Annotated in this window: 51 protein-coding genes and 1 pseudogene (2 of these 52 cut by a window edge); 17 read left to right on the top strand and 35 right to left on the bottom strand. The window is 53.2% G+C overall.

The annotated features are described in order from the left end of the window. Positions 1-228: the end of an invasion associated locus B family protein gene (locus tag BLU05_RS23880; protein WP_091885861.1), read on the top strand. The gene continues 303 nt to the left of window position 1, outside the view; 228 of the gene's 531 nt are visible here — the last part of the coding sequence; the start codon falls outside the window, past its left edge; the stop codon is at positions 226-228. A 34-nt stretch (positions 229-262) separates the two neighbouring features. Here the strand turns inward: BLU05_RS23880 and BLU05_RS23875 are convergent, their stop codons facing one another. From BLU05_RS23875 to BLU05_RS26340, 8 genes are all read right to left on the bottom strand, one after another. Then, positions 263-901, bottom strand: a complete 639-nt coding sequence (locus tag BLU05_RS23875) for a TerC family protein (protein ID WP_091885858.1) — start codon at positions 899-901, stop codon at positions 263-265. 156 nt (positions 902-1057) lie between these two features. Further along, positions 1058-1927 carry a carbohydrate ABC transporter permease gene (locus BLU05_RS23870; RefSeq protein WP_091885856.1) on the bottom strand — a complete coding sequence of 290 codons (870 nt, stop codon included), beginning with the start codon at positions 1925-1927 and terminating at the stop codon, positions 1058-1060. Beyond that, positions 1924-2799 (bottom strand): carbohydrate ABC transporter permease, encoded by an 876-nt coding sequence (locus BLU05_RS23865; RefSeq protein WP_162700261.1) that lies wholly within the window; start codon positions 2797-2799, stop codon positions 1924-1926. The genes BLU05_RS23870 and BLU05_RS23865 overlap by 4 nt, the downstream gene beginning before the upstream one ends. A 14-nt stretch (positions 2800-2813) precedes the next feature. Further along, a complete protein-coding gene (locus BLU05_RS23860) occupies positions 2814-3920 on the bottom strand; it encodes an ABC transporter ATP-binding protein (RefSeq protein WP_091885851.1) in 1107 nt (368 codons plus the stop codon). 90 nt (positions 3921-4010) lie between these two features. Further along, a complete protein-coding gene (locus BLU05_RS23855) occupies positions 4011-5273 on the bottom strand; it encodes an ABC transporter substrate-binding protein (RefSeq protein WP_091885848.1) in 1263 nt (420 codons plus the stop codon). A 35-nt stretch (positions 5274-5308) separates the two neighbouring features. Further along, positions 5309-6202: a PfkB family carbohydrate kinase gene (locus BLU05_RS23850; protein ID WP_091885899.1), complete on the bottom strand. Its 894-nt coding sequence runs from the start codon at positions 6200-6202 to the stop codon at positions 5309-5311. Positions 6203-6234: 32 nt separating this feature from the next. Next, the gene (locus BLU05_RS23845; protein WP_091885846.1) at positions 6235-7620 is read right to left on the bottom strand and encodes a family 4 glycosyl hydrolase; all 1386 of its coding nucleotides are present in this window, start codon (positions 7618-7620) and stop codon (positions 6235-6237) included. A gap of 57 nt (positions 7621-7677) precedes the next feature. After that, positions 7678-7869 (bottom strand): hypothetical protein, encoded by a 192-nt coding sequence (locus BLU05_RS26340; RefSeq protein WP_175540725.1) that lies wholly within the window; start codon positions 7867-7869, stop codon positions 7678-7680. Here BLU05_RS26340 and BLU05_RS23840 point away from each other — a divergent pair. Next, positions 7822-8592 (top strand): GntR family transcriptional regulator, encoded by a 771-nt coding sequence (locus BLU05_RS23840; protein ID WP_091885843.1) that lies wholly within the window; start codon positions 7822-7824, stop codon positions 8590-8592. The genes BLU05_RS26340 and BLU05_RS23840 overlap by 48 nt on opposite strands. Positions 8593-8628: 36 nt before the next feature. Here the strand turns inward: BLU05_RS23840 and BLU05_RS23835 are convergent, their stop codons facing one another. Beyond that, positions 8629-9525, bottom strand: coding sequence for a LysR family transcriptional regulator (locus BLU05_RS23835; RefSeq protein WP_091885840.1), 897 nt, complete (start codon positions 9523-9525; stop codon positions 8629-8631). Between the two features lie 135 nt (positions 9526-9660). On the opposite strand from BLU05_RS23835, the gene BLU05_RS23830 reads away from it, so the two are divergent. Together BLU05_RS23830 and BLU05_RS23825 are read left to right on the top strand one after the other, a co-directional pair. Beyond that, complete coding sequence (locus tag BLU05_RS23830) at positions 9661-10038, top strand: Atu4866 domain-containing protein (RefSeq protein ID WP_175540736.1); 378 nt, start codon at positions 9661-9663, stop codon at positions 10036-10038. Positions 10039-10082: 44 nt separating this feature from the next. Further along, a complete protein-coding gene (locus BLU05_RS23825; RefSeq protein WP_091885837.1) occupies positions 10083-10817 on the top strand; it encodes an SDR family oxidoreductase in 735 nt (244 codons plus the stop codon). 111 nt (positions 10818-10928) lie between these two features. On the opposite strand, the gene BLU05_RS23820 is transcribed toward BLU05_RS23825, so the two are convergent. Next, the gene (locus BLU05_RS23820; RefSeq protein WP_091885835.1) at positions 10929-11426 is read right to left on the bottom strand and encodes a hypothetical protein; all 498 of its coding nucleotides are present in this window, start codon (positions 11424-11426) and stop codon (positions 10929-10931) included. A gap of 158 nt (positions 11427-11584) precedes the next feature. Then, positions 11585-12232 carry a response regulator transcription factor gene (locus tag BLU05_RS23815; protein ID WP_348271773.1) on the bottom strand — a complete coding sequence of 216 codons (648 nt, stop codon included), beginning with the start codon at positions 12230-12232 and terminating at the stop codon, positions 11585-11587. A 226-nt stretch (positions 12233-12458) separates the two neighbouring features. Here BLU05_RS23815 and BLU05_RS23810 point away from each other — a divergent pair, with 226 nt between their 5' ends. Both BLU05_RS23810 and BLU05_RS23805 read left to right on the top strand, forming a co-directional pair. Beyond that, complete coding sequence (locus BLU05_RS23810) at positions 12459-13547, top strand: sensor histidine kinase (RefSeq protein WP_091885829.1); 1089 nt, start codon at positions 12459-12461, stop codon at positions 13545-13547. Continuing rightward, on the top strand, positions 13544-14317 hold the full coding sequence (locus BLU05_RS23805; protein WP_091885826.1) for a LytR/AlgR family response regulator transcription factor: 774 nt from the start codon (positions 13544-13546) through the stop codon (positions 14315-14317). Before BLU05_RS23810 ends, BLU05_RS23805 begins: the two co-directional genes overlap by 4 nt. 8 nt (positions 14318-14325) lie before the next feature. On the opposite strand, the gene BLU05_RS23800 is transcribed toward BLU05_RS23805, so the two are convergent. The 3 genes from BLU05_RS23800 to BLU05_RS23790 all read right to left on the bottom strand — a co-directional run bounded on the left by BLU05_RS23800 (position 14326) and on the right by BLU05_RS23790 (position 18446). Then, positions 14326-15534: an MFS transporter gene (locus BLU05_RS23800; RefSeq protein ID WP_091885893.1), complete on the bottom strand. Its 1209-nt coding sequence runs from the start codon at positions 15532-15534 to the stop codon at positions 14326-14328. 222 nt (positions 15535-15756) lie between these two features. Next, complete coding sequence (locus BLU05_RS23795) at positions 15757-17247, bottom strand: AbgT family transporter (protein ID WP_091885823.1); 1491 nt, start codon at positions 17245-17247, stop codon at positions 15757-15759. Positions 17248-17261: 14 nt separating this feature from the next. Then, positions 17262-18446, bottom strand: coding sequence for a M20 metallopeptidase family protein (locus tag BLU05_RS23790; protein ID WP_091885819.1), 1185 nt, complete (start codon positions 18444-18446; stop codon positions 17262-17264). A gap of 142 nt (positions 18447-18588) precedes the next feature. Here BLU05_RS23790 and BLU05_RS23785 point away from each other — a divergent pair, with 142 nt between their 5' ends. Beyond that, positions 18589-19491, top strand: a complete 903-nt coding sequence (locus tag BLU05_RS23785) for a LysR family transcriptional regulator (protein WP_091885816.1) — start codon at positions 18589-18591, stop codon at positions 19489-19491. Positions 19492-19512: 21 nt separating this feature from the next. On the opposite strand, the gene BLU05_RS23780 is transcribed toward BLU05_RS23785, so the two are convergent. Then, positions 19513-20412, bottom strand: coding sequence for a LysR family transcriptional regulator (locus BLU05_RS23780; RefSeq protein WP_091885812.1), 900 nt, complete (start codon positions 20410-20412; stop codon positions 19513-19515). A gap of 102 nt (positions 20413-20514) precedes the next feature. Between BLU05_RS23780 and BLU05_RS23775 the strand changes: the two genes are divergently transcribed. After that, on the top strand, positions 20515-21504 hold the full coding sequence (locus tag BLU05_RS23775; RefSeq protein WP_091885810.1) for a zinc-dependent alcohol dehydrogenase family protein: 990 nt from the start codon (positions 20515-20517) through the stop codon (positions 21502-21504). Positions 21505-21532: 28 nt separating this feature from the next. On the opposite strand, the gene BLU05_RS23770 is transcribed toward BLU05_RS23775, so the two are convergent. Both BLU05_RS23770 and BLU05_RS23765 read right to left on the bottom strand, forming a co-directional pair. Further along, positions 21533-22153: an invasion associated locus B family protein gene (locus BLU05_RS23770; RefSeq protein WP_175540735.1), complete on the bottom strand. Its 621-nt coding sequence runs from the start codon at positions 22151-22153 to the stop codon at positions 21533-21535. 212 nt (positions 22154-22365) lie between these two features. Further along, positions 22366-23322 carry an alpha/beta hydrolase family protein gene (locus BLU05_RS23765; protein WP_091885805.1) on the bottom strand — a complete coding sequence of 319 codons (957 nt, stop codon included), beginning with the start codon at positions 23320-23322 and terminating at the stop codon, positions 22366-22368. A gap of 271 nt (positions 23323-23593) precedes the next feature. Between BLU05_RS23765 and BLU05_RS23760 the strand changes: the two genes are divergently transcribed. Next, positions 23594-24379: a transporter substrate-binding domain-containing protein gene (locus tag BLU05_RS23760; RefSeq protein WP_091885803.1), complete on the top strand. Its 786-nt coding sequence runs from the start codon at positions 23594-23596 to the stop codon at positions 24377-24379. Positions 24380-24431: 52 nt separating this feature from the next. Here the strand turns inward: BLU05_RS23760 and BLU05_RS23755 are convergent, their stop codons facing one another. From BLU05_RS23755 to BLU05_RS23725, 7 genes are read right to left on the bottom strand one after another with little or no spacing between them, the layout of a single operon-like run. After that, positions 24432-25265 (bottom strand): 5-deoxy-glucuronate isomerase, encoded by an 834-nt coding sequence (locus BLU05_RS23755; protein ID WP_091885800.1) that lies wholly within the window; start codon positions 25263-25265, stop codon positions 24432-24434. Positions 25266-25267: 2 nt separating this feature from the next. After that, positions 25268-26248: a mannonate dehydratase gene (locus BLU05_RS23750; protein ID WP_091885798.1), complete on the bottom strand. Its 981-nt coding sequence runs from the start codon at positions 26246-26248 to the stop codon at positions 25268-25270. Between the two features lie 3 nt (positions 26249-26251). After that, on the bottom strand, positions 26252-27055 hold the full coding sequence (locus BLU05_RS23745) for an ABC transporter ATP-binding protein (RefSeq protein ID WP_175540734.1): 804 nt from the start codon (positions 27053-27055) through the stop codon (positions 26252-26254). A gap of 5 nt (positions 27056-27060) precedes the next feature. Continuing rightward, on the bottom strand, positions 27061-27891 hold the full coding sequence (locus BLU05_RS23740) for an ABC transporter ATP-binding protein (RefSeq protein ID WP_091885793.1): 831 nt from the start codon (positions 27889-27891) through the stop codon (positions 27061-27063). A 5-nt stretch (positions 27892-27896) separates the two neighbouring features. Beyond that, positions 27897-28805, bottom strand: a complete 909-nt coding sequence (locus BLU05_RS23735) for an ABC transporter permease (RefSeq protein ID WP_091885791.1) — start codon at positions 28803-28805, stop codon at positions 27897-27899. After that, a complete protein-coding gene (locus BLU05_RS23730; RefSeq protein ID WP_175540733.1) occupies positions 28802-29863 on the bottom strand; it encodes an ABC transporter permease in 1062 nt (353 codons plus the stop codon). The genes BLU05_RS23735 and BLU05_RS23730 overlap by 4 nt, the downstream gene beginning before the upstream one ends. Positions 29864-29887: 24 nt before the next feature. Beyond that, positions 29888-31492, bottom strand: a complete 1605-nt coding sequence (locus BLU05_RS23725) for an ABC transporter substrate-binding protein (protein ID WP_091885788.1) — start codon at positions 31490-31492, stop codon at positions 29888-29890. A 313-nt stretch (positions 31493-31805) separates the two neighbouring features. Here BLU05_RS23725 and BLU05_RS23720 point away from each other — a divergent pair, with 313 nt between their 5' ends. Beyond that, a complete protein-coding gene (locus BLU05_RS23720; protein ID WP_091885785.1) occupies positions 31806-32534 on the top strand; it encodes a FadR/GntR family transcriptional regulator in 729 nt (242 codons plus the stop codon). Positions 32535-32645: 111 nt separating this feature from the next. Continuing rightward, complete coding sequence (gene kdgD / locus BLU05_RS23715; protein WP_091885889.1) at positions 32646-33560, top strand: 5-dehydro-4-deoxyglucarate dehydratase; 915 nt, start codon at positions 32646-32648, stop codon at positions 33558-33560. 26 nt (positions 33561-33586) lie between these two features. On the opposite strand, the gene BLU05_RS23710 is transcribed toward kdgD, so the two are convergent. The 5 genes from BLU05_RS23710 to BLU05_RS23690 all read right to left on the bottom strand — a co-directional run bounded on the left by BLU05_RS23710 (position 33587) and on the right by BLU05_RS23690 (position 39782). Beyond that, positions 33587-35449: a DUF2264 domain-containing protein gene (locus BLU05_RS23710; protein WP_091885783.1), complete on the bottom strand. Its 1863-nt coding sequence runs from the start codon at positions 35447-35449 to the stop codon at positions 33587-33589. Positions 35450-35528: 79 nt separating this feature from the next. Further along, a complete protein-coding gene (locus BLU05_RS23705) occupies positions 35529-36815 on the bottom strand; it encodes an ABC transporter substrate-binding protein (RefSeq protein ID WP_175540732.1) in 1287 nt (428 codons plus the stop codon). A 58-nt stretch (positions 36816-36873) separates the two neighbouring features. Then, the gene (gene ugpC, locus BLU05_RS23700; RefSeq protein ID WP_091885778.1) at positions 36874-37956 is read right to left on the bottom strand and encodes an ABC transporter ATP-binding protein; all 1083 of its coding nucleotides are present in this window, start codon (positions 37954-37956) and stop codon (positions 36874-36876) included. Positions 37957-38011: 55 nt separating this feature from the next. Then, complete coding sequence (locus tag BLU05_RS23695; RefSeq protein WP_244518518.1) at positions 38012-38785, bottom strand: carbohydrate ABC transporter permease; 774 nt, start codon at positions 38783-38785, stop codon at positions 38012-38014. A gap of 91 nt (positions 38786-38876) precedes the next feature. Next, the gene (locus tag BLU05_RS23690; protein WP_244518514.1) at positions 38877-39782 is read right to left on the bottom strand and encodes a carbohydrate ABC transporter permease; all 906 of its coding nucleotides are present in this window, start codon (positions 39780-39782) and stop codon (positions 38877-38879) included. A gap of 220 nt (positions 39783-40002) precedes the next feature. Here BLU05_RS23690 and BLU05_RS23685 point away from each other — a divergent pair, with 220 nt between their 5' ends. Both BLU05_RS23685 and BLU05_RS23680 read left to right on the top strand, forming a co-directional pair. Beyond that, positions 40003-41187, top strand: a complete 1185-nt coding sequence (locus BLU05_RS23685) for a glycoside hydrolase family 88 protein (RefSeq protein ID WP_091885773.1) — start codon at positions 40003-40005, stop codon at positions 41185-41187. A 57-nt stretch (positions 41188-41244) separates the two neighbouring features. Next, positions 41245-42288: a LacI family DNA-binding transcriptional regulator gene (locus tag BLU05_RS23680; RefSeq protein WP_091885770.1), complete on the top strand. Its 1044-nt coding sequence runs from the start codon at positions 41245-41247 to the stop codon at positions 42286-42288. Positions 42289-42318: 30 nt separating this feature from the next. On the opposite strand, the pseudogene BLU05_RS23675 reads toward BLU05_RS23680, so the two are convergent. Next, positions 42319-43214: pseudogene (locus BLU05_RS23675) on the bottom strand (NAD(P)/FAD-dependent oxidoreductase). Positions 43215-43424: 210 nt separating this feature from the next. On the opposite strand from BLU05_RS23675, the gene BLU05_RS23670 reads away from it, so the two are divergent. Beyond that, on the top strand, positions 43425-43886 hold the full coding sequence (locus BLU05_RS23670; protein ID WP_091885766.1) for an Rrf2 family transcriptional regulator: 462 nt from the start codon (positions 43425-43427) through the stop codon (positions 43884-43886). A 78-nt stretch (positions 43887-43964) separates the two neighbouring features. Here the strand turns inward: BLU05_RS23670 and BLU05_RS23665 are convergent, their stop codons facing one another. Genes BLU05_RS23665 through tssI form a run of 4 tightly spaced genes read right to left on the bottom strand, consistent with a single transcriptional unit; the run spans position 43965 to position 51550 of the window. After that, on the bottom strand, positions 43965-44453 hold the full coding sequence (locus BLU05_RS23665) for a hypothetical protein (protein ID WP_139210513.1): 489 nt from the start codon (positions 44451-44453) through the stop codon (positions 43965-43967). 4 nt (positions 44454-44457) lie between these two features. Next, complete coding sequence (locus BLU05_RS23660) at positions 44458-49152, bottom strand: RHS repeat-associated core domain-containing protein (protein WP_139210512.1); 4695 nt, start codon at positions 49150-49152, stop codon at positions 44458-44460. An 8-nt stretch (positions 49153-49160) separates the two neighbouring features. Continuing rightward, positions 49161-49562 (bottom strand): DcrB-related protein, encoded by a 402-nt coding sequence (locus BLU05_RS23655; protein WP_175540731.1) that lies wholly within the window; start codon positions 49560-49562, stop codon positions 49161-49163. Positions 49563-49594: 32 nt separating this feature from the next. Continuing rightward, positions 49595-51550: a type VI secretion system Vgr family protein gene (gene tssI / locus BLU05_RS23650; protein ID WP_091885885.1), complete on the bottom strand. Its 1956-nt coding sequence runs from the start codon at positions 51548-51550 to the stop codon at positions 49595-49597. Between the two features lie 444 nt (positions 51551-51994). Between tssI and BLU05_RS23645 the strand changes: the two genes are divergently transcribed. Next, positions 51995-54328 (top strand): tetratricopeptide repeat protein, encoded by a 2334-nt coding sequence (locus BLU05_RS23645; RefSeq protein WP_091885756.1) that lies wholly within the window; start codon positions 51995-51997, stop codon positions 54326-54328. Positions 54329-54508: 180 nt separating this feature from the next. Here BLU05_RS23645 and BLU05_RS23640 read toward each other — a convergent pair whose 3' ends face one another. Then, positions 54509-55048, bottom strand: coding sequence for a putative pterin-binding protein (locus tag BLU05_RS23640; RefSeq protein ID WP_091885753.1), 540 nt, complete (start codon positions 55046-55048; stop codon positions 54509-54511). Between the two features lie 514 nt (positions 55049-55562). Here BLU05_RS23640 and BLU05_RS23635 point away from each other — a divergent pair. Continuing rightward, positions 55563-57266, top strand: a complete 1704-nt coding sequence (locus tag BLU05_RS23635) for an ABC transporter substrate-binding protein (protein WP_091885883.1) — start codon at positions 55563-55565, stop codon at positions 57264-57266. 23 nt (positions 57267-57289) lie between these two features. Next, positions 57290-57671, top strand: partial view of an ABC transporter permease gene (locus tag BLU05_RS23630; protein ID WP_091885750.1) — the 5' portion only. Its footprint extends 581 nt past the window's final position; the window shows 382 of its 963 coding nt (coding positions 1-382); its start codon is at positions 57290-57292; its stop codon lies beyond the right edge, outside the window.

The raw sequence follows: 57671 nt of genomic DNA, 5'->3' as shown, positions 1-57671 counted from the left end.
CGCATCGACGACAATCCGGCAGGAAAACCTTCACGATTCCGGACCTGTATGCCCTCAGGCTGTATTGTTCCACTGACTTTCACCGATGCAACCACCAAAGTCTTGCGTAAGGGAAAAGCCCTGAATCTCGGAGCCTTCGCCAGTGACACCGAAAAGGACGTTACGTTCTCCATATCTCTCAAGGGTTTCGAGCCCGCACTCAACAGAACGATAGAACTTCTGAGGTAACGAACAGATAAACCCTCCCCGCAAAGCTTATCAACTAACTATGCAGATAAGTCAGGACTTCGAGGGTTCCGCGATAGACCATTTCCAAAGCGACATAAAGAATGATCGCAAGGCCAATGTAAGCAATCCAGCGATATCTCTGCAGCAGGCGCGCAATGAAACTTGCGGCCAGCCCCATAAGGGCAATGGACAATATCAGGCCAAACACCAGAACGGCCAGATGCTCGCGTGCAGCGCCCGCTACCGCCAGCACATTGTCCAGTGACATCGACACATCTGCAATGACTATCTGCCACGCTGCCTGAGCAAATGTTTTACGCCCGGTCTTTTCACCTGAGGTGGTATCTTCATCCAGTGTGCCGTCAATATCCACGTCGTCTGCATTGCCATTGTGCAATTCACGCCACATTTTCCAGCACACCCACAGCAGGAGAATGCCGCCGGCAAGAAGAAGACCAATGATCTGCAGCATCTGGCTGGCGACGGTGGCAAAAAGAATCCGCAGTACCGTGGCAGCAATAATCCCGACAAGAATGGCCTTGTTTCGCTGCTCGCGTGGTAAACCGGCAGCCGCCAGACCAATGACCACCGCATTGTCTCCGGCCAGAACCAGATCCATCATAACAACTTGAAAAAGGGTTGAAAGTGCCTCGGGAGTAAGGAGTTCTGTCATACTGCCATGCCTATCGTTTCTGCGCCTGCGGTTTTTCACACTCAGTCATGCGAATCTCGCAAAATTGAGCGATCCTTGAAACGAGGAGAATCCTATCTCATAGAAATAATCAGGGACACCCCTGATCGATTCAGCATGCATTTGACATGACTTTGGTCAGCCTTTTACGGCTCCGGATGTCAGTCCCGCGACGATCTTCCGCTGGAAGATAAGAACGAGAATGAGCAGGGGTAACGTGACAGTCACAGATGCCGCCATAATTTGCCCGAACGGGTACTCATAACGGCTGCTGCCGGTCAGCAAACCGATGGCAACCGGAACCGTTCTGTTCTCATCAGTCAGGATGAATGTCAGCGCAAACAGGAACTCATTCCAGGCAAGAATGAATGCAAGCAGACCGGTGCTTGCAATGGCCGGACCCATTAGCGGCAACAGGACGTGCGTCAATATCCGCATCCGCGAACATCCATCAATCAACGCAGCCTCTTCAAGCTCAACAGGCAGATCGCGAATGAAACTCGTCAGAACCCAGGTCGTAAAGGGCAGGATCAGCAACAGATAGGAAAAGATGAGAGCCGCAGGTCGATTGTAGAATCCGAGCCAGCCAATGACCTCGAACATGCCGGAAAGAACCACCACTTGTGGAAATACTGAAATCATCAGAACGCAGATGAGAATGATCCGGCTGAGCTTGAAATGCAGACGCCCAAGCGCGTAAGCCGCCAAAAGACTGATAACCAGCGATAAAACGCTGCTGGAAATGGCAATGATCGCCGAATTGACGATCGCACCCATGAAGATGGGATTGTTGAACAGGCTGATATAGTTGCTGAAATCAAGCGACGGCACCAGACTGAAACTATAGAGGCTCTCACGGGTTTTTGTGGAGGAAATGATCGCCCAATAATATGGAAACAGCATATAGATGAGAACGAGCGTGACGCCAGCATAAAGACCGATACGCTTGAGGGCCTTCAATCTGCGATATGTTCTATTCGAGTAACGGTCAGATGTTTGGGTCACTATGCCGTGCTCCGGTCAAGCCGCAACAGGCTGACAATCAGGATGGCAATCAGCCCGACAATCAGAAACACCCATGTCGAAGCCGCAGAACCGACGCCAAGATCCTGAAACCCGATAAGCTGGTCACGCGCATAGATCGACATCGTCATGGCTTTTTCGTTATTGGCGGCGATCACATAGCTCAGATCAAACATGCGCAGTGCATCGAGCGTGCGGAAGAGAACGGCGACACCGATTGCAGGGGCCGCCAATGGCAGGGTTATCGACCATAATCGTTTCCAGGCCGGCACGCCGGACACTTCGGCAGCCTCATAGATTTCCTCCGGGATAAGTTGCAATCCGGCAAGAATGAGAAGCACCATAAACGGTGTCGTAACCCAGATATCGATGAAGATGACTGTACCGAGGATGAGAGATGAATCTGCCGTCCAGGCGATACCTTTGTCCAGAAAGCCCAGCCAGATAAGCGCCTTGTTGATCAGGCCGAATTGATCATTGAGCATCCATTCCCAGATCTTGGCCGACACAACCATCGGCATCGCCCAAGGCACCAGAATGGCGGCGCGCACCAGACCACGTCCAGCAAAGGCGCGGTGCAAGAGAAGCGCGATGCCGAACCCGAGCACCGTTTCGAAGCTGACGGATATCAGTGTGAAGATCATGGTATTCGTCACAGCACCCCAGAAAACCGGATCTTCCATGACGGTTATGAAATTTTGCAGACCAACAAAGCTGTACTCAGACGGATTGTCCAGAAAGGCATTGGTGAAGGAAAAATACACATTGCGTACAAGCGGCCAAACCGCGACAGCCGCCAGTGCAACGAGAAGCGGCAGAAGAAAAAGCCATGCTGTCCTCGTTTCCCGATTGCGCATTGGAATGCCCATCCTCAACTTTGCACAGCCACGACGGGACCGCGTGCCGCTTCAACGTCGACACGTATCCCAGCCTCATTGAAGAGATAAAGATCTTTGATCTGCCAACCCAATCCGACGGCTTGCCCCCGCGCATGTCCCGAAAGAGGCTCCGTCGAACGAATTGTCCACACCAGATCATCAGACAAACGAACATAGGCGATGTGTTCGTAGCCTAGGTCTTCCGCTCTTTCAAAGGTGCCACTAATGGATTGAGCTGTTCCGGCTTCGACAATTTCCAACGCTTCCGGTCGCAGCCCGAGTGTCACAGGCTGGGAACTTCCGGTGCCGCTTGTTGCAAAAACAAAGCCCGAGGGCCCATGCAAAAGACCGGAAGACGTATCAGTATGTACGGGTGCAAAGTTCATGCGCGGACTTCCAAGGAAACCGGCAACAAACCGATTTGCGGGGCGGTCATAAAGCTCGCGCGGCGTTCCAACCTGCTCGATACGTCCATGATTGAGAATAACGATCCGGTCGGCCAGTGTCATGGCCTCGGTCTGATCGTGCGTGACATAAATCATCGTGGTGCCGATCTCGGCGTGCAGCTTGGCAATCTCGAACCGCATCTCCATTCGCAAATCGGCGTCAAGATTTGACAGTGGCTCGTCGAATAGGAACAGTTGCGGTTGACTGACAAGAGCCCGCCCGATGGCGACACGCTGGCGTTGCCCACCGGAAAGCTGCTTCGGCCGCCGATCCAGGAGGTGGCCGATCTTCAACATGTCTGCCACTCTCGTCAGGCGCTGGCGGATTTCAGCCTTGGCCATACGCGCAGTTTCGAGGGCAAAGCTGATGTTTCGCGCCACATTCATATGCGGATAGAGCGCATAGGACTGAAAGACGAAGGCGATACCGCGTTTTGACGCGGGAACATCAGTAACCTGCTCACCACCGATAAAGACATCGCCTTTGGAAACAGGCACAAGGCCCGCAATCGCCCGCAACAGGGTCGATTTTCCACAGCCGGAAGGACCAACGAAGACAATAAACTCGCCGTCTTCAATTGTCAGATCGATCGACTGCAAGACATCGAATGCGCCAAAGCTTTTGCTTACTTCCTTCAGAGTGACGGATGCCATTTCACTGTCCCTGGATATTCTTCGGCCACTGTTTGCGATGATTGCCAACCCGCCGGAGAGACAGGCTGGCAATATCTGCGATTCCGAAACTTAGTTGGCCTTCACATCGCGTTTCAGCCGCTTCTCCAGCTGCGCCAGTTCCGCACCAATGTCCCCGGTTCCCGAAATGATATCATGCACCGAGCGGTAGAAAGAACGTGAGACACGATTGTAATCCTTCCCCGTAACCGCCGATGGACGCGCGACAGATTCTTCAAATGCGCTTTTTGCCATTGGGAGGAAAGGAATTTTCGCAAGCACATCCGCATCGCTGTAGAGGGCTTCGACCGTCGGGTTATAGCCGCCCTTTATGGCGCGCATCTTCTGATCTTCCAGACCAACCATATAACGCAAGAGATCAGCGGCCTTTTCCTTCTTCTTCGAATATTTGGAAACGGCAAGATAGGCTGTCCCCAGTGTACCACTGGACTTCTGGCCTTCAGCGCCGACAGGAAGCGCCGACACACCGACCTTGCCTACAAGCTTGCCGCCATCAGCCTGCGACGTACCCCAGACATAGGGCCAGTTTCGATGAAACACCGCATTGCCACTTTCGAAGAGTGCCCGGGAGCTCTCCTCGTCATAGTTGAGGACGCCCTTCGGTGAAATCGTGTCGATCCATCCCCTCGCCCGTGTCAATGCGGCAAGTGTCTGAGGGTTGTTGACCGTAACAACGCCCTTGTCGGAAAGAATTGTTCCGCCACCGCCCGAAGCCATCCATTCAATGGCATCACAGGTAAGCCCTTCATAGCTGCGTCCCTGCCATGAATAACCCCACATATCGGCATTGCCTGCCTTGCGTTCGCTATCCTGAATTTCCTTGGCAGTTGCTGTCAGCTCATCCCAGGTCTTTGGCGCTTGTTTGCCGTATTTTTCCAGAAGATCCTTCCTGTAAAACATCAATCCGGTATCAATGTAAAAAGGCATGGCAAGCAGCTTGCCATCGATGCGCGCCGCCTCGACAGCAGATGCAAAATGCGCCTTTACTTCGGCTTCTGGAACCAGCTTGCTGATATTCTCGAAATGATCTTTCATCATGCCGAGCCAGATGACATCCACATAGAGGAGATCGACATCCGGGGAATTAGACGCAAACAATTGCTGGTAGATCGGAATGGCATCGTCAAGGTTTTGTGGCGTCCGGTTAATCTTGACTTCATTGCCCGATGACTTTGCCCATTTCTGTGCGCCCTCCTCGCAGAGTTCATAATCGGTCGCTGAGCAGAACATGGAGATTGTTTCAGCTTTTGCGGGTAATGCCGCCGCCATTGCCAAAACTGCGAGACCTGCAAGTGCCTTCAATTTATGTTTCATGATCGTTCCCTGCTTTTCTTGTTTATTGAAGCGAATTAGATCGCGGCTCTGCGCCGTCGATATTGGTCGAGATCGGAATGAAAGGGTAAATTGCGACCGCCATAACCGGTGACCGCCAGCGAGCCGCAAATAACCGCGACTTCGAGCGCCGAATAAAAATCCGGTTCATGCAACATCCCATGCACAAAGCCGGCATTGAAACTATCTCCAGCCCCTGTGGTATCGAATACGTCTACAGCCAGAGCAGGAACATGGTAGATCTGCCCGTTTTCCGAAGCGATTGCACCATCGGCACCGCATTTGATGACAACAGTCGGACAATAGTGCGCGAGAATCTTCAGCACGGCGTTGATATCGCTCTCACCCGTCAGCGCCTTCGCCTCGCTCTCATTAGGCAGGAACACATCGATCTGCCGAAGGGCTCCAATCAAACCCGGTGCAGACAAATCCATTTCAATGTGCTGACAATCGGAACAGACCTTGATGCCAAGCCGCCGGGCGGCATCCACGAGTGCGAGACGCTCCGGCGCTAGTGAAAAGCCCTGTAGGAGCAGAATTTGAGGCCGTATACGCTCCAGGTCCGCAGGAAGGGGGCTCGGATCGCGATCTTCGCTGTAGCTGATGAAGCCACGGTCATGGGTGAACGAGAAAGCAGAACTGAGACGACGCCACGGTTTCTGGAAATGTATGAAAAGCCCTTCGTCGATACTCTCACGCCGCGCCTCCTCGATAATCATCTGGCTGAACACATCATTGCCGAATGCACACCACCAGCCTGCCTCTGTGCCGAGCCTCGTCAGGGCAAGGGCTGTCGAAAATGCAGCGCCGGGCACCCATTCAAATTCCTTTGCCCAAAGATCAGCACCAATTTTCGGCACATCAGGCAAACCGCGAAAGATCAGGTCGAAGTAGTATTCGCCGACCACCATCACGTCATAGAGCGATTGAGAGGCCTTTGCGGTCACTTCCACTCTCCTGCGTACTGTGCATGCGCGGCGAGATACTCATTCACGAGCGGTACCGCCCGGGAATAGGATAGGACCAGCGGATGGGCCATCAAGGCTTCTACCGCGACATCGCGACTGCGTTCCCTTATCGCCCGCACCGCAAGACGCTCGTAGCGCTTTACATTCTGAACGAGCTGGAACTGCGCTTCCGGCATTGCCCCCATCTTCAAGGGCCTTATTCCATCCTTTTCGACCACACAGCTAACCTCCACCACATCATCCGCACGCAATCCATCGATAGCGCCCTCATTGCGAACGTTCAGCCCGCTATAGCAAGGTTTTCCTGTTTGCAGGGCATCTATGAGATTGAGCGCTACCCCCGCATAACCTTCCCCCTCCTCGCCATGATCCCCCGCTGCAGGAACGTTGGCCAGATGATCGGCTTCTTCCATGGTTGGCGCATCGTCGAGCGCATAATGCATATAGGTGGCGCTGCGCCGGCGTTCATAGGCGTAATATCGTGCCAGTGCCTCATCCGCACTGGTGTCGAGATTGATCGTACCCAGTGTCGCCATCAGTGCCTTATTGAGGTCCTTGACCTCTTCGCCGCGCGTGCGTTCATCCGAATTCAAGGCCTCCACTGCCTTTTCGGCATAATAGTAATAATAAAGATATTCATTGATCCAGTTGCGCTGATGACGGATCAGTTTTGCATCGAACATGCGCTGCGATGTTGCACTCAAGAAGCTGTCGTCATCGAGAAGCGGCTGCAGCACCTCTTTACCGTTGATTTTGGCGCTGCGTGTGAAGGAAAGATGGTTCAGCCCGGCCACCTCCGCGTGTACATCGTTTTGGGGAACCTTGAACCAACGCGCCAGCGCTTCCTGGGCACCATTTGCACCATCACAGATGCCGATTGTACGATGATAGCCTTCGTCCTGCAGCGCTTGGGCGACCAGACCAGCGGGATTGGTAAAGTTGAAAAGCCATGCATCCGGGCTGACCTTCTTCAATAGTTCCGCATATTTCAAGATCACGGGGATACTGCGCAAAGCCATGGCAAAGCCGCCGGGCCCTGTGGTTTCCTGCCCGAGTACACCATGGGACAAGGCAATGCGCTCATCCTTGATGCGGCCCTCTTCGTCGCCCGGTCGCACCGTCGTCACCACATAGCTTGCGCCTTCAAGTGCCCTCTCGGCATCACTTGTCGTGGAAATCTTGACCGGCGACTGGCTGCGGCGCGCAAGTTCCTGACTGATCCGGCCAAACAGTTCGAGCTTCGTTTCGTTGATATCCTGCAGGCAGATTTCCGTCAGGCCGCTTCTTTCCGCACGCCTTAGCGCTGACCCTACAAACAACGGCGCGCGGACACCGCCACCACCAACCAACGCAAGCTTCATCGATTGCTCCAATGCTCCAACTGTGTTATCGGTACTGGTTATAACCAGTTATGTCAATCAATCGAAACCAACAATCTTCGAACTTGGAATTCCAGGCTTCAGGGCGGCATTCACAGGCAAATTTTCCAGCAGCTTGTATTGAATTGGCGAAGGTGCAATCTGAACGATGGATACCGAAATCCAAGAAAGCAAAGAGTTGAGATGGCCATGACAGCGCCGCCCGGTGGCACCTTGATAGATCGCAATCATCCGGAGCCGCTTTACGTTCAATTGCGCATCATCCTGAAATCCATGATCGATGCCAGGCAACTGCAACTCAATGACAAACTCCCGTCCGAGCGTGAACTCGTTCAGCTATATGGGGTGAGCCGAATTACCGTACGACAGGCGATAAAGGACTTGGAGAATCTCGGGTTTCTTCAGACGCGCGCAGGAAAAGGCATTTACGTCACAGAACCAAAGCCCACATACGAAATCGAAATCGTCCGCAGTTTTACGGAGACCGCTGAAGCAAATAACCGCAAGCCGGGGATGCAATTGCTGACGGGCGCGGTCATTCAGGCCGATCTGGATATTACACGACCGCTTTCTCTGCCCGCCGGCTCGAATGTTGTTTTCATCGAGCGGTTACGCTTTCTGGACGATTTGCCTGTTGTGGTGCAGCGGGACTGGTTTGCCGAAGCGATCGCGCCAGGAATTCTTGATATTGACTGGAACAATGGAAACAGATCGCTCTATGCAGAATTCAACACCCGTTACGGCGTCGTTCCAACGCGGGGTCAATCGACCCTGAGTGCGCGGCTTGCATCCGAACAGGAGGCAAAGCTGTTGCAACTGGATCTCCCAGCGGCTGTCCTTACACTTGATCAAATCGCCTACGACAATGAATATCGACCTGTTAACGTCAGCTCCATGGCATATCACCCCGTGCGTTATCCGTTGTCGCTGACTCAATCCCGGCGACGGATGTGAGACCCTTATCTGCAAAAGCGCGATGGGCGTGTTAGGCTAAAGCTTACGATATTTGCGGATGTAATCGACCAGTGCCCGAAGTTTCAAAGGCTGCCGCTGTCGCTTGGGATAATAGAGGTAAAAACCCTGAAATGGCGGACCAAAGTCTTCCAGCAAGGGCTTCAACTCTCCTCGAGCGATATATGGCTGGAACGTCTCCGCCATGCCGAAGGTGATACCCGCGCCAGCACATGCCATGCGGATCATTACTCCCATATCGTTGGTGGTTATTGCAGGATCAACTGCAACATCAAAATCACGGCCATTCTCCGCAAACTCCCAGCGATAGGGTGCTGTATCAGGGCGCGGCCGCCATCCAATACATGTGTGGGAGGAAAGATCGCGCGGGTGCTCCGGACTGCCACGGCGTGTCAGATATTCGCGAGAAGCAACAGCACACTGCTTCTGTTCCGATGAAACAGGCACTGCAATCATATCCTGCTCGATAACTTCACCGAGCCGGACACCCGCATCAAAACCCGCTTCAACAATGTCGAATTCATCATCAGTGATCGTGATGTCTAATCTTACGTCCGGATAGGCTTCCAGAAATCCAGCGAGGAGTGGGCCTGACAAAAAATTCTCTGCAATGGAGGATGCGGTGATCCTCAACATTCCACTCGGGCGGCTCTGCATCTCGCGTAGGGCCTGCAAGGCGCTGCCGACCTGCGTCACCGAAGGTCGAACTGTCTCGTAAAATATTTCACCCGCTTCAGTCAGGCGAACACTGCGGGTCGTGCGCTGAACCAGAGCCACTCCCACCCTATCTTCGAGACGCTGCAACGCTTGGCTCACCGCGGATCGCGTAACGCCGAGCCTCTCGCCCGCAATACGAAAATTCCGCGCTTCGGCCACTGCGAGAAATACCGAAATACCTTCGAGATCATCGATCATTGGTTATATTTACTAACCAAACTCTTCTGGATTAGCAACTCGATCTCACCAGAGGGGAGCGGTATTTCATATTTATCAGCAACGGGAGACGCGGAGCCACCTCGCTCCCATGATCCCAACCACTGGAGTATAACAATGGTTGCACAGCCTTCCACCAATGCAGCGCTCGGTCTCCTGGTCGCCTTCACAACGATTGGTGCGGTCGTCATGCCCGCATCGGGAGAAACCACGAGCACAGCGCTACCGAGACATCACCAGACAAGCGGGAAGACAATGCCAGAACACCCTTATATTGGACTATGGATCACTGATGACGGCCATGTGCGCCACGAGCTTCTGCCGAATGGACGCTATGACGAAGCACGGGGTGGCCGTGAAAGTGCCTATCAGGGCCGTTATGAAGTATCCGGCAATCACATTGAGTATTGGGACGATACCGGCTTTACCGCCGATGGTGACTTCGTTGATGCCCACACCCTCCAGCATGGCGGCATGATCCTCCACCGCAAATGACGCAAGCCACAACCTCAAGCAATCCAAAACAAGTGGAGTATAAAATGTCGAATATTAAAGGAAAAGTTGTTGCCATAACCGGGGCAAGCAGCGGCATCGGCGAAGCCACCGCAAAGATACTCGCTGCGGCGGGTGCTCATGTCGTCATCGGCGCTCGTCGTGTTGATCGCCTGCAGCAGCTTGCCAGAGAAATCTCCGAAGCTGGCGGGACAGTTCGCACAAGTCGGCTGGATGTTACCGATCAATCAGATGTGCAGGGCTTTGTGGATTTCGCCAAATCGGAGTTTGGCCGGTTGGACGTTATTATCAACAATGCGGGTGTTATGCCCCTCTCCCCACTTGAAGCACTCAAGGTCAATGAATGGGACCAGATGATCGATGTTAACATCAAAGGCGTGCTGTACGGGATAGCGGCCGCTTTACCCCATATGAAAAGGCAAGGCTCTGGCCATGTCATCAACGTCGCTTCCATCGGTGGTCACAGCGTATCTCCAACAGCGGCAGTCTATTGCGCGACCAAATTCGCAGTCCGCGCGATCTCTGATGGGCTGCGACAGGAAACGGATCAATTGCGAGTAACGATCATCTCGCCGGGCACGACGACATCGGAACTTGCCGACAACATCAGCGATCCTTTGGCCCGCGACGCCATGAAAGCCTGGCGCGCAATTACGATCAGCTCCGAGGCCGTTGCTAACGCTATCCTCTATGCGATCAGTCAGCCGGAAGACGTTGATGTAAGTGAAATCATTATCCGGCCAACAGCCAGTCCCCATTGAGTATAAGTAATAATCAGATGGATTGAACCGCCAGATGCGGCTCGATCCATCGATTTTGTTCGGCAAGCTTACCAATAGCGGCATAATAAACGACGATTTCTGTACGGCGCGTCATTTGGAATTGATCTCCTTTGTCGCAAGCAGAGCTTCGGCTCTTGCGGTCAAGGGACACCCTTTGCCTTTCAATATTGCGAGAGCTTCCATGGCATTTCGGCGGCTGGCTGTATTGGCAGCAAATGTACGGATGGATGCCCGAAACTCAAAAACAATATTCACTGTGCCGATGGTGGTGCGCAGATCCACAGCAGACACATCCGTGTAAGGCTGCCGCTTCAGACGGATCACCCTGTATTCCAGATCGCTCTCATGCAATACCAGCAAGGGTGCAATGGACGAACTGGTCCTGGCGATCCAGATTACATATTTCCATCCACCAAAGGCAGCGACCAGAGGCACATTTGTCCCGCCATCCGGTAGCTTCGTGAGACCCTCGCGTTCCACTCGCCGTTGCTTGGCGCGAAACATTGTGATTATGAGCCAGAAAGTCAGACCGACACCACAAGCGACCAGACAAAAAAACACAACAAACAAATAGGGTTGGGCATTCATTTATTCATCCTGCCCTTTCGCACCAAAGATCACGCTCGATACTATGTATCATAAAGCGATTCAGCTTTGGCACTGCAAGTCCTTGGAGTTTGTTTGGGAATGAAATGATTACCAAAAATGAACTGGGATCGAGCAACCGTCAGCAAATCTCAGGTAAATTATGCGCGACTGTCGAATCCCGCAAGGACTGCCTTTGCCGCAGCTGCTGATCTTGAACTTACACTCAGAACACGCAAGAGAGCGGAAACATGGATACTGACGGTATAAGGCGAAATATCGAGTTTCCGGGCAATTTCCTTGTTGGTCTTTCCTTCGGTGATCAAGCGTAAAACCTCGCGTTGCCGCGCCGTCAGGAAAGAGATGTCGGTCCGGCGGCCAGCGGGAGGCGGCATTACTGATGACGACCGCTTGATAACAAACTCACCATCTTCAATGCTGCGTATGGCGGCACTCACTTCGTCAGGCATAACAGCTTTGTTGATAAAGCCATTCGCACCCATGCCCGCAATCCGATCAATTGTGGCCGCATCATCCAGCATTGACAGAATGATGATGGAGGAATGTTTGAATTCCTGCCGCAGCTCTGTGATTGATCTGGTTGGGTCAAGACCGGGAAAAACCCAATCAAGAATAAATGTGCGTGGCGCCGGTCCGGTGCGCGCCAGTGCAAGCATCTCCTCCATGGTTCCCGCTTCCTGTATCTCGGCAAATGGATACAGACGCTGAACAATCCGGCGCAATCCTTCGCGGAACAAGGGATGATCGTCAGCTATGATCGTTCGTTTTTTTTCTGATCGGTCCGTCACATTTATTCCACAAGCAATGAAGCTTCGACCAAGAGCGGGGGATGCCCTTCGTATTGGCTCCGGCGAGCACCTATCTGCGGCGCTATAGCAAACCCAAAACCGGTAAGAATTCAGCTTTCTACGAACGGCGACACCACCGGACGAAGCGCGCGGCTTTTCTACGAACGGCTGATTTTGATCGACGAGCGGTTCTCGACAGAAAGGACGCGTTGGAAGATAAAGACATATGGAACAGGCGAACAGTGCGACATTGCCAAATGGTAGCTATTACAGCGACACCGTACGCCGTGCCACGCTTTGGTTGGGCATTTGCTATTGGGCAACCGAATTTATCATCAGCAGCATCATGTGGGGAATTCTCGGCGTAGATCCAATGGAGGCCGCTCCGGGTAAATTCGTTTTAATGCTGTATGGAATCGGCATGACGCTGGCCATTTCATTCGTTATTTACAAGCTACACAATGTGCATCTGGCAGTTAAAATAGTGACCTGTTTTGCACTGGCTCTGGTTGCGGCGGCAATCGGCGCAGTTGTTGATTTCATTATATATTTGGTGTGTATTCTGCCTCAGGTGGCGGTGTTCAACTGGACCAATTTTGGCTATACACTTGTTTATGGCATGTCCCTTTTTCTGGGATGGTCCTGCCTCTTCGTTGCACTTCTCTACAGCTTTGAGATACGTGAGAATGAACGGCGGCTGGCGGCATCGCGTGAAGAGGCCCTGTCAGCTCAAATGCGTGCTCTGCGCTACCAGGTGAATCCACATTTCCTTTTCAACACGTTGAATTCTATCGCGGGTCTGGTTGAGGAAGGAAACAACGTTGGAGCAGGTCGCATGGTCTTGTCGCTCTCTTCATTTTTACGCACCACTCTCGAACTTGACCCGCTTAACGATGTGAGGCTGGCGGAAGAACTGACATTGCAAACCGGATATCTCAACATCGAAGGGGAACGCTTCTCAGACCGCATGAAAGTGCGTGTCGATGTGGCACAAGAACTGGAGAACGCCCTCGTGCCAAGCCTCATTCTCCAACCACTTATCGAAAATGCCGTCAAGCATGGGGTCAGTGACAAGCCCGGCATGGTCGAGATTCTGATCAGCGCTGGTCGTGTCGGTGAGGTCTTGAACCTTTCGGTGGAAAATGATGTTTCAGAGACCCCAAGGCAGAGCCGTATGCAAGGTATGGGGATCGGATTGAAAAATGTGGCCCATCGCATTGAAACACGCTTTCCGGGCGCGGGTTCGTGCGTCGCAGGATATGTGGCGCCAAGCCGGTTCAGGGCCTCATTGACCATGCCTTTGAGGCTCGCATGAAAGAGCTTTCCGTCCTGATTGTAGATGATGAACCTTTGGCGCGCCGACGACTAATGCGCATGCTGGAGACGATCCAGGGGTTCCGGAAAATAGGTGAGGCTGGCGACGTTCGTCAGGCCTATGAGCGTGCCGTCGAATTATCACCGGATATTATGCTGCTCGATATTCAGATGCCAGGCGGCAGCGGCTTTGATGTGCTTGAACAATTGGGAACAAACGTGCCTGTTGTGATCTTCGTGACAGCGTTTGATCACCATGCCCTTCGGGCTTTTGATGCATGCGCCGTCGACTATGTCACCAAACCCATTGAGCCTTCCCGATTGCATTCCGCTTTGGTCCGTGCCCGCTTGGCTGTCGAAGCACGCAGCAGCGTGGAACATGTCGAAGAGCTGCAGGAAACTATTGCGGCGTTGCGACAAGCTTTGCGTAAGGACGAACCGCGAAATACTGATCTTTGGATCAAGCATCACGGCGATTCCATCCGGCTTCCGCTGGAGAAGATAAACTGGATAGAAGCGGAACGCGATTATGTCCGCATCCACACCAGCGACAGGCATTTTCTTCACCACGAAAGCCTTGCATCCATGGAGAGGCGGCTTGATATCTCCGAGTTTATTCGAATCCACCGGAGCGCAATTGTTCGCCGGAGCTGCATTGCCAAATTGAAACAGGCACCTTTTTCAGCGTTGATTGCAGTTCTGGCCGACGGCAGTGAAATCCGCGTCGGCCGGACTTATTCAAAAACGGTACGTGTATTTACCGGTGCGTGATCATACGATCATGCGGCGTTAAATGCCGGTTCGTTTTTCGCTGGCAATGCCGGGAACGCAAGTGCGATAGCGGCAGCTCCCAGTCCAACCAGTGCCGAGCCAATGAAAAGCCAGGAATAATTGTTGAAGTTGTCGAGTATCCAGCCGCCGATAAGTGGTCCAAATGCCATGCCGATGCTTGAGAGCATCGTCGCAGCGCCGAAGACCGTCCCAATGATACGCGGGCCGAAATATTCCCGGGCAAGTACGGCATAGAGCGGCATCACGCCGCCATAGGCGCTGCCGAAAATCACTGCGAGCGCATAGAATTCACCTAGCTGACTGACAAAGAGATATGCGGCCAGCACAACCGCCTGCACCAGCAGCCCGGCAATCAGGACAGGCTTCACCCCGATCCGGTCGGCCAGTCCGCCATAAAGGAGACGGCCGCCAAGGCCGGCCAATCCCTCCACACTATAGATGCTGACCGCCGCCATCGGCGCGATACCGCAGATAGTGGCATAATTCACCATGTGGAAGATCGGCCCTGAATGGGCAGCGCAGCAAGCAAAGAAAGTAAAGCCGAGCACAAGAAACTGTGGCGACTTGAATACTTTTGACAGTGATGGTGCAGCACTCTGAGCAGACAAAATGGTATCGGAATCGCTGGGCTCGGCCGGTGCCCGGCGGACGAGTAACGCTGCTGGCAAGAGCAGAACCCAGGCTGAAATACCGATAATCAGCATGGCAGTTCGCCAATCATAGGCTGTAATGAGCCAGCGCGCGAACGGCGATATGGTCATTGGCGCAACACCCATGCCGGCAGACACCAGCGAGACGGCAAGGCTTCTATTCGTATCGAACCATGCGGTCGTGGCTGCAATCATTGGTGCAAAAAATGTGCTGGCGGCGAGACCAACGAGAATGCCGTAGATCAGCTGAAACTGGAGAAGCGACCCCGCACGGCTTGCAAGCACAAGCGCCAGCCCCAGAAGTACAGCCCCGATGAGGACAACAATGCGCGGACCAAAGCGATCACTTGCTGCACCCCACAAGAAACCGCCAATTCCCATGACGATGAAATTGAGTGTCATCGCGCTGGAAATACCGACATGCGACCAGCCGGTATCCGATGCGATGGGTTCCTGAAAAATTGCCAGCGAGAACATTGCTCCGAGAGCAACGCATGTCATCAATGCGCCTGAAGCGACGATGACCCAACGATAGGAAGTATTCATGTTCATGTAACTCCTCATTGCGATCAAGAGAAGCGCCATGGATTTGATGGACTATGCGCTCCTTAAAGCCAAGGACGTTTGAACTGACGAGATTTCGACAATGATACTGCAATTTTTTGCAAAGGCAGCAAATATAACATTTGGTTGTTCATAGGTGTCGGCGGAAAGCACCAACCCCAAGCCCGCAAATGCGACCTCGGGGTTGTGTTATGAACACTGCCGTTACTTCAGAAACAATCCAACACCCGGCGCCAATGGTAGACCGACCTCGATCCAAAACACCAGGAAGGCTGTCCATGCAACGAGAAAGCCGACCGAGATCGGCAGTGTCATTGCCGCAAGAGTCCCGATGCCAGCTTCTTTCCGGTAACGCTGCAAAAAGGCGAGACACACGGCAAAATAAGGGCTCATTGGCGAGATCACATTGGTAGCCGAATCCGAGATACGGAAGGCTGCCTGCACCAGTGCCGGCTCCATTCCGACAAGCATCATCATAGGCACGAAGATCGGCGCCATGAGTGACCACTGGGCCGAACCTGACGTAATAAAGATGCTCATGACTGTCGCCAGCAGGATGAAGGCAAGGACAAGCGGCGTGCCGCCAAACCCGCTGGCATCCAGCAAATGCGAGCCGCTGATCGCAATCCACTCGCCAAGATTGGTCCATTTGAACCATGCCAGGAACTGCGAGATAGCAAAGAACAACACCAATGTCGGCGCCAGTTCCTTCACCGCGTCAACCATGAACCCGACACCATCCCGGGCACTTTTGATCTTGCCGACAGCCACGCCATAGATCCAACCAAGCAACAGAAAGAACACCGCAAGGATGGCCACGACACTTTCGATCAATGGCGAAGGTACAAACCCACCCGTTTCATTGCGCAATGGTGATCCCGCAGGCAGGATTGCCGCCAGGATGACCACAGCAAAAGCCAAAGCCGCCCAACCGGCACGTTTCAGGCCTTGCATTTCCAACGCGCCGATTGGTTGAAGATCCAACGCGACATCGCCCGTATATTTACCGGCCATCGGCTCAACAATACGCTCGATGACAAATGTTCCGACAACCGACAGGAGCAATGCAGAACAAGCGATGAAGTAGTAATTATCCAGCGGTGAGACATAGGCCTTCGGGTCAATTGTATGAGCCGCGCTGGTGGTGATGCCGGAAAGGATGACATCCACCGGAGTGATCAACAGGCTGGCATCATAACCGGCACCCACAGCGACATAACCCGTGACCGCGCCGACCAGTGGATTTCGGCCAACCGCCTGAAAGATCATCGCTGAAAGCGGGATCAGGACGATATAGGCAGCATCGGAAGCTACGTGGCTGCACATCCCCACCAGAAAGATGACGAAGGTTGTCAGATGCCTCGGCGCCTTCATGACGCTGACCTGCATCAAGCTGGCGATCAAGCCCGCACGATCAGCAACACCAATAGCCAGCATGATGACAAGGACCACACCAAGCGGTGGAAAGTTGATATAATTTTTGGCTAGTGACGTCAGAGCAAAGACAAGTCCATCGCCTGATATCAGGCTCTGAACGTAGATTTCCTTACCGGTTTTCGGATTAACCCCGGCTGCACCATTGAGTGCCATCAGCCAGGACACGATGGCGACAACCAGACACAGTATCAGAAACAGAATGAAGGGATGGGGAAGCCGGTTTCCGGCGCGTTCAATCACATTAAGCAAACGTTGCATGGACCTGGGTATCCTTAAAACGACACGTTGGAAACAGCTTGACCCGAACTGGCGAGACGGCGCTCGGCGATAGCGAGAAACATTCCCGCAGCAACCGGCAAAATCTCATCGCGATAGTTGTAAAGCGGGTGATGCAGATAGGCACCGTCTTCACCATTGCCGACAAAGAAAAAGCAGCCAGGCACACGCTCCAGATAGAAGGCGAAGTCCTCGGCGCCCATCGTCGGCAATGTATCAATCCGGCCTGCCTTATCAGGACCATAGGTTGCGATCGCCGTGGCAACGGTGAAGTCGGTCTCATCAGCATCATTGACCACAGGCGGAATGCGCATCTGCTGTTCGACCGTTGCAACGGCACCGTGTGCGTCGCAAATCTGTGTCACGACGTGGCGCAACTCCCGGTCGATGAGTTCATAAGCGGCGGGCGAACCATCTCGGGTATTGATTGATAGCTTTACCGCAACCGGAATGATGTTGTGGCTATTGCCGCCGTGGAACTGGGTAACGGTAACAACGCCGGATTCCAACGGTGACAGACGCCGGGAAATGACACTCTGCAGCCCTTGCACCACCGCAGTGCCAACAAAGATCGGATCAACCGCCAGATCCGGCCGTGAGGCATGGCCCCCCTTGCCGGAAATCGTTACATCATACAGCGTGCTACCGCCCATGGCAGGGCCTGTTTTGGCAAACACACGGCCGAGCGGATATCCCGGACGGTTATGGTAGCCGTAAATGGCGTCGACACCTTTCAACGCCCCGGCCTCAATCATGCGAGCGGCGCCAAGGCCACCCTCTTCAGCTGGCTGAAACAGCAGCTTGATTTTACCGCTCAGGCGATCATGCAGTCCGGCAAGTCCGTTGGCTGCCAGCAAAAGCGATGCGGTGTGCCCATCGTGCCCGCAGGCGTGCATCTTTCCCGGATTGCGCGAGGCATAAGCCAGACCAGTCTCTTCAATAATGGGCAATGCATCCATGTCGGCGCGAAATGCAATGGTCGGGCCGGGACGACCCGTATCGAGGATTGCAACCACCCCGGTTTCCGCAAGACCGGTGGAAACATCATAGCCCAACCCGCGCAGACGTGACGCCACCAGCTCAGCAGTTGCGTGTTCTTCGTATTTGAGTTCGGGATTGGCGTGCAAGTGCTGACGTGTCGCTATTGCCTCTGCAATAGCCTCGGTCGAAAAGACGGTCATGGCCCCCTCCTGTTTTCAATCGATAGTTCCCTGCCGGATGCGTGCAGCTCCGGTTTTTTTCGTTGATACCAACAGCATTTTGATGCCACAATCGCTTTAATTCGCATAAATCATTGCCGAAACGGCAAGGCAAAAGGTTCTCATGCAAAGCACTGGACTGCGTTATTTTCTGGAGGTTGCCCGATCGGGATCTATTGCCGACGCGTCGGCTCGCCTGAACGTTGCCGGATCAGCTATCAGCAGGCAAATCGCCAAGCTGGAACGTGAGCTGGGTGTCGAACTGTTCGAGCGCCGGCCAAGAGGAATGGTGCCAAGCGCGGCAGGGGAAGTGCTCGCTGCCCATGCCCGCAGAACAACATTGGACGCAGAACGGGTGATCGCGGATATCCGCGATCTGCAGGGACCGCATCGCGGCTTTGTACGTCTTGCGAGCTATGAGGGTTTTGCAGTCGATATTTTGCCCGAAGCTATGGCCAGATTCCGGCGAGACTATCCAAGCGTGCGTTTTCATCTTTGGGTTGGCAATTCCATCGAGATTGCGCGCCTCATCCATGATGGTGAGGCGGATATTGGCATGACGTTCAACTACGCCCCGCCGCGTGGTGTTAAGATCGAGCAGATCATCCGCCGGCCAATGCATGCACTCATCCCGCGTAATCATCCGCTGGCCGACCACCAGAGCATTACAATGGCCGATACCCTCCCCTATCCTGTCGCTCTGCCTGACAAGGACAGAACGCAACGTCATCTGATTGATACGGCCTTTGCCATGCAGGGGCTCACGATTGATCCCGTGCTATCGACCAATTCCATTTCTGCGCTGCGGCGTTTTGCGGACACTGAAGGTTGCATCCACTTTAGCAGCGCCCTACGCATCCCCGGCAGGATAGCAATTGGAGAATACGTCGCTATCCCCGTTTCAGACGATGTTATGACCGATAGTGTTCTGCAAATTCTGACCATGGAGGGGCGCACATTGCCTGTTGTTGTTCAGGCTTTCCTCAATGACTTACTCGCAGAGATATCAATCGTTCCTGAGGAATGATCCGAAGTGCCTGATCACGTTTCAAGTCATGAACTTTGGCAGCGCCGCCGCCAGTGCATCAACAGCCAGACGGATCTTCAACGGCAAGTGCGGTGTCTGTAACCACAGCGCGTAGACATCGTAAGGAAATTCCGGCTCATCCGGCAGGAGTTGGACAAGTGCGCCCGCTTGAATACGTTCGCGAACGAGCCAATATGGAAGCCAGGCAAGCCCCATTCCGGTGGTCGCGGCGTCAGCGATTGCGTCGAGGTCATCGAGCCTTAACCGGCCAACTGGCATGATCTCTACAGGAGGTTGATCCTTTTGGGGAAATAGCCAGGGCCGAACACGTCCGGACCGGTGGTAAATGATGGTTTGATGCCTGCTGAGTTCATCTATCTGCCGCGGCTCGCCCTGCCGCTCAATATAGGAGGGTGACGCACAGACGACCATACGTTGACGTGCAACGCGGCGGGCAATCACACCGGCCTTATCCTCCAGATCGCCGGTTCGAATGGCAAGGTCATAGTCATCGTCCGCAAGATCGGCAAAACGATCATTCAACGACAGATCAAGTTCCAGCGATGGATATTGTTGCACGAGCTCAAGCAAAACAGGGGCAACGCAGCACCGCCCGAAGTGCACAGGCATGGTGACACGCAGCTTCCCGTGGGGCTGAGACAGTTGATCGGCTGCAAGTGCATCTGCTGCCTCGGCTTCGGCCAGAATCACCCGGCAGCGCTCATAATAGGCGCGCCCGAAATCTGTAAGACTTTGGCGACGCGTGGTGCGATTGATGAGACGTACGCCAAGCCGCTCTTCAAGAAATCTTATATGTTTGCCCACCATCGGGCCAGAGAGTTCAAGCGCGTCAGCGGCAGCCGCAAATGATCCCAGATCAATGGCTTTGACGAAGACAGCCATGCTTGTAAGGCGATCCATATTCAAAACTCCTGGTTTCTACTGTTCTTCCTCTCGTCCTATTTATCCACTCTATAGCCACTGGCATAGCTTATTCAGTTCAATTGTTTTGGAGTTATAGCTATGGCGCGCGTTGTTCGCTTTCACGAGCATGGTGGTCCCGAAGTCCTGCGTATCGAAGATATCAATGTTCCGAAGCCCGACCGGGGGGAGGTTCGCATCCATGTCAAGGCGCTGGGTCTCAACCGGGCCGAAGCACTCTTGCGTTCCGGGAATTATATCGAAACACCTGCCTTCCCGTCCGGACTTGGTCTCGAAGCGGCTGGTATCGTCGAAACGGTCGGCGAAGGCGTACGGAATCTCGTGCCTGGCGACGCGGTCAGCATCGTGCCACCAGTATCGATGGTCCGCTGGCCAGCCTACGGCGAACTTGTCACATTTCCTGCTGCGTTTGTCGTCAAGCACCCACCGTCCCTTAGCTGGGAAGCTGCCGCAGCCATATGGATGCAATATCTCACGGCTTACGGCGCCCTGATAGACATCGCCAAACTGCACCGGGACGATTTTGTTGTCATTACAGCTGCATCAAGCAGTGTCGGCCTTGCGGCAATCCAGATCGCCAACATGGTTGGTGCCACCCCGATCGCAGTCACGCGGACATCCGGTAAGAAGAACGCCTTGCTCAGCCATGGCGCTGCGCATGTTATCGCGTCAGCTGAAGAAGATCTGGAAACAAGGCTGAAGGACATTACCGGCCCGGATGGGGTGCGGGTCGTACTCGATCCGATCGGTGGCCCAATATTCGAGCCTCTCACTGCCGCGATGTCGCGCGGTGGCATTCTCATTGAATATGGCGGCTTGAGCCCTGATCCGACGCCTTTTCCGCTGTTTGCCGTGCTAAGCAAGGTGCTGACGCTTCGTGGCTATCTGGTTCATGAGGTTATTAGCGACCCTGCACGGTTGGAAGCCGCCAAGGCGTTCATCCTTGATGGGCTGATGTCGGGGGCGCTCAAACCTGTAATCGCCAAAACATTTACTTTCGACCAAATTGTCGAGGCGCATCGGTTTCTCGAGTCGAACGAGCAATTCGGCAAGATTGTCGTGACAGTTTGAACGGCTACGCTTTATGCCGATTCAATCGCTATTTTGCGAGTACCGAAACACGATCCTGCGCTTCAGCAAACCCGTTCAGTGATACGTTGAGGACGACTGGCTTATTATCGGCACTTGCAACCGCGTTTACTTTCAGGACTTTGCCTTTTCTTATTCCGGCCAATTTTTCAGCACTGAAAGACAGAGGAACGACACATCCAACAGGAAAACATGTTCTGAACGGCATAGTTGTATCTGGCTTACCCTCATCCACCTGCAATGTTGCACCCGAAGCCAGCGCGAGACCGAAAGGCAATACAAGATTGCCAGTAACGCTTTTGGCATCATTCGTCGTCAATTCGATACTCAGAATGACCTGACCATTTTGCTGGGTTTGTTGCTGTGAGAACGAACAACTTTTTCCAGCCTGCTGCTGAACACAGGAAACCCGCCAATCCTGATACGTCTCTTGGATGGAAGAAGCTCCGCCAGGAAGCGTTGAGGGCGCTGGTGCTTGAGCAAAGCTCTGGGTAGACATGAGGAATGGGATTACAAATACGAAACCGAAACGCCACATCATACTGTTACCACCTGACCCCATTTGCTGAATGCTCATTACTGTCTTGATTATAGCCATGGCCCGAAACAATGCCATCCCGGAATCGCTCATACTATAGTCGCCCACCATCCCAAAAAAGAGCCGGACCAAATGGCCCGGCTAAGTTGTGAAGGCCAAAGCCTTCCCTTGGGGTGGGTGTCAGCACAATTGGAGTAAATTGCGCCAACGTTTTCGATGTAATCCCGCTGTCTGACACATGCAACAAGAATGTCAGCCAAACTGCCATATTAGAATTATGAATACGTACGCGATTGCATTCCTTATTAGAGATTATCCCGGAAGAAACTCCCAACTTTGCTCTCAACTTCCTTATGAACAGCTGCGCGATCAATACCTTTTGCATCTTCGCATATGTCAGAAGCTTCGGCCTTCAAAGCAGGCGGACAGATGTCTGTGAAAACAAAATGTCCCCCAGCCACATATTGAAGTGGCGGCGAAACGGGCAAATTTTTCACAAGCGCGCGCGTATTCTCTTCACCCAGCTTGCTCTGCCTTGGCCGGAACAGAAAAACCGGTGCGCTTACGTTTTTCAAGCCCTCTCGATTAAACGGGATGCTGAACGGATCGAGCAAGACGAGCGCCTTCAAAGCAATGTTTGATGCCGCTTGTCGCGTCTCGTGGAGGGAAGTTTTGCCCTTATCGCCGCCGGGACCAGCACTGCATGACTGAACATCATCCGGATGCGCAGCACAATAACTGGCAAGGTGCTTGAAGTCAGGCACGCCACCCGCAAGGCCAAGCGAGACCGCACCGCCAAGTGAGAACCCAAGCATGCCGACCTTGTCTGACGCGGCGTGCGCATGGAACCGGGGATCAGCCAGAACAGCGTTAAACGCTTTGTCGACCTGAACCATCCGACCAGAAAGATCGGTTTTGCCATGCATCGGTGCGACAACGATAAACCCCTGACGTGCAAGGGATATTGAAAGATCACGCAGAGTGAGCGGACTGCCCCCGGTCTTGCCTCCCCCATGCGAGATCAAAACGATGGGAAAGGGCCCGGCGGCAATCGGTGCATCGCGGCTTGCCGCAATCGGAAACGGGCCGATCTGCCACGCCACTTCCTCAGCCTGAGTTGGATACCAGACCAAAGTATCGAAAGGTGTGCTTGCTGAAACCGTAATCCTGGCGATACCGGCGCGAAACGGCGCGGCCTTCGCCCAAACCGTCGATATGGAACACGTGGCCAAAATAGTGAAGGCCAGGAAGAGTGCACGCATAGTCGCTCCTAATCGTGGAGTCCCACTGAGCCCGTCGAATGGGTGAGACGAGAAGGTGTCAAACGATGCAGAAGCAGCATTTGCTCACTCGCGTTGTTTTTAACACCAACTCCGAAGGACGCCAAGTAGTCGAAGCCACCCTGTTGATCGAGACAGACCAAGCATTGGAAAATATCTGGTCAGCCGATCGCTTTGCAGTCATTGTAAGGTAAGATTCATTGAATTGTTCTCGCGACTGATCATCCGATATAGCGTTAATGAGGTAAGTTGAATGCTTCGTCCCATTGTTATCTGCATCTGTCTGCTTCTCGCAAACCTGCCCTCCGCCTTCGCCAAAGACATGCTGCCGGTTTCCCGATTAGATACCATCCTTGAAACGGGCGTTCTGAAGGTTGGCTCTACCGGCGATTACAAACCATTCAGCTTCAAGGACCCCACGAGTGGTGCATTTTCCGGCTTCGACATCGATCAGGCAGAGAGCCTAGCCAGTGCATTGGGTGTAAAACTGGAAATCGTACCGACGTCTTGGCCACAGATGCTGCAGGACTTCGAGGCGGGGAAATTTGATGTTGCTATGGGCGGCGTGTCGATCACATTCGACCGGCAGAAGAAGGGTCTGTTCTCTATTCCCTATATGCGCGAGGGGAAGACACCGATTGCCCGCTGCACGGACAAGGATAAATTCAAGACATTGGCCGATATCGACAAACCGGAAACAACGGTCATCGCCAATCCGGGTGGCACCAATGAGAAATTTGCCCGTACCAGTCTGAAACAAGCAAAGATTGTCATTTTCCCCGACAATACGAAGATATTTGACGAAGTCGCTGCAGGCCGGGCGGACCTCATGATGACCGACGCTTCGGAAACCCGTTATCAGGAGAAACTGCACTCGGGTGTCCTGTGTGCAATACATCCTGACGAACCCTTCAACTTTGCCGAGAAGGCGTATTGGGTACAACGCGATATCGCTCTTAAGGCCTTTGTCGATCAGTGGCTGCATCAATCCATTGAAACCGGCGCCTATAATGAGATCTACAACAAATGGTTCAAATGAAATGTAGCCTGACGCGTAGTGCAATTCGGATGACCATCGCAAACGGCATTTGTCAGCGAAACTTTGCCCGCATCGCATCAATCCCCGGAATTTTTGCCATCAGTGGCCGGTGTTTCTCTTCAAAGTTCTGGACGAGCGAACGCTGCGTTTTTCCAACGAGAATGGTGAAAATATAGGATGCATGGCCCGGCGACGTCGCCGTCGGATGATAGCCGGTTGAAAAGGCAAATGTATCGCCGTGACGGGTGATGTGAGCATGGGGCTCCTGCCCCTCTTCATACCAAAGCTGAGTACCAAATCCCGTCGGCGGGTCAAAACGCCAATGATAAAGTTCCTCGTGAGCAGTCTCGCCCGGCTGGTCAGTATCATGCTTGTGCGGTGGATAACCGGACCAGCACCCTTCATCGGCATAAAGCTCGCTGACGAGCAAACGTCCTACCCGATCAGCCTGTTTATTGCCGAGAATGTGGAAGATGCGGCGGCGGGATTTTGTCTCGTTTGAGCCGACATCAACCATATCGACGTCATCAGGCACAATGCGAAATGGTTCCATTGGCTTGTCCCAGCGCCCGCCCGCAACGGCAACTTCGCAATCATCAAGCGCTATGATGGCAACGGTGGCATCGGGGCCCGCATAAACAGAATCCGCCAATCCGCCCCACACGCCTGCACGTCCGCCAACTGCCTCAAACTTCGTTGCATCAATCTTGATATCACAGCGACCCGACAGCGGAACAACCGCCGTTTCAAAACCCGGCAAGCGATAGGTATGGGAATTCCCGGCCGCAAGTTTGACGAGATTAAAATGAATGAGTTTTGCTGCCTCGTCACCTTCAACTATAGGCTTGTTGCCATTGTCGTGAGCCCGGATCATTTGCGAAGACATACTCAATTTCCCCTGCTGCCAAGCACCTGTAGAAGCGCTGCAATATATCCGTAGCTGAACGCAAAGGCGGTATTCTCAGGATCGCGACCGGATAGTTGCGGCACATGATCAGGCATGATCATGTATTGATAACCGACCTCCGCATAGGTCTGCAGCGATTTCCACATATTCATATCACCCTCCTCGGGGAAGGTTTCCATGAACGAAAGTTTGCCGCCGCGAATATTGCGGAAATGGACATTGAAGAGCTTGCCGCGCGTACCGAACCAGCGAATAATATCCAAGATTTCATCAGCCGGATTATCCAGCATTTCACCAATAGTCCCCTGACAGAAATTCAACCCATGATAGGGATTTTCACGCAGCAGAACGAATTTCTTCAGACCTTCGACTGTACCGAGAACCCGCGTCACACCGCGATACCCCGGTGGGGTATAGGGATCATGTGGGTGACACGCCAACCTTACCTTGTTGGCTTCCGCTACCGGAATGACCCGCTCCAGAAAATAATCAATCCGTTCCCAGTTTTCATCCTCATCGAGAACACCCGCCAGAGTTGGCGGAGCATCGTGGTTTGCCTTATCCCAACGGAATGCCTCATTGCGCGATCCGCCGCGGCCTTTTTCCATTTCCGTGCGTGGAATGCCGATAATATTCAGATTGTATTTTACTGCTGGAATTCCCGCCTGTGCGGTGCGCTCGATCAGACGGCAAATTGAATCAATCTGCCGGTCACGTTCCGGACCTGCCGAGAGGATATCGGGACTGTACTGCTTTTCGATCACATGGGAACTCAGCGGCAGTTGGATCATATCCAGTGTCAGACCGAAGCCTGTGAGATGATCGCGGTGCCGCTTGAGGATATCAAGTGTCCAGTCATGCGGATTTCCGGCTGGGTCTGCACAGATGTGCTCAATACCTAGCTGGGCCATGATGCGATAATCATCATCGTCTCGCGCCCGAAACTGCGTTCCAAGAAACATACCTTACTCCTGTTGAGCCAACACCGGAACGAGATCGCGCGGGTCTTCCCCGTAGGCTTCACTCGCTGCGATCAAACGTTTCGTATATTCCTGCGTCGCTCCACCATTGACGAGCGCATCGACGCCAAGTGTTTCAACAATGACCCCAGCCTGCATGACTGCAGTACGCCTGCACATATGTGCAACCACACCAAGATCATGCGTGACCATAAGATAGGTCAGGCCGCGCTCATCCTGCAGGTCGCAGAGAAGATTGAGAATTTCCGCCTGTACCGACACATCGAGCGCCGATGTCGGTTCATCCAGAAGCAGGATATCCGGCTCGGACATCAGCGCCCGCGCAATCGCTACACGTTGCCTCTGCCCGCCGGAAAGTTGATGCGGATAGCGCCACAACAGGCTGCGGCTGAGACCCACAGCGTCAAGCGCCGCATGACCGCGCGCCTCGGCGCCTTGAAGCTTTTGGATACGCGCCGGTTCCATCAATTGCCGCCAAACGGTATGGCGTGGGTGCAAGGCTTCATAGGGATCCTGAAAAACCATCTGCACTTTACGATAGAAATCCTTGCCGCGTGTTTTGCGGATGTCAGTGCCCGCAACGCGGAGGACACTGGCCTCGTTGGCGACAAGTCCTGTGATCGCCCGCAGGATCGTTGATTTGCCGGAGCCGGATTCGCCGACAAGTCCGAATGTCTCGCCGCGATCGACCGAAAAACTAACGCTATCCACGGCGCGGCGTTCATCGCCATATTCGCCGAAAGTGACGGACAGGTTATCAATTTCAATGATTGGTACAGCTTCCTTCATACCATTCACCATGCCGTATCGCGCGTAAGAACAGGCAGACGCTTGCGTGGCGTATGAATACGCGGCATCGCATCCAACAGTCCCTTGGTATAGGGATGCGTTGCCTGATCGAGTTCACTTGCCTTCAAAGCTTCGACCACCCTGCCCCGATACATAATCAGCACACGGTCACAGAAGCGGCGCACCAGATTGAGATCATGGCTGATGAAGATCAGGCCAAGGCCGCGCTTTCGCACGAGATCATTGAGAAGGTTGAGAATCTCCAGCCGCACCGTCACATCGAGTGCCGAGGTTGCCTCGTCGGCGATAAGAATTTCCGGTTCTGAAACCAGCATCATGGCAATCATGATGCGTTGTCCCATACCGCCTGACATTTCATGCGGATACATGCGATAGACCCGTTCGGGTTCCCGGATTTGCACCGCGCCAAGCATGGCCACAGCCCTTTTCCGTGCCTCAGACGATGACGAGTGTGTGTGAATACGATAGGCCTCGGCGATCTGTTCGCCGACGGTTACGACAGGATTGAGCGAATATTTCGGGTCCTGCATGATAAGCCCTATACGGCGACCACGAATATCATTCATGGTTGCTTCCGAGGCACCAAGAATATTCACATCGCCAAGCTGTATGTGTTCGGCGCTGACCTTGGCAGCGGGCGGCGTCAAACGCATGATTGCCCGCCCCGTCATGCTTTTGCCTGAGCCGGACTCGCCAACAATGCCAAGTTTCTCGCGGCCAAGATCGAAGGATACACCGCGAACAGCGTCGAATATCCCAGCCGCACCATGGAAGCTGATTTTCAGATCACGTACAGAAAGAAGCGTGTCAGTCATCGCATTCACTCCTGCCTCGGATCAAGCGCATCGCGCAGGGCATCGCCGACCAGATTAAAGGCAAGGCTGACAAAGAGGATCGACAGACCGGGCATGGTACCGACCCACCAGCTATCCAACATAAAACGTCGTCCGGTTGAAACCATGGCACCCCATTCCGGGCTTGGTGGCTGCGCACCGAGGCCAAGAAAGCCAAGACCCGCTGCGGTCAGAATGATACCGGCCATGTTGAGCGTGATACGCACGATGACCGAGGGGATGCACAACGGCGCTATATGGGCGATGACGATGTGCAGACTGGAAGCGCCCATCAGCCGCACCGCAGAAATATGGTCGCGGTTGCGCAGGCTCAATGACTCTGCACGTGCAAGCCGGGCGATTGGCGGCCACTGAGTGAGCGCAATGGCAATGATTGCATTGTTCAGATTTGGTCCGAGCGCCGCAACAAAGGCCAGTGCAAGAATGAGGCTCGGGAAGGACAGGAACAATTCGGTGACGCGCATCAGGATCGTATCGAGCCAGCCACCGTAATAACCCGCAAGGCACCCGACAATCAGGCCAATTGGCGCAACTATGACACTGACAATTGCAACAATCGAAAGGGTAATACGGCTGCCCCAGAGAATACGGCTGAGAATATCGCGACCAAGCTCATCGGTGCCGAGAAGATGCTGTGCGTTTGGCGCTACCAGCGTTTCGCGCAGATTCTGGTCGAATGGCGAATACGGCGCAAGCCATGGTACAAAGACAGCAATGAACACCAGAAGCAAAATAATGGCGAGACCGGCGATCCCCAGCGGATTAGAGGCAAACCGCATCCATACGCGCCAGATATTCTGCAACGCCGCGTGTCTGGCACTGCTCGGCTCTTCCGTCGTCAGCCAGGCAGTCAGCCCTTTGCTTGCGGTACTCATTTGATCCTCGGGTCGAAAAATTTGTAGAGCAGATCGGAAATCACATTGAGCGCGATGAAGACGCAGCCAATGATCAGCGTGCAGGCGACGACGACATTCATGTCGCCGATAACAAGCGCATTGGTCAGATACTGACCGAAACCCGGCCAGCCAAAGACAGTTTCGATAAGTACGGCGCCTTCCAACATGCCGCCATAGGAAAGAGCCACGACGGTGACGAGTTGAACGCGAATGTTTTTGAATGCGTGCAGCCAGATCACACCCCGTCGCGATACGCCTTTTGCCCGGGCGGTGATGACATATTCCTGGCTGAGTTGCTCCAGCATAAAACTGCGTGTGATGCGGCTGATATAGGCAATGGACGCATAGGCAAGGACAGATGCGGGTAAGATGATGTGCGTCACTGCGCTCCAGAAGACGTCCATATCGCCAGCAAGCAGAGAATCGATCAACAGAAAGCCGGTAACACCGGGAACAACGTCCTCATAGAACAGATCAAGCCTTCCTGAACCGCCAACCCAGCCGAGCTTTGCATAAAACAGCATCAAGCCAACCATGCCGATCCAGAAAATCGGGGTCGAGTGGCCAAGCAAAGCAATCAACCGCACCGCGTGATCGGCAAACCGTCCACGATTAACAGCCGCATAAACACCGAGCGGAATTCCGATGCCAGCGCCCAGAATAATGGTTACGGTTGCCAGTTCGACCGTTGCCGGCAGAACACGGGCGATGTCTTCCATAACAGGCCGACCGGTCAGCAGCGTTGTCCCAAAATCGCCGTGCAGGAGGTTTTTCAGGAATATCCAGAACTGCTGCATAACAGGCAGATCAAGCCCAAGCTCCTGCTTGACCTTGAGATAGGTTGCCTGATCCGCATCAGGCCCCACAACTGCGATAACAGGATCCACAGGCATCAGGCGCCCAATGACAAATGTCAGAAGCACCAAAAGAAACAGCGTTGTCAGGACGCTGAAAAGCGAACCGCCAAGTCGACTGTATTTTCGCAATCCCGACCGCCTTTTTGACGATGAGATTGCCGTTTCCACTTGATTGACCATGCGCTGGCGACCTGACTTCCTGCCTTAGTCCTGCTTTTCGACCTGATCCCAGCGGGTCATCCAGCCAATGTCGCCCACATAGTTCTTCAGCCGGGCGCTCTTTGCGTAAGGGTCGACCCGCTGTGAAATCGGGATGATGGGCGGTGCGGACTCTTCGAACAATTTCAACGCTTGCTTGTAGAGTTCGACGCGCTTCGCCTCGTTATCGGTGATGGCCTGTGCCTCATCCATCAGCTTGTTGACTTCAGGCAACTCAAACGACGCACGCCAGGCTTGAAGATTGGTAAGATTGGCATCGTCCTTATTGTCAGGATTATAGACGTGGGTCCGTAACCAGCCATCTGCATCCGTTTGCGCCGAAGACGCTGTGCGCCCGACGCCCAACTGGAATTTGCGATCGCGCATCGGCCCGTATGTCTGATCGCCATTACCCGTGAGGATATCGACCTTAACACCGGCTACGGCAAGGTTCTGTTGGATTGCGGTTGCCATGTCGGCATAGGGAGTGGAATTCAACGAGAGCAATTGCTTGCTGAAACCATCGCCATAACCCGCTGCCGCCAGACCCTGTTTACACTTGGCAGGATCGTAGACATTGCCAATATCAGGAATATAACCCGGGATATCGGCAGGAATGAACGTCGTGGCGCTTGTGCCATAGTTTTTCATCACGACATCGTTGATGTCCTTGTAATTGATGCAATAGCGCAAAGCCTGACGCACTTCCGGTTTGGCAAATTCCGGATCTTTCGTGCTCATGATCAGATAGTAAAAGCCTGATCCGACGAGGCGATCGATTACAATGGCAGGGTTCTTTGCCAAACCATCGATATCTGCCGACACCAATTGGAAACCAACATCCAGATCGCCCTTTTCCAATTGAAGCCGCTCCGTCTGTGACTCAGGTAAATGCCGAACGAGCACACGCTTCATCTTCGGCTCGCCGCCCCAATAAGCATCAAAGCGGGTGAGCACGACGATGTCGTTTGGATTCCAGCGATTAAGAGTGAACGGCCCGGAGCCGGCAGCATTTGATGCCAGCCAGCCCCTACCCATATCACCATCTTTTTCGTGCTTGGCGATAACTTCCTTATCGAGAACTGCACCATAGACCCGTGTCAGCGCGTTCAGCTTGAGCGACGGCGCCACGGGTGTCGCCACTTCCATCACGAAGGTTTTGTCATCCTTTGCCCGAAATTTCTGCTCCACGTTGGCGGCATCGTAGCCCCAATTGGCATAATAGGCTCTGGCAAGAAGACCCAGCTTCACCGCACGCTGGAATGAATAGGCCACATCCGCAGCTGTTATCTTGCGGCCGCTCTGAAAGGTGGCCTTGTCATCAAGCACAAATTCAAGAGTGCCATCGGGGAGCACAGTCCATGACTTGGCAAGACCGGGAATGACTTTACCTGGGGTATTGGGATCGCTGCGTATGAGCGTGTCATACAGATTGGCAATAACGTGATAAGATTCGTAAGAATTGGCATTGTGCGGATCAAGAGTGGTGAGGTTCACCATATTCATCCCGATAACCAGCTGGTCCTTCGGCGTCTTTGCTTCGGCTACGTTGACGGCCAAGGCCGCAACTACCGCGGTTGCCCCAATGAAACAGGCACGAAAATGCGGCATGGTTTCCTCCCCTACAGCCATCTTCTTCTATGTTGTATGACATCGTAGTATTGTTTTTTCAGGCAGGCAAGGCTAAATTTATGCGGAACATGTCGTGTTGCAGGACAATAGTCACCACATGGCACTGTTTTCTGTCCGGGTTTCGGCCTGACAGCGTGCAAATGCCCTGATGCAGACGAGGGTTGAATATATGATATCTTATGCTGCAAATGAGTTTCTGTTGATCGTCTCGCCCCGGCTTCCAAACCAGAGCGATAATTTCAAAGCAGCCCGGCCTCTTCCCCAAGAGCCCGAGCAGAATGCGGAGTAACCGATGTCAGGTATTGGCAAGCGAGAAACCCTTACGGGTCAATTGGTTAAGGCTGTTGCCGACCGCATAACCTCCGGCCATTACAAGCGCGGGGAACGCCTGCCGACCGAGCAGGAGATGATCGCAGAGTTCAACGTCAGCCGCACGGTCGTTCGCGAGGCGATCGCCAATTTGAAGGCAAAAGGACTTGTTCACACCCAGCAAGGCATCGGCGCTTTTGTTCTGAAAGACCTGCAGACTGCACCATTCAGGATCGAAGAAGACAATCTTGAACTGGTCGAAGAAATCATCAGCGTCATGGAATTGCGTATCAGCATCGAGTTGGAAGCAGCAGCTCTGGCAGCTGTGCGCCGCGATGAGGCCGAGCTTGCCGGCATCAAAAATGCACTCGATATGATGAAGGTAGCAATTGAACAGGGCGAAAGCTCCGTTCAGGCCGATCTGGAATTTCACCGCGCCATAGCGATCGCGACCAAGAATAGACATTTTCTTAGTATGTTCAATTACTTGGGTGAAATGCTGATCCCCCGGACGCGGCTTCAGACACATAAAATCAATGGCCTGCCGCAACGGGAATATCTGGAACGGGTCAATCGCGAACATGACCAGATCTACCAGTCCATCAAGGCGCAGGACGTGGAAGGTGCGCGCGCGGCCATGCGTCTCCATCTCGGCAGCAGCCGTGACCGGCTTCGCACCAACGCACCGCCTATGAGTAAGAAGAGAGCCTGACCACGATTCACCGCATGGAAGCAGTAAAAGCGCGCGTCATAATTTTACTAGTTGTATGATGACATATGAGATGATACGCCTAATCGACTTTTGATCTCCGGCGAGGCTTTCATGGATTACCAGACGCTTAAGAAGACAATCAGTTCCGGTCTTCTCTCCTTCCCTGTCACCGACTTTGACCAGAATGACGATTTCGCACCTTCGGCCTATACAAAGCGCCTGGAATGGCTTGCACCTTATGGCGCATCTGCACTGTTCGTCGGCGGCGGGACTGGAGAAGGTTTCTCGCTGACACCCGGCGAACATGAAGATGTCGTGCGTACGGCTGTTGCAGCGTGTGGAAAGGCTGTCCCCATTCTCGCGACCGCAGCTTACGGAACACGTATCGCCGCGCAAATGGCACGCAATGCGGAGAAGAATGGTGCAGCGGGTCTGTTGCTGCTTCCCCATTATCTCACGGAAACCAGTGCCGAGGGCATTTGCCGTCACGTCGAAGCCGTCTGTGCTGCGACCGGTCTTGGCGTCATCGTCTACAATCGTAATGTCTGCAAGCTGAACGCTGATGCGCTGGAACGACTTGGGGAAAAATGCCCGAATCTGATCGGCTTCAAGGATGGTATTGGCGAGATCGAGAATATGGTTTCGATCCGCAGGCGGCTTGGTGATCGTTTTGCTTATCTCGGCGGTCTACCAACGGCTGAAGTTTACGCGGAAGCCTATAAGGCCATGGGCGTGAGTGTCTATTCATCGGCGGTATTCAACTTCATTCCCCGCACTGCGCTTGATTTTTACAAGGCTGTTTCGGCCAATGATCACGAAACGACATCGCGACTGCTCAGCGATTTCTTCCTGCCTTACATTGCCATCCGCAATCGCGTCCCCGGCTATGCCGTCAGCATCGTCAAGGCAGGCGCGGCCATCGTTGGCCGCTCAGCTGGCCGCGTGCGCACGCCATTGGTGGATTGTGGCGAGCGCGATATTTCTGATCTTAGAGTGCTGATTGAAAGACTCGGTTCGCAAGAATAGATATTCGAAACAATCCAACACTCCGCCTAGAGACTTGGATTGTTCCTCATAATCGCGATGGGAACCCCTTTTTCCGCCACAAGCTTTTGCAGCGCCGCAACGTCAGGACGTTGCGGCAGGGAAGCCAATACATTCTCCACCTGACGACCATCCGCCTGAGCAATAAACGCCGCCATCAACACGCTTTCGCCTGATGGAATCTCGCAAAGAAGTTGCGGGACCGTTGTCTTTGCGGAGATGAGATTGGTATTGGGCGGCGCAAGATGAAGTCGGGCAGAACGAACAGCCGTCGAGCCTATATCCACTATCGCCGATATATTACTCGCCGTTCTGATAGAAGCGTGACCGCCTTCGACTTTGGTCTGGTCTTGATCAGGGTCACCACGGGCAATTGAAAACCCGCCTTCTATCGTTTTAAGCGGCCGTGGTGTTTCAATCTGGTGGACGCGCACATGAAACTGGCCATCCCAATAGAGCCAAGTGTGAACAACCACATCTGGATATGGCCGCCACCTTGCATAAATAGTTTGATCCGCAATGATGGCAGTTTCATTGGTCTCTCGAACACGGAAATGTTTCCCGTCGTCTGAGAAGCCAATCATCCCGTCAAACACCGCATCATCAAAACGGACCTGATCGCTTTCGACGCTGAAGCCATAACGTGCAGAATATGCAAACTTTGCGTATTTCTCTGCGCCATGACGCATGTGAAGGCACTGTTGCCCGGACGAAAGCGCAATCGCGTCGCCTGATGGATTGGCAATAACAAATCCAGGGTGCTTTTGAACCGAAGGAGTCTTGTCCACCGGGTAAGCCATTTCTTCAGCCAACCAGAATGGATGATCTTCCGGGAGTGCTAGCGGCAGGAATGCCTTCAAAGCCCAATAGGGCGATTGAGGGGAGTTGTAACTCTCCGACATCAGAAGATTGGGGTAGGCATAACCAATGGAAAGTATGCCATCGCTATGGGCCATAGGCTGACTAGACCACCAGCGAAGATGGCGCAGATACAATCCCTTCAATACGCCCCAAGGCAAAACTTCTTCGCCTGCAAATGCCAGTGCGCCAAAGAAACCAGCTTGCGCAAACCTGTAAGTCAGCGAGCGCCCGAAAACGATCCCTGCCCCATCATCCGCGAGCCAGCGACCGATATCTGAAGCGATCAAGCGTGCACGCTCCCGATATCGCTCATAGGCAGGCTTCTGACCAATTGTCGCAAGGATCAACCCATAAAAATGGAACGCGAAAGGAATGTAGTAATCAACACGCCTTATCGGGCCATCACTGTACCAGCCATCTCCGAGATAAAACGCTTCGAGTTCAGCTTCGTACTCGTCGTCAAGTGTATGGTCATAGTCAGCGCCGATTGAGCGTAACCCCATTCCCATCAGCAGACGAAAGAACTTCCAGTTGTTGTCATGGCAGTGGCGACTATGCGCCGTAACCAGATAGTTCGTAACGTTGCGTTTTGCTTTGTCATCGAGTGGTTCCCATAGCTTTGACGGGACCAGTTTCAATGCAAATCCGATTGCCGCCAATTCAACGAGACGCTGATTGCGATCAGGCACAGCGCCCCAATATTCCGGATGCTGCGGGTCTGTTCCGGCGGCGAGGCCGCGGGCAATGGGTTCCCAGTCGATCCAGTCAGCACCACCCACTTGTGCCGGGACAAGTCCCCACAACAGTCTGGAAAAACCTTCGAGATCCGCAGCCGCCTGATCGAAATGCGCCGCCGCGATTCCGCATCTTATGCGGGCACCGCCTTCTGACCGAAAGCTCTCCATAGGGCGGGCAAGTGTAGCAAGTGCCTGTTCTACGTCTGCCCTCGTCAAAAATGGATTGTTCTGCAGCGGACGGAAGGAATTTGCCGGAAAAGCGATGTCAGGCATGCTGGACTCCAATAATTATTCTGGAAGAACGCGGCCGTCGCAGCCGCGTTCTTAATGGAAAGTCAGGACCGCAGGAATCTCATCCCTTTAATATGCGCTTGCCTTGCGCGATCAATTCTTTCCCAGCCTCCGCAGGTGTCAGATTGCCAAATGCAAGTTTCTGCGCGACGGGCATGAAAGCCCTTGTGTCGAACTCTGCCGCTCCCAGCGGGATGGGAGGCGGATAGGAACCAACGCGGCCAGCAATCGCGTTGATGAAATCGACCGTTTTCTTCGCTATTGCATTGATATCAGGCGTTATAGCCTGCTGGACATCAAGATTGATGGGAACGCCACGTTCAATGCCGAGCGTCTTTCCCGCATCTCTATCATTGATGAAAAAATCGAGGAATTCGGCCGCAAGATCAGGATTTTTGCTGGTACTTGCAATGCTCCATATAAGGGCGGGCCGATAAAACAGGCCGGTGGGAGATTTCGCATCCTTGATCGGCGGCGCAACGATCTCCAGAGGTCCCTTGTAGACAGCTTGGTAGGCTGGAAGCAGGTTCGAATAGGTCAGGGCAATGGCAGCATTGCCTGTGGTCAGCGGATTGGTTTCCACCAGGCGTTTGTCCATAGCCTGTATTTCCGCCGGTGTGCAACCACCTTGCGTGGCCAATGCGTTCCAGTATTCGTACCACTCCGTGGCATCTTCCGCAGTGAAGCCGAGATGACCTTCTTCCGTAAACATGGCCTTGTCACGCTGCTTGAGCCATGCGGTGAACACCGAATTGTAGTGAGAACAGTTGCCCACAGCCCAGACATTGTCCTTGCCGATAAATTTCGTCAATTCGACGCAGGTTTTTGCAAACTCATCCCATGTCGTATCGTCGGATGGCGGCTTTAGCCCGGATTTTGCAAAGACATCCGTATCATAAAGCATGGCGCAGGCGTTCACCGCAATCGGCACCCCCCGCACCTTTCCATCAACGAGAACCAGATCCAGAGCACCCGGTGCCAGCCGGTCCGTGCGGATGGTTTTACCCAGATACTGGTCAAGCGGCATTGCGGCGTTGCGCCGTCCGTAGTCCGCAAAAGTGCCGGGCTCCAACTGAAAGATATCGGGCAGATTTCCGCCCGCCATCATTGTCGTCAGTTTGGTCCAGTAGTCTGAACCCGCTGTTTCGGCATTGACGGTAACGCCCGCATGCTTTTGCGAGAAGAGTTCCGAGACACCCTGCGTTCGCTTCAGGCGATCAGGCGTTCCCCACCAGTAGAGGCGCAGCCGCGCCTCTTGTGCCGCAGCAGCTGTAAGACCTGAGAGCGATGCAATGGCACCTGCTCCCAACATGGCTCCGTTCAATAATATCTGGCGTCTGTTGATCACTTGCTCCTCCATCATTGCGATCAAAATGCTTTGATTACTGCGGCCTCCCTATCCGATCTCAATCGTTCAAGCGGTTGCCGTCCTCCCCGAAAAGATGGCAATGCTCGTGAGCGATACCGACATCCAAGGTATCATTCGCGGCGATTGCCCTTTGACCTTCGAGCACGATAGTCAAATTTTGGTCGTCTCCGAGCCGGCCATAGGCCAATGTCTGGCCACCCAGTTGCTCCACATGGCTTACGGTTAGTGTTCCGAGCTTCACATCAGCTTCCCTGCCCGTCGTGATGTGTTCTGGCCGGACACCGAGAACAGCTTTTGTCCCCGAACGAATGTCCTCCGATGTCTTCAAGACGATTTCTGCAGCCGCAAGCGCAAAGGCCGACCCTTGGGGGCGGCGCTCTGAGAACGTGACGTCAAGAAAGTTCATTTTCGGACTACCGATAAAGCCCGCTATGAATCGGTTTGCAGGCTTGTTGTAGAGATCAAGCGGCCGTCCGCATTGTTCGATGTTGCCACTCCGCAAGACAACGATGCGATCCGCCAAGGTCATGGCTTCAACCTGATCATGCGTCACGTAGATCATTGTGGCACCGATCTCCTTGTGAAGCTTTGCGATTTCGACGCGCGTCTGCACACGAAGTTCCGCATCAAGGTTGGACAGGGGTTCGTCGAACAGAAAAATGTTTGGCTCGCGAACGATGGCGCGCCCAATTGCAACGCGCTGGCGCTGCCCGCCCGACAGGGCCTTGGGTTTGCGATCAAGGAGATGGCCGATCTGAAGAATATCGGCGGCCTTTTCTACGCGCACCTTTATATCTTTGCGCGGCAGACCAGCTGTCTCCAATCCAAATGCCATGTTCTTGTAGACACTCATATGCGGATAGAGCGCATAGGACTGGAAAACCATCGCAATGCCACGCTCGGATGGCGGGACGTTGTTCACGACGGCATCATCAATGACAAGCTCACCGCCACTGATGGGTTCCAGACCAGCTATCATGCGGAGCAAGGTGGATTTGCCGCATCCGGAAGGCCCGACAAACACAACAAACTCGCCTTTGTTGATTTCAAGATTGACACCGTTGATGACTTCGATTGCTCCGAAGCGCTTGACGACATCTTTGAGTGCGAGATTTATCATTTTGAACTCCCTGAAATACAACGCACAGGGGCGAATGGTGCTGGATCGATATGCATCATCGTTTCATTCCTGTTGTGGCAATGCCTTCGATCAACAACCGCTGAAAAGCGATGAAGAGAATGAAAATGGGAAAGACTGTCAAAGTGGACATGGCGAAGAGCGCACTCCAGTCCGATTGCGCCGTTGAATCGACAAAGGAACGCAAACCGAGCTGAACCGTGTAGTTCTGGATGTCATTAAGATAGATAAGAGGCGCAAAGAAATCGTCCCACGTCCAGATGAACGAAAACACGGCCGCCGTAGCCAAGACAGGGCCCGATAGCGGCAGGATGATTTTGAAGTAAATCCGCCAAGGGCCACAACCATCCATAATGGCAGCCTCATCCAATTCCCTCGGCAATCCGCGAAAAAACTGCACCATGAGGAAGATAAAAAACGCGTCGATTGCCAGAAACTTCGGCACGACGAGCGGCAGGATCGTATTGACCCAGCCCAGCTTCAGAAACAGCACATATTGCGGTATCAGCACTGCATGCTGCGGCATGATCAGCGTGCCGAGCATCAGGGCAAACCAGAAGTCGCGCCCGAAAAAGCGGAGCCGGGTAAAGGCATAGGCTGCCAGTGAACAGGAGACGAGGTTTCCAATAACAGCCAGAACGGAAATAAGCAGAGAATTGAAGAAAAGCCTGCCGAAACCGCCGCTCAACCCATTCCATCCACGCACATAGGCATCGAGTGTGATCTTGTCAGGCAGCAGGGAAACCGATGTGAAAATCTCATCATTCGGTTTGAATGAACTCGAGACCATCCACAGCAATGGATAAAGCATAACAAGGCTCGCCGCTGTCAGCAGGCAGTACGAGAAAACGCGCTTGGAGCTATGGACCAAGCCCTGTTGGCGACTGCGAGACAAACTTGCTTCAGTCATCGTAATGCACCCAATATCTGGCGGACAGGAAGGACAAGGCCGTGAAGAACGCGATGATGATGACGAGGATCCAGGCGAGCGCCGAGGCGTAGCCAATATGCAGATTGACGAAGGCTTCCTGAAACAAATAGAGCGTGTAAAATAGCGTGCTGTCGATCGGCCCCCCATCGCCGCCGCTTATGACAAATGCTGACGTAAACGCTTTGAAGGCATCGATTGTCTGGATCACAGCATTGAAAAAGATAACAGGCGTCAGCAAAGGCAAGGTAATCTTGAAGAACTGCCGAGCCCGGCTTGCACCATCAATGCTTGCAGCCTCGTACATGTCCTGAGGGATCTGCCGCAGTCCGGCCAGAAAGATGATCATGGACGATCCAAACTGCCAGATTGCGAGCAAAACCAGAGTATAGAGCGCAGTTGATGGGCTCGAAACCCAGCCTGGCCCATCATATCCAAAGAGATATTCGAGACCTCGGTTCAAAAGACCATCGCGGGAAAAAATCTGCCGCCACATGAAAGCTATGGCAACAGTACCGCCCAACAGCGATGGCAGGTAGAAAATTGCGCGGAACACCGCAAGGCCACGCAGGCCTTTGTTCAGGGCCACAGCCACAGCCAGCGCGAAAGCCAGTTTCAGCGGGACAGATAAAAGCACGAATGTGAAAGTGACGTTCATCGCTGTCCAGAAGCGCGGGTCATCGGAAGCGATGCGGATATAGTTCTCCATGCCGATCCACTGGGGCGGAGCCATGAGGCCATAATCGGTGAAGGACAGGTAGATTGAGGTGGCAATCGGTCCCACGGTAAGCGCGAAGAACCCGATCAACCAGGGGATCAGGAAGCTGTAACTCGCAACCTGCCTGCGAAATCCCGATCCGGCTAGACCGCGTCCCATCATTGGGTACAGCCCGCCAACCAGAGATAGGAACACGAAAGTTTTAGGAAAAACTTTCGTTGTTTTTTCGCCAACTCCACGTCATCCTCCCCATACGCATTGCGAAACTCCCGTTTCCGCGCTTCAACACTGTATGTTTCACGAAAAAATGTCAAACGAAAAAATGTAATTGACGAAACTTACGCTTAATGCGAAAAATAAATCATATTAGAAAGGAACAGCCATGAAGATGCCCACGGACAATTATTTCGCAAATGCCTTACGCCCAGCGAGCCTTAATCGCGCAGAGCATCAGATCGCTCTGGAGCGGTGCATTGGCAAAGTTCGCGAAATTTTGCCTGTGATCGGGGTACGCAATCCCAAGATTGGGATTGATAATCTCAAATGGTCCTATTGCGCACCCGGAGATTGGGTTATCAGTTTCATGTCGGGACAGCTCTGGTTGGCGCTTCAACTGACTGGTGATCCGATTTTCCTCAACGCTGCACGCGCCCGACGCCCGGCTTTCCGCGACATATTGCGCAACCGCCGATCACAAAACCATGATCTTGGATTTCAATTTTCTCTGAGCTGCGTTGCGGACTGGCGCATGACTGGTTCAGGAGAGGCGCATGATATGGCTCTGGACGCTGCACGCGGGCTTGTTTCACGCTATTGTCCACGTGGACGCTACATTCAGGCGTGGAATGCTCTCGCCAAACAGGATATGACCCGCGCAAAATTCGTTGCCGGTCGTATGATCGCCGATACCATGCAGAATCTGGCGCTCCTGTACTGGGCATGGGGTGAAACAGGAAATGCGGATTTTCGCGACGCGGCAGATGGCCATGCGGAAACGACAGCTCAGTATCTGGTTCGGCCTGATGATACGAGCTTCCATACGTTTTTATTTGATGTTGTCACCGGTGAACCAATCCGCGGCGAGACCCATCAAGGTTTCGCCAACGACTCCTGCTGGTCACGGGGTCAGGCATGGATGATCCATGGCTTTGCACAATCCGCACGCACAACAGGAAACAGCGCCTATCTGGATATTGCAAAGCGGTTGGCCATAAAGGCCGGAGCGCTGATGGGCAATGACGATGTGCCCGTCTGGGATTTTTCTGTAACGGACGCAAATGCACCTCGAGATAGTTCAGCGGCCGCGATTATGGCCGCCGGTATCTATATAATAGCCGGTCTGAGTGATGAGACCGAGTCCATTCGCTGGAAATCGCAAGCCGATCGTCTCATGAGCGGCCTATTGCGCACCTGCGATATCAGTGGAAACCCCGAAGCTGAAGGGCTTCTTGCTCACGGCGCGGCGCACGTCACAGCTGGCTATTCGGATACGATGCTTCCTTATGGCGACTACTATTTCATGGAAGCTTTGATGCGTTCGCTTGGCCATGCAGACTTCTTCTGGTAGTCGGGATAGATCGAGTTAAGACGCTTTCGCCGCCCAAGTGGGTTTGGATACCACAATATGACAGATAAAACGGAAGCTGCCGTCACACTTCAGGATATAGCGAATGCGGCCGACGTGTCGGTCGCTTCCGTCTCCAAGGTGCTGAACAATCGGCCCGGCGTGGGCGAAGAAAGCCGACGGCGCATCATCGGCATCGCAGACGAAATGGGCTATCAATCCCGTGCTTCACGCGGGCACTCTGCTGCCAAATCCAGAGACATCACAATTGTCACACCGGGAGAGTATTACTCGAACTCCCAGTTTTATGGCGACGTCATCCGAGGCGTACTCGACGAAGCAAAATCCCAAGGCGTTGAAGCCAATGTCAGGCTGATTGCTCGTGATTTACCCGAAGCTGAGTCCGATATTGCCAAAATTCTGGGAGATACAGTTACCAGCGCCATTCTGCTTGTTGGGCTCGACTATCCCGAGATTATCGAGCGTATTGTTCAAAGCGGATTTCCGACTGTCATCGTCAATGGTACTGATCGCTCGATGCGATTGAGCAGCATAACACCGGACAACAGGTCCGCCGGTTGGCTGGCCACATGCCATTTGCTTGATGCGGGACATCGCAACATTGTGCACGTTACTTTTCCGCATCGCTCATCATTGATCAGGCGCATGGACGGCTTCAGGGACGCGCTGGAGGAAGCAGGAGTCCAGTTCGACCCCGCGCGTCATGTTCTGGATCTGAACAAAGAAGGTGTCCGTGACTTTGAAGCGGCACTTGCCATAAAGCAGGCATTGAAAGCCGGGCGGCTTGCCGACACCACCGCTTTTTTCTGCAGCACCGATCTGGTCGCTCTTGGCGTCATGGAGGGCTTGAAGGAGTCTGGCTATTCAGTGCCGGGTTCTTATTCGGTCGTCGGTCTCGATGACGTGCCAATCGCACTGTACAGCCGCCCTCCCCTCACAACCATTCGAATAGACCGAATGGAACTGGGGCGGGTTGGTTTCGCCATGCTTCAGGAAAGAATTTCCAACCCATCCTTGAGCGTAAGGCACGTTGACCTTGGGGTCACTCTGATAGAGCGCCATACCGTAAGTTCGCTAATCTGACTGCCAGTACTCCGCGTGTTGTTTCAGGACTCAAGTGAAAATTAGCGACTGATGCGCAGCAACGCCTGCCAGTACGCCTGATGCAGATGCGAGCGTCGCGTTCGGCATCGGACTTGCAACATCGCCAGCGGCGTAAACACCTTTCACGGAGGTCAGCTTGAAATCATCCACCTTGATATAAGGTCCCTTGGGGCCATTTTCCAAAGCGCAGCCGAGTTGATGCGGCAGGTCACTGACTATATGCGTTTGCGGCGCGATAAACAGGGCTGAAAGCGGGACCACACGACCATCGGCCAATCGCATTGCTTCCAGAGTTGGCACCGGCCCAAGCAATTCGACCACGGGAGAGCGTTCGATGCGAACACCTCGGGCCGAAAGTGCAGCGAGCCCATCAGCGTCTGGCTCATGAAGCGCTTGTGTAAAGTAGGTTGTTGGTCCCCAATCCGATACGAGCATTGCCTGATGCACCGAGAGTGGTCCCGCAGCCAGAACACCCAAAGCCATGTCGCCATATTCGTAACCATCGCAATAGGGGCAAACGAAAACGGAGCGGCCCCAGCGCAAGTCCAAGCCGGGCACATTTGGCAATTCGTCCCGCATGCCTGTCGCCAGCACCAAACGCGCACTTTGCAAGACTTCCCCACTGTTTAACGTCACGTTGAATGCACCACCCTCAGCAGCGGCCGAAACAGCTTCACCGTTGATGAGTTTTACCGTGGGGTAGCGACCAAGTTCACTACGACCAGTAGCTACGATCTCGCGCGGGCTCTTGCCGTCCTGCCCCAGAAATCCATGCGACGCTTTCGTGAAGCGGTTACGGGGCGCTGCTGCATCAATCAGCGCAACGCTGCGCCGCGCCCGCGCCAACTGCAGGTTGCCGACAATCCGGCAAAACTACCTCCGACGACAATAACATCGAACTTCATTTATCTGCTCCACTGATATCTCTGAGCCAGCCGCATTGGAAAATGCTCGCTTCATGACCATGCTGACGCAAGATTTCCTGTGCCTCTGGGAATGACACGCTCATCCGTTTCTTGGCTCTCGTCACTTTATATGTTACGATTTAAATCAGATCAAGACCCGTAACTTCTTTTGTTCCGGATGGTATAGCTAAACACAAGGGAGTGCAGCGATTGAGACGCGACAGCCGCCTATCGAGAATGCTTCATGTGCTCATACACATGGATCGGCACACGAAACGCATGACGTCCGAGACCATCGCACAGATGCTTGGAACAAATGCCGTCGTCATTCGTCGAACGATGGCTGGCCTCAAAAAGCAGGGCTATGTCCGCTCCGAAAATGGCCATGGCGGCGGCTGGGAGTTAACGCGAGGTCTCGCCGATATCTCGCTATTGGACGTTTATGTGGCAATCGGAGCGCCACCCCTGTTTGCCATCGGCCCCTCTTCCGATCACCCGACATGTCTTGTAGAGCAAGCGGTTGACGCGGCGCTTGACGACACCTTGCGCAATGCCGAATTGCTATTACGAGATCGGCTCGCCGCAATCACTATTGCCGACCTGGCGTCAGATTTTGATCGGCGATTTGCTACACTTCGTCTGCCTGACGGGATCTGTGCGGCGAAAGCCTGACAGGAAGTTTGGATGACGAAAGTTGCATCGCGTTCGTGTCAGAGCTTCCGAAGAATTTCAGGTTGGCGGTGGTGTACTTTAGTAGATTACAATTTTCCCGTTCGGAATTTTGCCTTTATAACCGCAAGGAAAATGCCCCGTATAATAGTGGTAGGAAAGCGACGAGAAGAATCCCGGCTCAACAATGTCGGAATACTCAGCCTCTACACATAAATGAAGAATATCCCATTCGACACAATCCGAAACTGCCTTCGGCAGATTTTCCGAGGTAAGAATACCGCCAATCTTATCCTTGACCAGGGCTTCGGAAAAAGGCTTTACCGTATCGATCACATCGTTCCACAGCTCAAAGCGCTTGGGATCCGCCTTCAACACTCGAACACTCAGATTATTTGCTGCCTCCTGGGTAAAATTTTCCCATGCCGTTGAAGAGCAGCTCTTTATTGCCGCTTTCCAGGAGGCAACATATTCCACAAACTCATTGTCTTTTTGTCCAACGCTCCGGAACCACTCGACCGAGTCGAGCTTATCCAATGTTGCAATAGTTACTGAGCTAGGTTCACGCACGTCTTTACTTTCTTTGATTAATTCGCCCCGGAACTCTCGGTACAGGACTACTGTTACTCAATCCATGTGCCACGCGGTTTTGCTCGGCAACAGATGCGAGATGGTTAACATCGGAGCTTGAATAACCAGAGGATGTCAGCGCATCACGAAGAGCCGTATCGTACTGACCAACCGTCGGCTTCTTGCCATAATCGGAACCACCCTTGCGATATTTATCCCAGAACCCCTCAAGGGATTTGTGGAATTCATAGTGTGGCGTTCCAATATCCTTGAACGCATTGCCCTGCATCGCATTTGCAGCACCTGCACTATGTGGGATGACATCGCGGAATGCTGCATCCTGATTCAAGTGATTTGCCTGCTGGTTTGTACCTTTCAGATTCTTCCGCAAATCGCGATAAGAACCTGTCTGCGGAACACAGGGGACAAGGCCCAATGGGTCAACCCAAGTGCCGGGATTGGCTACATATCCTTGCAGGCGGGAGCCACCAGAAAGTCCGATTGGGTCGGGTGACAAATATTGTGCGGAATCTGGATCATAGTAACGCTGATGGTTGTAGTAGAGGCCACTTTCCGCGTCTTCCCATTGACCTTGAAAGCGGATGGGACAATCAATGTCTTCCGTTGGTTGATTGTCATTTGCCCCGGGATCATCAGGCCAGAATTGTTGCTGATCAACCTGACCCCAGGTCTGGAACTGGGCGGTCCAGACAACCTTACCACCATCTTCGCTAACAAGTTCACGGGGTGTCCCGGCGTGATCGGTCACCACAAAGTGCAGACTGTCATCCGCTCCCAGCCTTGCCAGCGGCTTGGAGGTACCAGGTTCATAAATCCAGTTTCTGGCCTTCTCCCATGCTACCGTTCCATCCGCATAGACCGGTGCTTCAGCAATCATCTGATTGCAGTCCCATTGGAATGCCGAACCAACGCGATCATGAGGCTCTCTCGTCCCATCGGATTTAAAGCGCCCCTTACTGGTGCCCTTGCCACCTTCAAGCACACGCAGCCGTCTTATCCGCCGTCCCAATGCGTCATAGCCATAGCGCCAGATTTCACCGTCCGGCGTCTCGAGTTGAACGAGCCTGTTCTGGCTTTCCCATTCATAGCGCCAGATTTTAGGCCGAAAGCCATCTTCCTCGTAGCGTTTCTCGATGACCCGTCCACGCAGATCGTAGGCATATCGGAAGTGCCCGCGTTTACGCACGCGGCCTCCAGCACCCTGTTCGACCGTCTGACCGGGGAGCGCTTCCTTCACCGATCGCGCCGGATCTTTCCCGCTCGTATAGTCTGCCACCGAAAGATTGTTGCAGGCATCATAACCGAAGCGCTCCATGAACGACGCACCTGCAAAACGGCTTTGATGGGTCGTCTGGATGATCTGGTTTCGATCGTCATGGCCATAGCGCGTCTCACCCCACCGCCCATCAACAATGCCAACAAGATTGGCTGCTGGATCCCATTGATAATGGCGGTTGACCTTGAGAGCGCCTATGATCGTATGCCGCCCCGGCAATCGTTCACGGCCGGGCATACCAGACAACTGGCCCGACACATCTTTAAATGATCCGGCGATCTGTGCCTCAAGCAAACCAGTAGATGAATAGGACTGGGCCTGGGCAAATCCAGCTCCGCTCCGGCGCAGTACCTCAAAACCGCGGGCATCTCTGGAGAATGCCACGGGGTCATGTCCGGCGATCGACAAGGATTGTACCGCACCGGTGCGATCATAAGACAGTTGGAAGCTGGCGGAATCCCCCTCACGAGCTACCCGGCTCAATACCCCTGCTGTGTATCCCGACATAACGGTTCGGCCATTCATTTCTTCTCTGGTCGCCCGCCCCAATGCATCATACTCAAACTTAATGAGGGAATCGAAGTTCTGGGCAGAAATGAGCAAACCCCGTTTGTCATAAGCGTAGTGAGTGCTGATCTTTTTACTGTCCCGAACAACGCTTACAGCCAGAAGCTCATTGCGGACGTTGTAATCATACAACGTCTCTACGCCATCAGCCGTAAATCGGGATACCGTTCGACCATCCGCATCACGCGAATAGTCTGTCGCAATCCCGCCAAACTCCTTTTCCCTCACAATGCGGCCGGCAGCGTCGATCGTAAGCTCATAGCGTTCCGACTTTGCGTTGACCACGGCGGTCATGCGACCTTCACCATCATATTCGTAACGCAGGCGGTTGCCAAAAGAGTCGGTCGTCACAAGCGGCAGATCAAAAGGCCCGAAGGAAAAATCACGCGCATTCCCGTTGGCGTCGATAAAGCGCGCTGGATTGCCTTCGCTGTCATATTCAAACTGTTCACGGCTGCCATCGGCGAGCAAAACTTCACGCAATGCACCTTTTGGATTGAGGGCATCGCGGGTGTAGTCAAACCTGGTCTGGTTACCAAGTGCGTCAGTCGCCCAAAGCAATCGACCCTCAATATCATACTGCATGGTCCGTGTATTACCCGCAGCATCCGTAACCGCGCGTGGCCGCATGAAATGATCATAAAAGACACGGCTTTGTCCGCCATTGGGCTGATCAATACGCAGCAATTCACCGCGTTCACCAACCCGCAGAGACGTGGTTTCTCCCACCTCATTGACCATCGCAATCATATTGCCACGATTGTCATAGTGGTACTCACGACTGTTACCTTCTGCATCCGATGCGGATGAGAGCAAGCCATCTGACCCGTACGACCAAGACATTGTCGCACCATCAGCATCCCTCAACGTGACCACATTGCCGATCTCGTCATATTGAAAGGTGGATTTCAGGCCCAGCGGTGTTGTGGTGGAAATAATATTGAACGATACGCCCCATTCGGTGAGCCATTCGTTCCCAAGCGGATCGATTTCTTTCCAGACAAGACCATCTTCATCATAGAAATAGACGGAGGTTGCCCCGAGGCTGTCGGTGAAGCGGGTTATCCGGTTTTTGGCATCATATGCGAAATCACCGGACATATATCCTGATGTGCTGACGATGCTGCTGACGCGGTCTTCTTTGTTCCAGACATAGCTGACATCGCTTGCCTTGCTGTCATGCCAGCGAATGATACGATCATGCTCATCATAGTAATAGCGCAGATACCCACTCTGCGCAGAGCGTACTTCCTCGAGGCATCCATGCGTGGTGTAAGACCACTCGACCATTTGCCTGGTGTCATCAGCAACGCCGGTGAAAACCGATTTCAGCAGCCAGTTCTCGGAATGAACACCAAGTTCAAACCCATCCGAATGTATGACACGAGCAAGGCCATCAGGATCGTAAGTGAACTCCACCGTGTTGCCATTGCGGTCTTCGATGCGCGACAGCCACACACGTCCGAGATTGGCTTCTGCGAAAATGTAGTAGAGCTGCTGCCTGCTGTTCCAGATTGTAAAGGACCGCCGGTCCTCGGAAAAAAGCCGCAAGTGCGGGAAGCGGACATTTTCAGCGTCGATCTGCTCATAGGGAGCATGAAAACTGATAATGACGCCTTCGGGATCGTGGAACTGGACGACACCGCCATCGACATGAAGATGTTGTGTCCAGTTGGACATCCAGCCCTTGCCAAGCAGGCCTGCGGCATTGCGCTGACATACCCGCTGAAACACGATCGGAATTGTACCGGGTAAATAAAGGTCAGTGCGCACATCGAAGAACTGGCCAGAGGCCACGTCGGCCGGACAGCCTCTGGTGGTGCAAACACCTGCCGGTTTGTTCTCGACCGGATGCGCACGGCTTTGACCCGGCTTTCGTTTGCCACTTGGCAGTGGCAGAAAGTTGAGAATGGCCAAACCCGTCCGGGTGATCCGTTTCATCCAACCGACATCGATGTCGAGCTGCTGCGGATTGGTGTCGAGATCGATTACAATCGTCTTGCAACCATCATTGATAGTACCGTCGCAGGTTGTCTTGTGACCGATATGGGCAATTGCAAGACCATTGGCAAACACGGTCATGTTGCCCTGCGCGATCTTCTGGATGCCGTGATCTTCGCACACAACCTCGTCGGTGATGCGCGCTACAGGTTTTCCCTCGAAAGAGACGTTGGGTGACCCATTGGATATAACCCCTTTATTGGTCCCATATTGTCCAGCAGCCGATGCGAAGCCGGCACCCAATCCCGCTAATGCACCCCCAACGGCAGCGGCAGCAGCGAGAACAACAAGTCCTGTGCCGAACGTGGCAACGACAAATATTCCGGCTGCCAGCCCTGCGACTGCACCGAGGACAAGTGCGCCAAGCCCCCAACTGCTCTCATGAGCAATCGGATGCTGTTTATGGGCTGGCATCTCGCCATTCTGGGCAATTTTCTGGTAGCCCATGGCATCCATCGCCCAGTTTCCGAGTTTCTCACCGGCCCAAGCACCAACCATCGCACCGGCCAAGCCCGCTGCAACCGGAACGAGCGCCGTCCCCATCGCTGTCGCGCCACCAGCCAATGTCCCTGTCGCCATTGCTCCGGTAACACCGGCATAGCCAACCATGCCCCCTGTGACGGCATAATTGAAGGCGTCGCTCTCGACAAAGTCGAGTGTTGAGTCCCACCCCTTGACTGCATCAGATCGTGCTGTGGGATCGTCGAGTGGCCCCATGTCATAAGTGGGGGTACCAGCTTGTGGCGTATTCGAATTTGGCACACTGGTATAGGAACCGTGCCTGCGACCGGCAGCGACTGCTCCTCCCGTAGCGATGTTGTTAAGGAGAGACACGTTGGCTCTTAATCCTTGCGGTCAACAAAACGAAATGTATGCACCGTAGCAACAAGCTGCTTTTTCTGCGTTTCGGACATCTTCACCGGGCTGGACGCAGTGACAACAATAGCCTTGTTACGCTGCGATATCGTGGTGATGATCTGATGCATCAGCCCCTGCTTGGCCACCCAGGTGCATTCGACCTGATGGGCCGGATTGCCGGATATCTGCACCGGAACTTTCTCGACGATAGTGAACTCGTTCAGGGCCTTGGCAGCCTTGCCAAGTTCAGCGTCCACATATTCATCAAACTGCATACCCCACGGCATTTCCTCGCGGGTAATGGTGAAGGTTAAACCAGCCTCAGAAGTGCCCGTACTTGAAATAATATTGATGGTCTGGTCTTTCCAGCCATCCGGGATTGACATGTATCCCTCGTCGAAATGAAACATCATTCCGCTTATGCTCCGCCCTTGTCTTTGTTCAGATGAATATTGCCGGCAATCTGGTCAATGATGAGTGCATCCAACGTGATAACCGAGCCTGCGTGCTTGATGATGATGTTATTTTTCGTCAGGGTTATTTCGCTGACGCCCACCTTCAGGGTGATCTGGTCATCGGCTGTATATGTGATAAGCCCAGGTCCAGCCTTGCCAGCTATTGCATTCGCCCCAATGGTATTGGCTTCGGTCTTGCGGGCCAGAGCTATCTTTTCGGAAAGATTACCCTGACCGATGGTTTTGGTTTCGTCACCTGTTTTGACGCTAACCGTCCGGTTGCCCTGTTCCAGTGTCTTGTGTTCATCACCTTGCTGAAGGGTGGTCGTCCTGTTGCCTTTTTCGACAGTGGTCGATTCATTGTCTTTGATAATCCGGCTCAGATCCTTCTGGGCATGGACAAAAATCTTCTCATTTCCATTGTCGTCATCAAACGACAGCTCATTAAAGCCCTGCCCCTTATGGGTCTGCGTCTTGAACCCGGATTTGGTTTTGGCGGCAGGAAGACCATAGGGCACTTTTTGCCGCTTGTTTGGCACCAGACCTGCTATCACCGGTCGATCCGGATCGCCATCGATATAGGTGACCATGGCTTCCATGCCGATACGCGGTATGGTTTGCGCGCCCCAGCCAACACCGGCCCAGCTCTGCATCACGCGCATCCAGCATGTATCGGACCCATCTCTTTTGGCGCGCCTGTCCCACGGGAACCAGACTTTCACCCGTCCATATTCATCGGGATGGATCTCTTCGCCAGATGGTCCTGCGATAATAGCAACCTGGGTACCGTCAATGCGCGGACGCGCTGTAGTGCGGTGCGGTGTTGCCGGAAGCCGCGCGGGAAGTGCGGTGAAACTATTGGTATAGTCCAGTGACCCATCCTGAACCGTTTCATAGGAATGATCGACCATTTGATGGATAATGGCCGTCACCACATATTCTTCAAACTGGTCGTCAGCGTGGGCGACTTCGTAGGGCTTGAACTTGCGACCGGCGGCAAGGGTTCTGACCGTCGATTCAGCCTCAATCTGCTCATGATCAGATTCCGCTGCCTGCATGCGCAATTTCACTGCCGCTTCGTTGGCAGCGCCGTCCATCGCCTTGGCCGGATATTCATATAATTCGTACTCGGTATTCTTCGGCAGCGAGACCAGCGAGGATGTCTTGCCACCTTGCGGGTCACTCGGCATTTCAAAGTTCCAGTCACCGCCGGCTCTTTTACCCGGAATGAACTGGAAGTGCTTTTCGAAGCGGGTGATATGGTTCCGGTCACTGGAGCCTGCCGCAAGCCGCACGTCCGTGTCCTGACCTTCCGTATATCCATAGGAATGGCTGGCAATGTGCAGCGTATGCTGACCCTTCTCATGCTCGAACCAGTAAAAAAGACCGTCCTGTTCAAGCCGCCGTGTCAGATAGGCGAGATCGGTTTCATTCCATTGCACCGAATAATGGATGGGAGCCGGGGGAGCAAACACCCCGCCCGTAACCGGCGCCTTGATGCCGTGTTCGGAAAGCAAGGTTTCCGCAACTTGCAAAGTCGTCTTGTCCAACCAGATGCGGCAATCGGAGCGCTGCGAGAGCAGCCATAGTTCAGGACGGATTGTCAGCCTGTATGCGCGAAGTCCGCGCGACACGGGAGGACCCTCCATCAGTCCGGTCACCAGACCGTTCCAGTACCGGCGTTCCCCATAAGCAATTTCAACGGACAGATCAGCCGTCTTGCCGACGATCTCGTCTGGTTTGACATCCAGCCGTTTAGACTTAACGACAACTTCGATTTCGAACAGGCCGTTGATCTTTTCCTGTATCTGCGACTTTTCGGGAAGAAGTACATCCTCACCCAACGGCGTAGACAACCGCAAGAGTCGATCAGCCTGCTCCAACCCTGCTTCTACGAACTGATATGCCTCTCCAGACATCGGATTGCTACCCCCGTTTAACTGGCAGGCTGGAACATAGCCGCATCTTCCCGTTGTGCCAAGCATGCGGTTGCATTTCTTTCCGCCGCCCTTGGCAATCAAAAAAGACGCCCATTCTGGAACACTAAGATGCTTTTTTCAAACCGATCAACGGTGAGGAAAATGCCAATAAAGTTTGACGGGCACTAGCTCGCAAACCGGATATAGATGTCAGAACTTCATTCTGATGATTACGGCCAAAACCGCGCTTTGGCAGACATCGACGTCGGATCATGAGTTAAGACAAGGATTGCATCGCGCTTACTGGATAATTGATAGCCCCTCAGCGTCCAATTCGGCCAACCAAAGACCGCCGCATAGTGCGTTTACACTATAGCTCCCGCTTTTGAAGTCGAGTGAACTCTTGATACAATGTGAGTTCTGACCTGCAGCGGGGATTATCCTATGAAACGCGTGTGTGCAGCCGGTTTCGGAATAATTGTGCTTTTGTCCACAATTGCGCTGGCGGACGAAAAAAAGCTTCCGGGCGATCCAGCGCAGGACATCTACGAATTGAACACGATTATCCGTGTTGATCCTGCAAATGCCCTCGCCTACGGCCACCGTGGTAATGCCTATCTGGAGATGGGAAAATATGATGAGGCGATCGCCGACTTCAATCAGGCAATCAAGCTCAACCCCAATTTAGTCATAGCTTACCACAATCGCGGGATGGCCAGCTTCCGCAAAGGCGACATGGATGCCGCACTGAAGGACTTCGACAAAGCAATAGCGTTCGATCCCAATCACGCCATCGGCTATAATAGCCGGGGCGGAGTTTATATGAAGTTGAATAATCTGGATAAAGCACTTTTAGACTTCAATCAGGCAATCAAACTCGACGGAAAATATACAGTGGCCTACAGCAATCGCGGACTGACGCGATTTAAGAAGGGTGAAGTTGATGCTGCGATTGCTGACTATGACCATGCGATTGAAATCGATCCGTCACAGTCATCCCTCTATAATGATCGAGGAGCTGCCCGATTTTATAAAGGTGAAGTTGATAAAGCTCTTGTAGATTACAATCAGTCGATCAAACTCGATCCCAAAATCGCGGAAACATATGGCAATCGAGGAACAGCCCGGATTAATAAGAAAGATTTTTCGGGTGCAATGGAAGACTTTGATATCGCAATCAAACTCAATCCAACCCTTGCGAGCGCTTATGCCGGCCGGGGTTTTGTTTTTACTGAACGCGGAGTTCTGGACAAAGCGGCTTCCGATCTAGATCAAGCAATCAAACTTGATCCGAAATCTGTTGCCGCTTACAGGCATAGAGGAACTCTCCGGATAAAACTGGGTGATTTTAACGGTGCCCTGGATGACCTCAATGAGGCAATCAAGAGCAACCCCAACGATGCGGTGCTCCACAATAACCGCTGTCTGGGTCTTTGGGAGCAAGGCAAACTGGACGATGCTTTGAAGGATTGCGATCAAGCAATCAAGATTAACCCAGAATATGCCGGTGCATACAACAATCGTGGACTGATCCATATCAAACGCGGGAAACTTGATAAGGCGATTGATGATTTCGATCTGGCAATCAAATTCGATTCACAAGATTCCAATACCTATTACAACCGGGGTGCCGCTCATAAATCAAAAGGGGATCTGAACAGGGCCTTAGCCGACTATGATCGGGCCATCAAACTCGATTCCAAAAACGTGAAGGCTTATAAAAATCGCGGAATTGTTCACATCGAAAAGAAGGATTTTACTGGCGCTATTGCCGATTACGATAATGTAATCCAACTCGAAACGACCGACTCCAACGCATATGTTGGTCGCGGGTTTGCTTATGCACAAGTCCGGAATCTAGACAGGGCGCTTTCAGATCTGGATCAGGCCGTCCAACTGAACCCACAATCTGCGGTAGCTTACAAGAACAGAGGATTTGTTCGAATTAGACTGGGTGATTTCGACGAGGCACTGATTGACCTCAACGAGGCAATTGCACTCGATCCAACGGATGGCACATCCTATTACTATCGCGGTAAGGCTGGTTTCGAAAAAGGAACCATCGACGAGGCCAAGAGAGATTATGACCAGGCCATCAAGCTCGATCCTCAGCTCGCGGACGCTTATAGGAGTCGCGGGCTGATCCGATTTAAAGGCGGCGATGTCGATGGATCAATCGACGATTATAATCAGGCCATCAAGCTCGACCCGAAGAATTCAGATTCATATGGCTTTCGTGGCGATTCTCGCCTTGTCCTGCGCGATATTGACGGCGCGATTGCCGATTATGGGCAGTTGATAGAACTTCGCCCTGATTATCAAACAGCTTACAACAACCGTGGATTCGCTTTCTTAAAGAAAGGAAATGCGGACGCTGCAATAGTGGATTTCACAAAAGCCATCAAACTTGATCCAAATTACGTGGAGGCATACAGCGGTCGTGCTCATGTTCGGCTAAGCAAGGGCGCATTCACCGACGCATTCGCTGATCTGATTGAGGTCGTCAGACTCAATCTTGGAAGCGTGCCCACAGAACTCTCGCTCGCTGCCGAAAGCATTAAGACTGACGACGCCGACCACGATATCGCTGAATTGAACGCATTGCTGGAAGCAGACCCGCAGAATGTTTCCCTCTATTTCAGGCGGGCAATTTTACAAGGCGTGAAGGGAAATCTCAACGGAGCCCTGTTTGATCTCGATGCGGCGCTCAAGATCAAACCGGAATACAAGCCCGCACTATCCTTGCGCGATCACCTTTGGGGTACAAGGAGCAACTAAAGGACCTTTGGGACGTTCGAGCAAATCTTTCATGCTTAACCGTGAGCCGGAAAATCAACCCCATCAGGATCATGATGGGGTTGTTCAATGCTGGTTCGTTCGTAAAGCTATTTGCAGTGGAACAGACCCTGTTTAAGCACAGTCGGCCTTAGTTCAAACTGAAGGAAAATACGTTTTTTACTATGGTCTCAGAGCTGCCAGGAACCAGATCCAGCGGTAATTCTCATCCGTGTTGGTTGATTTTGGCAGTTGATCGTAGGGCCAAACGACATAGAAAGGGCCACGATCCGCATCGGTCAGCACTCTGAATTCCTGATCTTTTGTACACGTGGCTGCCAGCCTGTCAGCGTCCACACAATCGACCTCAGTCGCCACGATAGGATCGAAGGATTTGATTTCCTTCGTCTCCAGCTTGGCTTCGAAGCCATCAAGTGCAACACCTGTAACGGTCGCGGCATCTGCTGAACCATACTTGGAGAGGATATCCTTCAACGGAGCGCCACGATAGCGGCGTTTCTCGCCATTGGTCCATGGAGTAACTGTTTCCAGGGTCTTGGACGGGAATGCCTTACCCAGCTCTTCAACGGTAAAGGTCGCTATAGGTTTCCCCGCTTCCTTCTCAATGGTTAATACGCTCGGCGTGTTTTGCGCGGCGTTTACCAGGGTGATACCCGAGATGAGCATGAGGGAGGTAGCAATCGGAATTGTATAATTACGCATGGACGTTCCTTTTGGTCAGTTAGAAGGAGTGATCCAAACTCCCGATAAAGGAGTGGATATCGCCAAAGCATCGTTCGCTACATGGAACTTGCGTCCTCTTTAAATGGACGATGCTTTGGCTGAAGCGCAGATGTTGATGACCTCTTCCCCAGATGATTCATTCGCCGCCAGTTATCCCGGTCTTATCCAATCTATTCAACCCCAACTTTATATATGACCCGGAGTAGACGAGAGACGTAGGTGAAACTGTCATTTCCGAATGGGCGTGGGGGCGAGAAGATTTTGCTCAATCGGTCTCAAAATGGGTACAGTTCACTTTGTACATATAATCTGTCGACCTATGCTCCCCTGATCAATTTGAGGGTGACATATGAGATTTTTCACAATGGGACTAGTCGCGCAACAGTTCGGATTTAACGCACCGGTTGAGGCTGTTCATACTGATGAACACCTCCGGTTGACTTTCATTTCGCGGGTGGGCAGGTTCCACCTTCCCGTCATGAAGGATATCGCTATGCGCTTCCATGATCTGATCCCGGTCCGCCGTCGCCAAACCAGCCTTGTTTCCCTCGCATTGATCATTGGCGCCCTTGCTTTCAGCCCGTCCGCCCAAGCGGATGATGTGCTCCCGGATGGCACCACCCCCGCCACGGAACTTTCATTGATCCCTGCCGTCGCCAAAACACGCAAGGATACTGTAGTGGGAGCGATCAGTTCGCCGCAGGGCATATTCAACCCCTATTTCTTCACCAATGGCTGGGATGAGAATGTCACCGATGTCATCTTCGGTCGGCTGATCAACTATGACAGTCATGGCAAGCTCATCGCCGAACAGGCTGACTCGTGGACTGTCAGTCCGGATGGTCTGGTATATACGTTAAAGCTTCGCCCCGATCTGGTTTTCAGCGATGGCTCGCCTCTGACAGCGGAGGACGTGGCTTTTACCCTGACTGTACTACATGATCCAACCTATGAGGGAGAGACCGATATAACCCCCGCCGCCATAGCTGGTGGAGCCGAATATAAAGCCGGAAAAGCTGATAGTATCTCTGGCCTCAAGGTGATCGACCCGCAGACGCTGCAGGTTACCGCCACACAACCGGGCGCTAAGACGCCGTATCTGATCGGTGGACCCGTGCTTTCCAAGGCGCATTACGGCAATGGCTTCGCGCGTGGCAAGCTGGATGGTATCCGTGCTTTGGGTAATAATCCGCTTGGTGCCGGTTCATATGTTTTCGACAAGTATATTCCGGGACAAGAAGTGCGGTTTCACGCCAACCCGCATTATTTCCGCGGCAAGCCTGGCGTTGAAAACTTCATCTACCGTATCACCTCGGATGCCACCAAGCTGCAGTTGTTTCAGACAGGTGAGACCGATTATGACGGCTTTTCGGTCAATCAGGACAACATTGATACGCTGAAGAGCCTCGGCTTCGCTGCTATCAATCTTTACGGCTCCAGCGACTACAGCATGATTGAATTCAACCAGAAGAAACCGGCACTGCAGGACGCCAAGGTGCGCCACGCCCTGACATATGGGCTTGATCGGCAAACACTGGTCAGCGTGGTCTATCAGGGCTACGGACAGGTCGCGACTATACCCGTCGCTCCTATTTCATGGGCCTATGATCCGTCCGGCATCGAACCCTATGCTTATGACCCGGCCAAGGCTGCTGCCCTTCTCGATGAAGCCGGATGGAAAGCTGGACCAGACGGCATCCGCACCAAGGACGGCCAGCGCCTGTCGTTGACGTTGCTGGCAACCAAATCGCTGATCAACGATGCTTTGATCCCGATTGCCAAAGAAAACTTCAAAGCGATCGGTGTCGATCTGGTGCCCGAAGTATCCGATTTCAATGCCATGCTGGCCAAGATGAAATCCGGTAATTTTGATCTGGCGACCTACCGCACGTCAGGCATCAACGACCCGCATGACGGCGTTGAAGACTTTATATCGGCGACTGGAGAAATTGGCCGCCGCGGCTATCATAATGCAGACGTCGATCGGCTTGTTGATGCGGGCAATGCCACCACGGATATCGACAAGCGCAAGGCGATCTACCATGAGCTTTACAAGGTTTTGGCTGAAGATCCGCCAGTGATTTATCTGGCCTATCGCAAGATCCTGTCTGCTGCAGATGGCCGGGTCAGCGGCTTCAACCCTGATATTTACAATGGCATAATCTCCAGCCTGCCAAACCTGAAGATCGCGCAGTAACGTCACATGGCGTGCTGCCGAACATGAAAAACTTCATTATTCGCAGGCTGTTGCTGTCGGTGCCGATGCTCCTTGGAGCCTCGGCATTGATTTTCTTTATTTTCGCCCTGACACCGGGCGATTTCATCGACGGCAACATCAATCTGACCGCCGAACGGGCGGCGGAGCTGAAGGCACTCTACGGCCTCGACCGGCCTGTTTTTGACCGGTATTTCGATTGGCTGGGGCATTTGCTGACGGGTGATCTCGGTTATTCCATGCAGTATCAGATTCCAGTTGCCAAACTTCTCAACCAATACATCTGGAATTCCTTCCTGTTGGGTGGAACGGCACTACTTCTCTACTGGTTTGTCTCGCTGCTCGCCGGAATTACCGCAGCGGTGTGGCCCTATTCCTGGTACGACC

This window comes from Phyllobacterium sp. OV277 (assembly GCF_900104355.1).
Lineage (GTDB): Bacteria > Pseudomonadota > Alphaproteobacteria > Rhizobiales > Rhizobiaceae > Phyllobacterium.
The sequence above is the reverse complement of the archived record's forward strand: the minus strand, read 5'-3'. Positions and strand labels throughout refer to the sequence as shown.

What these genes read in the sequence shown, in the direction of transcription:
- BLU05_RS23850 (WP_091885899.1), bottom strand. Translation starts at nt 6,202, where the DNA reads ATGGTGGTCGGCGAATACTACTTCGACCTGATCTTTCGCGGTTTGCCT.
- BLU05_RS23795 (WP_091885823.1), bottom strand. Translation starts at nt 17,247, where the DNA reads ATGCAACGTTTGCTTAATGTGATTGAACGCGCCGGAAACCGGCTTCCC.
- BLU05_RS23800 (WP_091885893.1), bottom strand. Translation starts at nt 15,534, where the DNA reads ATGAATACTTCCTATCGTTGGGTCATCGTCGCTTCAGGCGCATTGATG.
- BLU05_RS23805 (WP_091885826.1), top strand. Translation starts at nt 13,544, where the DNA reads ATGAAAGAGCTTTCCGTCCTGATTGTAGATGATGAACCTTTGGCGCGC.
- BLU05_RS23740 (WP_091885793.1), bottom strand. Translation starts at nt 27,891, where the DNA reads ATGACTGACACGCTTCTTTCTGTACGTGATCTGAAAATCAGCTTCCAT.
- BLU05_RS23645 (WP_091885756.1), top strand. Translation starts at nt 51,995, where the DNA reads ATGAAACGCGTGTGTGCAGCCGGTTTCGGAATAATTGTGCTTTTGTCC.
- BLU05_RS23765 (WP_091885805.1), bottom strand. Translation starts at nt 23,322, where the DNA reads ATGCGTGCACTCTTCCTGGCCTTCACTATTTTGGCCACGTGTTCCATA.
- BLU05_RS23750 (WP_091885798.1), bottom strand. Translation starts at nt 26,248, where the DNA reads ATGTTTCTTGGAACGCAGTTTCGGGCGCGAGACGATGATGATTATCGC.
- BLU05_RS23830 (WP_175540736.1), top strand. Translation starts at nt 9,661, where the DNA reads ATGGTTGCACAGCCTTCCACCAATGCAGCGCTCGGTCTCCTGGTCGCC.
- BLU05_RS23775 (WP_091885810.1), top strand. Translation starts at nt 20,515, where the DNA reads ATGGCGCGCGTTGTTCGCTTTCACGAGCATGGTGGTCCCGAAGTCCTG.
- BLU05_RS23860 (WP_091885851.1), bottom strand. Translation starts at nt 3,920, where the DNA reads ATGGCATCCGTCACTCTGAAGGAAGTAAGCAAAAGCTTTGGCGCATTC.
- BLU05_RS23785 (WP_091885816.1), top strand. Translation starts at nt 18,589, where the DNA reads ATGCAAAGCACTGGACTGCGTTATTTTCTGGAGGTTGCCCGATCGGGA.
- BLU05_RS23790 (WP_091885819.1), bottom strand. Translation starts at nt 18,446, where the DNA reads ATGACCGTCTTTTCGACCGAGGCTATTGCAGAGGCAATAGCGACACGT.
- BLU05_RS23730 (WP_175540733.1), bottom strand. Translation starts at nt 29,863, where the DNA reads ATGGTCAATCAAGTGGAAACGGCAATCTCATCGTCAAAAAGGCGGTCG.
- BLU05_RS23695 (WP_244518518.1), bottom strand. Translation starts at nt 38,785, where the DNA reads ATGCTTTATCCATTGCTGTGGATGGTCTCGAGTTCATTCAAACCGAAT.
- BLU05_RS23640 (WP_091885753.1), bottom strand. Translation starts at nt 55,048, where the DNA reads ATGCGTAATTATACAATTCCGATTGCTACCTCCCTCATGCTCATCTCG.
- BLU05_RS23840 (WP_091885843.1), top strand. Translation starts at nt 7,822, where the DNA reads ATGGCCATGACAGCGCCGCCCGGTGGCACCTTGATAGATCGCAATCAT.
- BLU05_RS23745 (WP_175540734.1), bottom strand. Translation starts at nt 27,055, where the DNA reads ATGAAGGAAGCTGTACCAATCATTGAAATTGATAACCTGTCCGTCACT.
- BLU05_RS23810 (WP_091885829.1), top strand. Translation starts at nt 12,459, where the DNA reads ATGGAACAGGCGAACAGTGCGACATTGCCAAATGGTAGCTATTACAGC.
- BLU05_RS23820 (WP_091885835.1), bottom strand. Translation starts at nt 11,426, where the DNA reads ATGAATGCCCAACCCTATTTGTTTGTTGTGTTTTTTTGTCTGGTCGCT.
- BLU05_RS23865 (WP_162700261.1), bottom strand. Translation starts at nt 2,799, where the DNA reads ATGCGCAATCGGGAAACGAGGACAGCATGGCTTTTTCTTCTGCCGCTT.
- BLU05_RS23875 (WP_091885858.1), bottom strand. Translation starts at nt 901, where the DNA reads ATGACAGAACTCCTTACTCCCGAGGCACTTTCAACCCTTTTTCAAGTT.
- BLU05_RS23690 (WP_244518514.1), bottom strand. Translation starts at nt 39,782, where the DNA reads ATGATGGGACGCGGTCTAGCCGGATCGGGATTTCGCAGGCAGGTTGCG.
- ugpC (WP_091885778.1), bottom strand. Translation starts at nt 37,956, where the DNA reads ATGATAAATCTCGCACTCAAAGATGTCGTCAAGCGCTTCGGAGCAATC.
- BLU05_RS23655 (WP_175540731.1), bottom strand. Translation starts at nt 49,562, where the DNA reads ATGTCAATCCCGGATGGCTGGAAAGACCAGACCATCAATATTATTTCA.
- BLU05_RS23780 (WP_091885812.1), bottom strand. Translation starts at nt 20,412, where the DNA reads ATGGATCGCCTTACAAGCATGGCTGTCTTCGTCAAAGCCATTGATCTG.
- BLU05_RS23735 (WP_091885791.1), bottom strand. Translation starts at nt 28,805, where the DNA reads ATGAGTACCGCAAGCAAAGGGCTGACTGCCTGGCTGACGACGGAAGAG.
- BLU05_RS23710 (WP_091885783.1), bottom strand. Translation starts at nt 35,449, where the DNA reads ATGCCTGACATCGCTTTTCCGGCAAATTCCTTCCGTCCGCTGCAGAAC.
- BLU05_RS23770 (WP_175540735.1), bottom strand. Translation starts at nt 22,153, where the DNA reads ATGAGCGATTCCGGGATGGCATTGTTTCGGGCCATGGCTATAATCAAG.
- BLU05_RS23685 (WP_091885773.1), top strand. Translation starts at nt 40,003, where the DNA reads ATGAAGATGCCCACGGACAATTATTTCGCAAATGCCTTACGCCCAGCG.
- kdgD (WP_091885889.1), top strand. Translation starts at nt 32,646, where the DNA reads ATGGATTACCAGACGCTTAAGAAGACAATCAGTTCCGGTCTTCTCTCC.
- BLU05_RS23855 (WP_091885848.1), bottom strand. Translation starts at nt 5,273, where the DNA reads ATGAAACATAAATTGAAGGCACTTGCAGGTCTCGCAGTTTTGGCAATG.
- BLU05_RS23825 (WP_091885837.1), top strand. Translation starts at nt 10,083, where the DNA reads ATGTCGAATATTAAAGGAAAAGTTGTTGCCATAACCGGGGCAAGCAGC.
- BLU05_RS26340 (WP_175540725.1), bottom strand. Translation starts at nt 7,869, where the DNA reads ATGATTGCGATCTATCAAGGTGCCACCGGGCGGCGCTGTCATGGCCAT.
- BLU05_RS23720 (WP_091885785.1), top strand. Translation starts at nt 31,806, where the DNA reads ATGTCAGGTATTGGCAAGCGAGAAACCCTTACGGGTCAATTGGTTAAG.
- BLU05_RS23725 (WP_091885788.1), bottom strand. Translation starts at nt 31,492, where the DNA reads ATGCCGCATTTTCGTGCCTGTTTCATTGGGGCAACCGCGGTAGTTGCG.
- BLU05_RS23845 (WP_091885846.1), bottom strand. Translation starts at nt 7,620, where the DNA reads ATGAAGCTTGCGTTGGTTGGTGGTGGCGGTGTCCGCGCGCCGTTGTTT.
- tssI (WP_091885885.1), bottom strand. Translation starts at nt 51,550, where the DNA reads ATGTCTGGAGAGGCATATCAGTTCGTAGAAGCAGGGTTGGAGCAGGCT.
- BLU05_RS23835 (WP_091885840.1), bottom strand. Translation starts at nt 9,525, where the DNA reads ATGATCGATGATCTCGAAGGTATTTCGGTATTTCTCGCAGTGGCCGAA.
- BLU05_RS23635 (WP_091885883.1), top strand. Translation starts at nt 55,563, where the DNA reads ATGCGCTTCCATGATCTGATCCCGGTCCGCCGTCGCCAAACCAGCCTT.
- BLU05_RS23755 (WP_091885800.1), bottom strand. Translation starts at nt 25,265, where the DNA reads ATGTCTTCGCAAATGATCCGGGCTCACGACAATGGCAACAAGCCTATA.
- BLU05_RS23760 (WP_091885803.1), top strand. Translation starts at nt 23,594, where the DNA reads ATGCTTCGTCCCATTGTTATCTGCATCTGTCTGCTTCTCGCAAACCTG.
- BLU05_RS23680 (WP_091885770.1), top strand. Translation starts at nt 41,245, where the DNA reads ATGACAGATAAAACGGAAGCTGCCGTCACACTTCAGGATATAGCGAAT.